Annotated in this window: 47 protein-coding genes and 1 CRISPR repeat array (2 of these 48 cut by a window edge); of the genes, 16 read left to right on the top strand and 31 right to left on the bottom strand. The window is 35.0% G+C overall.

The window, feature by feature from the left end; translation table 11 throughout:
- Window positions 1-561, bottom strand: partial view of an SDR family oxidoreductase gene (locus tag ACGH47_RS00260; RefSeq protein ID WP_411622316.1) — the 5' portion only. 327 nt of this gene lie to the left of the window's left edge; the window shows 561 of its 888 coding nt (coding positions 1-561); its start codon is at window positions 559-561; its stop codon lies beyond the left edge, outside the window.
- A 402-nt stretch (window positions 562-963) separates the two neighbouring features.
- On the bottom strand, window positions 964-1,416 hold the full coding sequence (locus ACGH47_RS00265; protein ID WP_411622317.1) for a hypothetical protein: 453 nt from the start codon (window positions 1,414-1,416) through the stop codon (window positions 964-966).
- A 471-nt stretch (window positions 1,417-1,887) separates the two neighbouring features.
- On the opposite strand from ACGH47_RS00265, the gene ilvG reads away from it, so the two are divergent.
- From ilvG to ACGH47_RS00295, 6 genes are all read left to right on the top strand, one after another.
- Entirely contained in the window at window positions 1,888-3,564 is a 1,677-nt protein-coding gene (ilvG, locus tag ACGH47_RS00270; protein ID WP_411622319.1) for an acetolactate synthase 2 catalytic subunit, read from the top strand.
- A 3-nt stretch (window positions 3,565-3,567) separates the two neighbouring features.
- Window positions 3,568-3,801 carry an acetolactate synthase 2 small subunit gene (ilvM, locus tag ACGH47_RS00275; protein WP_411622321.1) on the top strand — a complete coding sequence of 78 codons (234 nt, stop codon included), beginning with the start codon at window positions 3,568-3,570 and terminating at the stop codon, window positions 3,799-3,801.
- 167 nt (window positions 3,802-3,968) lie between these two features.
- Complete coding sequence (locus ACGH47_RS00280) at window positions 3,969-4,898, top strand: branched-chain amino acid transaminase (protein ID WP_267351037.1); 930 nt, start codon at window positions 3,969-3,971, stop codon at window positions 4,896-4,898.
- A 137-nt stretch (window positions 4,899-5,035) separates the two neighbouring features.
- Window positions 5,036-6,886 (top strand): dihydroxy-acid dehydratase, encoded by a 1,851-nt coding sequence (gene ilvD, locus ACGH47_RS00285; protein ID WP_220215393.1) that lies wholly within the window; start codon window positions 5,036-5,038, stop codon window positions 6,884-6,886.
- A gap of 2 nt (window positions 6,887-6,888) precedes the next feature.
- Entirely contained in the window at window positions 6,889-8,427 is a 1,539-nt protein-coding gene (gene ilvA, locus ACGH47_RS00290; protein WP_220215394.1) for a threonine ammonia-lyase, biosynthetic, read from the top strand.
- Window positions 8,428-8,527: 100 nt separating this feature from the next.
- A complete protein-coding gene (locus tag ACGH47_RS00295) occupies window positions 8,528-9,508 on the top strand; it encodes a Gfo/Idh/MocA family protein (protein WP_411622322.1) in 981 nt (326 codons plus the stop codon).
- A 128-nt stretch (window positions 9,509-9,636) separates the two neighbouring features.
- Here the strand turns inward: ACGH47_RS00295 and ACGH47_RS00300 are convergent, their stop codons facing one another.
- Together ACGH47_RS00300 and ACGH47_RS00305 are read right to left on the bottom strand one after the other, a co-directional pair.
- Entirely contained in the window at window positions 9,637-10,557 is a 921-nt protein-coding gene (locus tag ACGH47_RS00300; RefSeq protein ID WP_411622324.1) for an L-lactate dehydrogenase, read from the bottom strand.
- Between the two features lie 373 nt (window positions 10,558-10,930).
- The gene (locus ACGH47_RS00305) at window positions 10,931-11,806 is read right to left on the bottom strand and encodes a WYL domain-containing protein (RefSeq protein WP_411622326.1); all 876 of its coding nucleotides are present in this window, start codon (window positions 11,804-11,806) and stop codon (window positions 10,931-10,933) included.
- Window positions 11,807-11,975: 169 nt separating this feature from the next.
- On the opposite strand from ACGH47_RS00305, the gene ACGH47_RS00310 reads away from it, so the two are divergent.
- The 5 genes from ACGH47_RS00310 to ACGH47_RS00330 all read left to right on the top strand — a co-directional run bounded on the left by ACGH47_RS00310 (window position 11,976) and on the right by ACGH47_RS00330 (window position 16,901).
- Window positions 11,976-12,149 carry a hypothetical protein gene (locus ACGH47_RS00310; protein ID WP_411603612.1) on the top strand — a complete coding sequence of 58 codons (174 nt, stop codon included), beginning with the start codon at window positions 11,976-11,978 and terminating at the stop codon, window positions 12,147-12,149.
- A 194-nt stretch (window positions 12,150-12,343) separates the two neighbouring features.
- Window positions 12,344-13,369 carry a CBASS cGAMP-activated phospholipase gene (locus tag ACGH47_RS00315; protein WP_411622327.1) on the top strand — a complete coding sequence of 342 codons (1,026 nt, stop codon included), beginning with the start codon at window positions 12,344-12,346 and terminating at the stop codon, window positions 13,367-13,369.
- A gap of 28 nt (window positions 13,370-13,397) precedes the next feature.
- Window positions 13,398-14,582 (top strand): CBASS cGAMP synthase, encoded by a 1,185-nt coding sequence (locus tag ACGH47_RS00320; protein WP_411622329.1) that lies wholly within the window; start codon window positions 13,398-13,400, stop codon window positions 14,580-14,582.
- Between the two features lie 16 nt (window positions 14,583-14,598).
- Complete coding sequence (locus ACGH47_RS00325; RefSeq protein ID WP_411622331.1) at window positions 14,599-15,066, top strand: Mov34/MPN/PAD-1 family protein; 468 nt, start codon at window positions 14,599-14,601, stop codon at window positions 15,064-15,066.
- Between the two features lie 2 nt (window positions 15,067-15,068).
- Entirely contained in the window at window positions 15,069-16,901 is a 1,833-nt protein-coding gene (locus ACGH47_RS00330; protein ID WP_411622332.1) for a ThiF family adenylyltransferase, read from the top strand.
- 476 nt (window positions 16,902-17,377) lie between these two features.
- A CRISPR array of direct repeats spans window positions 17,378-18,076; the repeat unit is 28 nt; unit sequence GGTTTATCCCTGTGTATACAGGGAACAC.
- 566 nt (window positions 18,077-18,642) lie between these two features.
- Here ACGH47_RS00330 and ACGH47_RS00335 read toward each other — a convergent pair.
- From ACGH47_RS00335 to tssB, 21 genes are all read right to left on the bottom strand, one after another.
- On the bottom strand, window positions 18,643-19,284 hold the full coding sequence (locus tag ACGH47_RS00335; protein ID WP_411590715.1) for a hypothetical protein: 642 nt from the start codon (window positions 19,282-19,284) through the stop codon (window positions 18,643-18,645).
- Window positions 19,285-19,345: 61 nt separating this feature from the next.
- Window positions 19,346-19,531 (bottom strand): helix-turn-helix domain-containing protein, encoded by a 186-nt coding sequence (locus ACGH47_RS00340; RefSeq protein ID WP_411622334.1) that lies wholly within the window; start codon window positions 19,529-19,531, stop codon window positions 19,346-19,348.
- Window positions 19,532-19,632: 101 nt separating this feature from the next.
- Entirely contained in the window at window positions 19,633-20,058 is a 426-nt protein-coding gene (gene tssE, locus ACGH47_RS00345) for a type VI secretion system baseplate subunit TssE (protein WP_065557844.1), read from the bottom strand.
- The gene (gene tssJ / locus ACGH47_RS00350) at window positions 20,059-20,574 is read right to left on the bottom strand and encodes a type VI secretion system lipoprotein TssJ (protein ID WP_267379321.1); all 516 of its coding nucleotides are present in this window, start codon (window positions 20,572-20,574) and stop codon (window positions 20,059-20,061) included.
- Window positions 20,575-20,576: 2 nt separating this feature from the next.
- A complete protein-coding gene (tssG, locus tag ACGH47_RS00355) occupies window positions 20,577-21,638 on the bottom strand; it encodes a type VI secretion system baseplate subunit TssG (protein ID WP_411622336.1) in 1,062 nt (353 codons plus the stop codon).
- Window positions 21,602-23,365: a type VI secretion system baseplate subunit TssF gene (gene tssF, locus ACGH47_RS00360; RefSeq protein ID WP_065557841.1), complete on the bottom strand. Its 1,764-nt coding sequence runs from the start codon at window positions 23,363-23,365 to the stop codon at window positions 21,602-21,604. Before tssF ends, tssG begins: the two co-directional genes overlap by 37 nt.
- 87 nt (window positions 23,366-23,452) lie before the next feature.
- The gene (gene tssA / locus ACGH47_RS00365; RefSeq protein WP_411622337.1) at window positions 23,453-25,063 is read right to left on the bottom strand and encodes a type VI secretion system protein TssA; all 1,611 of its coding nucleotides are present in this window, start codon (window positions 25,061-25,063) and stop codon (window positions 23,453-23,455) included.
- A gap of 20 nt (window positions 25,064-25,083) precedes the next feature.
- Window positions 25,084-28,416 (bottom strand): ImcF-related family protein, encoded by a 3,333-nt coding sequence (locus ACGH47_RS00370; protein WP_411622339.1) that lies wholly within the window; start codon window positions 28,414-28,416, stop codon window positions 25,084-25,086.
- Window positions 28,403-29,638 carry a hypothetical protein gene (locus tag ACGH47_RS00375; RefSeq protein WP_267379309.1) on the bottom strand — a complete coding sequence of 412 codons (1,236 nt, stop codon included), beginning with the start codon at window positions 29,636-29,638 and terminating at the stop codon, window positions 28,403-28,405. Before ACGH47_RS00375 ends, ACGH47_RS00370 begins: the two co-directional genes overlap by 14 nt.
- The gene (locus ACGH47_RS00380) at window positions 29,638-29,910 is read right to left on the bottom strand and encodes a PAAR domain-containing protein (protein WP_218837303.1); all 273 of its coding nucleotides are present in this window, start codon (window positions 29,908-29,910) and stop codon (window positions 29,638-29,640) included. Before ACGH47_RS00380 ends, ACGH47_RS00375 begins: the two co-directional genes overlap by 1 nt.
- 157 nt (window positions 29,911-30,067) lie before the next feature.
- The gene (locus tag ACGH47_RS00385; RefSeq protein ID WP_411622341.1) at window positions 30,068-30,895 is read right to left on the bottom strand and encodes a DUF6708 domain-containing protein; all 828 of its coding nucleotides are present in this window, start codon (window positions 30,893-30,895) and stop codon (window positions 30,068-30,070) included.
- 25 nt (window positions 30,896-30,920) lie between these two features.
- Window positions 30,921-34,622 (bottom strand): toxin VasX, encoded by a 3,702-nt coding sequence (locus ACGH47_RS00390; RefSeq protein ID WP_411622342.1) that lies wholly within the window; start codon window positions 34,620-34,622, stop codon window positions 30,921-30,923.
- Between the two features lie 24 nt (window positions 34,623-34,646).
- The gene (locus ACGH47_RS00395) at window positions 34,647-35,528 is read right to left on the bottom strand and encodes a hypothetical protein (protein WP_267379301.1); all 882 of its coding nucleotides are present in this window, start codon (window positions 35,526-35,528) and stop codon (window positions 34,647-34,649) included.
- Entirely contained in the window at window positions 35,528-37,963 is a 2,436-nt protein-coding gene (locus ACGH47_RS00400) for a type VI secretion system Vgr family protein (RefSeq protein WP_411622343.1), read from the bottom strand. Before ACGH47_RS00400 ends, ACGH47_RS00395 begins: the two co-directional genes overlap by 1 nt.
- Window positions 37,964-38,017: 54 nt before the next feature.
- Window positions 38,018-40,885 (bottom strand): type VI secretion system ATPase TssH, encoded by a 2,868-nt coding sequence (gene tssH / locus ACGH47_RS00405; RefSeq protein ID WP_411622345.1) that lies wholly within the window; start codon window positions 40,883-40,885, stop codon window positions 38,018-38,020.
- Window positions 40,886-40,955: 70 nt separating this feature from the next.
- Window positions 40,956-41,444, bottom strand: coding sequence for an Hcp family type VI secretion system effector (locus tag ACGH47_RS00410; protein WP_065559516.1), 489 nt, complete (start codon window positions 41,442-41,444; stop codon window positions 40,956-40,958).
- 35 nt (window positions 41,445-41,479) lie between these two features.
- A complete protein-coding gene (locus ACGH47_RS00415; protein WP_411622347.1) occupies window positions 41,480-43,240 on the bottom strand; it encodes an OmpA family protein in 1,761 nt (586 codons plus the stop codon).
- An 11-nt stretch (window positions 43,241-43,251) separates the two neighbouring features.
- The gene (tssL, locus tag ACGH47_RS00420) at window positions 43,252-43,917 is read right to left on the bottom strand and encodes a type VI secretion system protein TssL, short form (RefSeq protein ID WP_267379293.1); all 666 of its coding nucleotides are present in this window, start codon (window positions 43,915-43,917) and stop codon (window positions 43,252-43,254) included.
- Between the two features lie 9 nt (window positions 43,918-43,926).
- Window positions 43,927-45,279, bottom strand: a complete 1,353-nt coding sequence (gene tssK / locus ACGH47_RS00425) for a type VI secretion system baseplate subunit TssK (protein ID WP_065559519.1) — start codon at window positions 45,277-45,279, stop codon at window positions 43,927-43,929.
- A gap of 52 nt (window positions 45,280-45,331) precedes the next feature.
- Window positions 45,332-46,864 (bottom strand): type VI secretion system contractile sheath large subunit, encoded by a 1,533-nt coding sequence (gene tssC, locus ACGH47_RS00430; RefSeq protein ID WP_411622349.1) that lies wholly within the window; start codon window positions 46,862-46,864, stop codon window positions 45,332-45,334.
- Between the two features lie 71 nt (window positions 46,865-46,935).
- A complete protein-coding gene (gene tssB, locus ACGH47_RS00435; RefSeq protein ID WP_065559521.1) occupies window positions 46,936-47,436 on the bottom strand; it encodes a type VI secretion system contractile sheath small subunit in 501 nt (166 codons plus the stop codon).
- Between the two features lie 601 nt (window positions 47,437-48,037).
- Between tssB and ACGH47_RS00440 the strand changes: the two genes are divergently transcribed.
- Genes ACGH47_RS00440 through ACGH47_RS00455 form a run of 4 tightly spaced genes read left to right on the top strand, consistent with a single transcriptional unit; the run spans window position 48,038 to window position 51,548 of the window.
- Window positions 48,038-48,958, top strand: coding sequence for a metal ABC transporter substrate-binding protein (locus ACGH47_RS00440; RefSeq protein ID WP_267360655.1), 921 nt, complete (start codon window positions 48,038-48,040; stop codon window positions 48,956-48,958).
- Window positions 48,958-49,854 (top strand): manganese/iron ABC transporter ATP-binding protein, encoded by an 897-nt coding sequence (locus ACGH47_RS00445; RefSeq protein ID WP_267350505.1) that lies wholly within the window; start codon window positions 48,958-48,960, stop codon window positions 49,852-49,854. The genes ACGH47_RS00440 and ACGH47_RS00445 overlap by 1 nt, the downstream gene beginning before the upstream one ends.
- A complete protein-coding gene (locus ACGH47_RS00450; protein WP_411622350.1) occupies window positions 49,855-50,715 on the top strand; it encodes a metal ABC transporter permease in 861 nt (286 codons plus the stop codon).
- Window positions 50,716-50,717: 2 nt separating this feature from the next.
- Complete coding sequence (locus tag ACGH47_RS00455; protein WP_411599159.1) at window positions 50,718-51,548, top strand: metal ABC transporter permease; 831 nt, start codon at window positions 50,718-50,720, stop codon at window positions 51,546-51,548.
- A 76-nt stretch (window positions 51,549-51,624) separates the two neighbouring features.
- On the opposite strand, the gene dnaB is transcribed toward ACGH47_RS00455, so the two are convergent.
- The 3 genes from dnaB to ACGH47_RS00470 form a co-directional block, all read right to left on the bottom strand.
- Complete coding sequence (gene dnaB, locus ACGH47_RS00460; protein WP_411597208.1) at window positions 51,625-53,034, bottom strand: replicative DNA helicase; 1,410 nt, start codon at window positions 53,032-53,034, stop codon at window positions 51,625-51,627.
- A 62-nt stretch (window positions 53,035-53,096) separates the two neighbouring features.
- Complete coding sequence (truA, locus tag ACGH47_RS00465) at window positions 53,097-53,888, bottom strand: tRNA pseudouridine(38-40) synthase TruA (protein WP_411622352.1); 792 nt, start codon at window positions 53,886-53,888, stop codon at window positions 53,097-53,099.
- Entirely contained in the window at window positions 53,875-54,894 is a 1,020-nt protein-coding gene (locus ACGH47_RS00470; protein ID WP_267350513.1) for an aspartate-semialdehyde dehydrogenase, read from the bottom strand. Before ACGH47_RS00470 ends, truA begins: the two co-directional genes overlap by 14 nt.
- 177 nt (window positions 54,895-55,071) lie before the next feature.
- On the opposite strand from ACGH47_RS00470, the gene ACGH47_RS00475 reads away from it, so the two are divergent.
- Window positions 55,072-56,121: a LacI family DNA-binding transcriptional regulator gene (locus ACGH47_RS00475; RefSeq protein WP_411622354.1), complete on the top strand. Its 1,050-nt coding sequence runs from the start codon at window positions 55,072-55,074 to the stop codon at window positions 56,119-56,121.
- A 71-nt stretch (window positions 56,122-56,192) separates the two neighbouring features.
- On the opposite strand, the gene truB is transcribed toward ACGH47_RS00475, so the two are convergent.
- The 3 genes from truB to infB all read right to left on the bottom strand — a co-directional run.
- The gene (gene truB, locus ACGH47_RS00480) at window positions 56,193-57,107 is read right to left on the bottom strand and encodes a tRNA pseudouridine(55) synthase TruB (protein ID WP_411589985.1); all 915 of its coding nucleotides are present in this window, start codon (window positions 57,105-57,107) and stop codon (window positions 56,193-56,195) included.
- Window positions 57,108-57,173: 66 nt separating this feature from the next.
- Window positions 57,174-57,551, bottom strand: coding sequence for a 30S ribosome-binding factor RbfA (rbfA, locus tag ACGH47_RS00485; RefSeq protein ID WP_065559531.1), 378 nt, complete (start codon window positions 57,549-57,551; stop codon window positions 57,174-57,176).
- A gap of 69 nt (window positions 57,552-57,620) precedes the next feature.
- Window positions 57,621-57,671: the 3' end of a translation initiation factor IF-2 gene (infB, locus tag ACGH47_RS00490; RefSeq protein ID WP_411589987.1), read on the bottom strand. The gene runs 2,616 nt beyond the window's last position; the window shows 51 of its 2,667 coding nt (coding positions 2,617-2,667); the start codon falls outside the window, past its right edge — the gene reads right to left on this strand; it ends in the stop codon at window positions 57,621-57,623.

Consider the following 57,671-nt stretch of genomic DNA (forward strand, 5'->3'; position numbering starts at 1 on the left):
AGATGAAGTAGTAATAATTGTCGATCCTGGTTTTAAATAACCTAATGCCGCTTTAGTTACCCAAAATAGCGAAAAGACATTAATTTCGAACGTTTTGCGAATATGCTCTGTAGTCAGATCCATAATATCAGCAACCGCAGTTTGTTTACCTGCAACCAATGTTAGATTATCTAACCCACCAAGTTTATGATGAGCTTCATCGACCATTTTTTTACAAAACGCTTCATCACTTAAATCGCCGGGTATCAATACGGCTTTACGTCCGGCAGCTTCAATAACTTTTGCCACATCTTCAGCATCTTTTTGCTCATCAGGATGATAATTGATCGCTACATCTGCCCCTTCTTTGGCATACGCGATTGCCGCTGCACGACCAATACCCGAATCGCCACCTGTGACCAACATTTTAAGACCTTCTAAACGTTGATGACCTTTATAGCTTTTTTCACCACAGTCAGGAATCGGATTCATCTCACATTGCAAACCGGGTGCTTTCTGTTTTTGTTTTGGAAATTTTTCATGATAATATTTGGTCGTTGGATTACAGGTTTGTTTACTCATAATTTTCTCCTAAGTTAAACACATACATGTTCATAAACGATAAATAACTTAAACAAAATCAATTAACAATGACAAAACCGTATAACTTGAAAAAAGTAGAAACGAATCAATTAACAATATTGATAAATAAGATGAATAGAGATAAAAACTTAAATATTTTTTTAAAAATCATTAATCTGTGACGAACTGAATCAAATATAATTTTAACTGTGGCTGTCCATAAGTAACGGGGCGAGAAAACAATTTATCAATCAACAAGAAGAAAATTCATAAAATTTGATAAACGATCTCAGTTTAACAAATAAACTTCTATTAAGCCAGCACACAACAAATTAATCCCAATACTGCAAAACTTAATGATCTATGATTGTTTGATTAAAAGGATAAATTATCAATAAACGATCATTTATCTGTCTGACAATCATCCGGATTAAGTTCAACAATAATGATCTCTTCATTATTGATGAAGTAATGATAGTGGGCGCCATTTGGAAACACATTTTTCAGTTCTTTCATTTGTGGCACATTTTGGCAATAATCATCAAGTAAATTACTTTGTAAAGTATCAAGCGTCGACGTTAATAATAGTGCCTGTTTTGGTGTGTTTTTTACGCGATATTTATAATGGATAATATTATTGTCAGCAAAAACATCAAATAGCGTTGTCAATTCATCAATTTCAATCGGTAACTCGTTTTTTACTGCATTAATTTCTAAATTTTGCGAAGTGAGCAAATCATTATTGGGTTTAGTTGAACTGTCAGCAGCGGAATGATTTGACGCGGGCTTAGCATTATCACAATTAAGTAACACAAAACCAAAACTTATTAACACTATTATCTTTAATATGTTCATACATATTTCGCCTTTTTTTATTTTAAACGTGTATTTTTGATATTAAACAGGATAAATAAGCAGATAAAAACGATTAATGATTAACATTTATACACTAATCTTTGAAAAATGCCAATTAAAAACTCGTGTCATAATCAAATCTTTTTAGACATCAATCTTTATTATTTTAAAACTTCTTGCAATCGCAAAAGCAAGACTCTAAAAAAACCCAAAAAAACAGTTGAATTTTTTTCTAAAACGAGTATTTTGTTAAGAATACTTACTCAAAGAAGCAAAAAAATTTAAATAAAACGTATGAATTTTTCACTTATTATCGTCCTCATCAACATTCTTGTCAGCGTGGTCATTATTCCAGCGCGGGGGCGTTCTTTGAGTTAAAAAAGCTTCATAGTTAACCCAAAACCCCCGCCCCAAAAAGCGGGGGTTTTTTTATGAGCAATGCAAATACCTGAAAAAAAGAGCGAGGAATAAATGTTAGGAACACAGTGGATAGTAAAAACCTTAAAAGAAAAAGGCGTTACCACCGTATTTGGGTATCCTGGTGGACAAATTATGCCTCTGTATGATGCCCTTTATGATGGCGGTATTGAACACGTGTTATGTCGTCATGAACAAGGTGCAGCAATGGCTGCTATAGGTTACGCAAGGGCGACAGGCAAAACAGGGGTATGTATTGCCACATCGGGGCCGGGAGCAACCAATATTATCACAGGACTTGCAGATGCGTTGATTGATTCAGTTCCAATCGTTGCAATAACGGGGCAAGTACCTAATAACTTAATCGGTACCGATGCCTTTCAAGAAGTTGATGTATTAGGTTTGTCATTGGCGTGTACTAAACACAGTTATTTAATTGATGATGCGCATGACTTACCCAATATATTCGAGGAGGCATTTACCTTAGCCAACTCAGGCAGACCGGGACCAATATTGATTGACGTTCCGAAAGATATCCAGCTTGCCGACTTAGATTACCAACAATATTTAACCAACCACACTTCTCAAAGTTATCTCAACAAATCAAAATCCTTTGTTATCTCTTCTGATGATATAAAATTAACTAAAGCGATGATTCAAGATGCTAAAAAACCCATGCTTTATATTGGTGGTGGAGTTGGGCTTTCTGGCGCGATATCAGAATTAAGACAATTTATGGAAATGACTCAAATTCCGAGCGTTTCAACCTTAAAAGGATTAGGGGCTGCTGATATCAATAATCCCTATTATTTAGGATTAATTGGCATGCATGGATCTAAAGCAGCGAACTTAGCCGTGCAAGAGTGTGATCTATTAATTGCGTTAGGGGTACGATTTGATGACCGTGTTACCGGAAACCTGAATGAATTTGCTCGCCATGCTAAAGTCATTCATATTGATATCGATCAGGCTGAAATTAATAAATTAAAGCAAACGCATTTAGGGTTACAAGGCGATATCAAACAAGTCTTACCTTTAATTCACCAAACCGTATCGATAGAAGAATGGCACAAAAGAATAGACCAATTACGAAAAGCGTATCCAACTCGTTATGATCATCCGGGTGAACCTATCTATGCCCCAGCGTTACTAAAAAGCCTTTCAGAACAAAAAACAGCTACCACAATTGTCACTACCGATGTTGGTCAACATCAAATGTGGACAGCTCAGCACATGCAATTTAACCACCCACAAAACTTTATTACTTCTAGTGGACTTGGCACAATGGGGTTTGGTTTACCAGCAGCCATTGGAGCACAACTAGCAAGACCAAATGATTGTGTGATTTGCATTTCTGGCGATGGCTCTTTTATGATGAATGTTCAAGAGCTGACCACAATTAAACGCAAAAAATTACCGATTAAGATTGTATTAATTGATAATCAACGTTTAGGCATGGTTAGACAATGGCAAGAACTCTTTTTCAATCAAAGATACAGCGAAACCAATTTATCTGACAATCCTGATTTTTTAATGCTGGCTAAAGCCTTCGATATCGACGGACAAAAAATTACCCAAAAATCAGAAATTCAACGCGCCATCGATACGCTATTAAATTCAACAGGTGCCTATTTATTACATGTGTGTATCGATGAGCTTGAAAACGTGTGGCCTCTTGTTCCACCTGGTGCTGCCAATGAAAATATGTTAGATAACAACAGTAAGGAGTAAAGGATGAGTAATAAAGATCAGCATCAATTTACTATCACCGTTTATGATAAATTAGGAACACTTGAGCGTATCTTACGGGTTATACGCCACCGTGGTGGTCACATTAAACAGATGCAAATGCAGACTAAAGATGATCAGATTCTATCATTATCTTTAGCATTAACAACAAAGCGCCCTATTTCAGCACTACTTAATCAGATCGACAAATTGGTAGACGTGATATCGATTGAAATATAGTTATTTTCAATAATAAATCATGATGAAATAATAAGTTAAATTTATAAAAGTATACACTTTAGCAGTTAAACAAAATCGATAGTGTAGTATAATGCTTGACCGTTTATTGTTGAAAGCACCGAGCTATATCTATGCTAAACAAAAGTAAAATTTAAGAGGAAATAAAAATGAGTTCTACAGCAAAATCGGATTATATTTGGTTCAATGGTGAAATGGTTCCATGGGCAGATGCTAAAATTCATGTCATGTCTCATGCTCTACATTATGGTACTTCAGTTTTTGAAGGAGTTCGTTGTTATAAAACTCATCAAGGCCCTGCTATTTTCCGTCATAAAGAACATGCACAACGATTGCTAAATTCAGCCAAAATATACCGTTTTCCTGTTCCTTACACGATTGAAGAAATCATGGAAGCAACGCGTCAAACTATCAAGAAAAATAACTTAGAAAGTGCCTATATTCGTCCTCTTGTCTTTATTGGTGATGTCGGTATGGGCGTTAATCCCCCTGCTGGTTATCAAACTGATGTCATGATTGCCGCTTTCCCTTGGGGTGCCTATTTAGGTGAAGATGCATTAGATCAAGGAATTGATGCGATGGTTTCTTCATGGAATCGTGTCGCATCCAATACCATTCCGGCAGCAGCAAAAGCTGGGGGCAACTACTTATCATCATTATTAATTGGCTCAGAAGCTCGTGCTAATGGTTTCCAAGAAGGGATTGCCTTAGATGTACATGGTCATCTTTCAGAAGGTGCGGGTGAAAATCTATTTATCATTAAAGACGGTGTACTATTCACCCCTGTATTATCTTGCTCTGCACTTCCTGGTATTACTCGTGATGCCGTATTAACGCTTGCTCGTGATTTGGGTATCGAAGTCCGTGAACAAATTTTATCGCGCGAATCACTCTATTTAGCTGACGAAGTCTTTATGACCGGTACCGCTGCCGAAATTACACCTGTACGAAGCGTTGACCGCATTCAAGTAGGTATTGGACGTTGTGGCCCAATCACTAAACAGATCCAACAAACATTCTTCGGGTTATTTAACGGTAAAACAGAAGATAAATATGGTTGGTTAGATATTATTAAATAATATCTCAAAAAATCCGCTAACTAATACGGCGGATAAATACTTTTTGTAATGTGATGCACATCAAAACATGATGGACTCATCAAAATGATAAACCGATTAAATCGGTCGCAAGTATAATAAGAACTTGGGAGCAACAAATGCCTAGATATCGATCAGCTACCTCCGTTGAAGGCAGAAACATGGCAGGAGCGCGCGCTTTATGGCGTGCTACTGGCGTAAAAAATGAAGATTTTGGTAAACCTATTATCGCCGTCGTAAACTCATTTACTCAGTTTGTACCGGGACATGTCCACCTTAAAGACATAGGACAACTAGTGGCTAAACAGATTGAAGCATCAGGTGGTATTGCTAAAGAGTTTAATACCATTGCAGTAGATGACGGTATTGCAATGGGGCATGGTGGTATGCTTTATTCGTTACCTTCACGTGAACTTATTGCCGATTCTGTAGAATACATGGTCAATGCGCACTGTGCTGATGCGATGATCTGCATCTCCAACTGTGACAAAATCACCCCCGGTATGTTAATGGCATCACTCCGTTTAAATATCCCAACGGTTTTTGTCTCTGGTGGCCCTATGGAAGCTGGGAAAACCAAGCTTTCAGATCAAATCATCAAACTTGATCTTGTTGATGCCATGATTCAAAGCGCCAACCCCAATGTCAGTGACGCCGACAGTAAAGCGATTGAAGAATCAGCCTGTCCGACGTGTGGCTCATGTTCAGGCATGTTTACAGCGAATTCAATGAACTGCTTAACCGAAGCTTTAGGGCTTTCATTACCCGGTAATGGATCACTCATTGCCACTCACAAGCAACGTGAACAACTCTTTTTAAAAGCGGCCAAACGCATAGTTGAAATTACCAAACGTTATTACGAACATGATGATGAATCTTATCTACCAAGAGCCATCGCCACCAAAGCAGCCTATGAAAATGCCATGTCACTCGATATTGCGATGGGAGGCTCGACCAATACCGTTTTACACTTGCTTGCTACAGCGCAAGAAGGCGAAATTGATTTTACGATGTCAGATATCGATCGACTATCTCGTCAAGTACCGCATCTGTGTAAAGTTGCGCCAAGTACAGCAAAATACCACATGGAAGATGTACACAGGGCGGGCGGTGTGGTATCCATCATGTCAGAACTTGACAAAGCAGGACTACTAAATCGCAATGTTCACAATGTGCTTGGACTGTCATTACAAGAAACCTTTGCACAATATGACATTACGCAAACCCAAGATGAAGAAGTAAAAAAAATGTATCGCAGTGGGCCGGCTGGCATTCGTACAACGAAAGCATTTTCACAAGATTGTTATTGGGACACACTGGATGACGATCGGGAAAATGGTTGTATTCGTGACAAAGCGCATGCTTATAGCCAAGACGGCGGACTTGCCACACTCTATGGTAATGTTGCCCAAGATGGCGCTATCGTAAAAACAGCCAGTGTTGCCGCTGAAAACCTTGTGTTTAGAGGGCCTGCAAAAGTATTTGAAAGCCAAGAAGATGCAGTTGATGCCATTTTAGGTGGAAAAATAGTTGAAGGTGATGTCGTTGTGATCATCTATGAAGGCCCAAAAGGTGGGCCGGGAATGCAAGAAATGCTCTACCCTACCAGCTATTTAAAATCAATGGGACTTGGTAAAGCTTGTGCACTTATTACTGACGGTAGATTTTCAGGCGGATCATCAGGCTTATCCATTGGACATATTTCACCAGAAGCGGCTAACGGTGGCGTAATTGGTTTGGTACGTGATGGCGATATTATTGATATTGACATTCCTAATCGAAAATTAGTTTTAGATGTGCCTGAAGATGAACTAGAACGTCGTCGGGTGGCAGAGCTTACTCGTGGCGACAAAGCATTTACCCCTCATAATCGTGACCGCTATGTGTCGTTTGCCCTAAAAGCTTACGCAAGTTTAGCGACCAGTGCTGATAAAGGTGCAGTCCGCGATAAAAGTAAACTAGGTGGCTAAAAGTGAAACAACAAACAATACTGACTGGTGCTGATTATTTAAAAGCAACGCTTTGCAGTGCCGTATATGATGTGGCGCAAGTCACACCGCTGGAAAAAATGGATAAACTATCTGCCAGACTAAACAATCAGATATTTGTCAAACGTGAAGATCGTCAGCTAGTGCACAGTTTTAAAATTCGAGGTGCACAAGCGATGATCGCCAGTCTTTCCCCAGAAGAGCGACAATGTGGCGTTATTGCTGCTTCAGCTGGAAACCACGCACAAGGCGTGGCATTTTCAGCTAGCAAATTAGGTATAAAATCGCTTATTGTTATGCCGTTAACGACAGCGGACATCAAAGTAGAAGCCGTAAAAGGATTCGGTGGTGAAGTTTTACTTTATGGTGCGAATTTTGACGAAGCCAAAGCCAAAGCCTTAGAATTAGCCAAAGAACAACGACGCATTTTTATTCCCCCTTTTGATCACCCACTGGTGATTGCCGGACAAGGCAGTATTGCCATGGAACTGTTGCAACAAAATGCCAAACTCGATCGCATATTTGTCCCCGTTGGCGGTGGTGGACTTGCAGCAGGTGTTGCAGTCCTAATTAAACAAATTATGCCATCGATTAAAGTCATTGCAGTTGAACCTGAAGATGCAGCCTGTTTAAAAGCAGCCTTAGATGCTGGTCACCCAGTTGATTTAAATCGAGTAGGTTTATTTGCTGAAGGGGTTGCCGTTAAACGAATCGGCGATGAAACATTCAGACTTTGCCAACAATATATTGATGATATTATTACTGTTGATAGCGATGAAATTTGTGCGGCTGTCAAAGATTTATTTGATGATGTTCGTGCCATTGCTGAACCATCGGGTGCGGTCGCACTGGCGGGACTGAAAAAATACGTTGAAAAACACAATATTCAAGGTGAAAACCTTGCTCATATCTTATCGGGAGCTAATTTAAACTTCCATAATTTACGTTATGTGTCAGAACGCTGTGAATTGGGTGAAAAACGAGAAGTCTTAATCGCCGTGACGATTCCGGAGAAAAAAGGCAGTTTCCTAAAATTTTGTCAGATCTTGGGGGGGCGTTCAGTCACCGAATTCAATTACCGCTATCATGATGAAGAATCGGCATGCATATTTGTAGGTGTTAAAATCACTAAAAATAGTGAAAAAGATGACATCATGCAACAACTCACTTCAGCGGGTTATCCCGTGGTTGACCTGACTGATGATGAAATGGCTAAACTGCATGTTCGCTATATGATTGGTGGCAAGCCTTGTCAGCCAATTCAAGAACAAGTTTACAGCTTTGAATTCCCAGAATCGCAAGGGGCATTACTCAAATTCTTACAAACACTTGGTACCAACTGGAATATCTCAATGTTCCATTACCGAAGCCATGGGACTGATTATGGTCGTGTTCTTGCTGCATTTGAAATTGACCAAACCAATAGCCATGATTTTGGTAAACACTTAACCGAATTAGGTTATGGTTTCCATAACGAAACCGAAAATCCATCGTTAAAACTCTTTTTAACCAATTCGAATTAAATAAAGGAAGACTATTCACTTTTACGGGCATTGATTAAAGTGGATAGTCCTAAATCTTAATCAAATAGTTTAAGCTTTTAAAAAAATAGATAGATTAACCATGATTAAATTAGCAACGATAGGCACCAATTGGATCACTGAAAAATTCATTGATGCGGCATTACAAACTAAACAATATCAATTAACCGCTATCTATTCCCGTGATATCAACAAAGCCAATGAACTGGCAAAAAAATACCAAGTTAATACGGTATTTGATAAGCTCACCGAGCTTGCTCAATATGCCAATGTCGACGTTGTTTACATTGCCAGCCCAAACTCACTCCATTTTGAACAAGCCAAATTGATGTTGGAAAATAATAAAGATGTAATATGTGAAAAACCATTAACCTCGAATTTGATGGAAACCCAAACATTAATTAATATTGCCAAACAACATAAAAAACTTATTTTTGAGGCACTTAAAACCGTTTATTTGCCCAATTATCAATTAATTCGGGATTATCTTCCAAAGTTAGGAAGAATTCGCAAAGCACTACTCAACTACTGTCAATATTCCAGCCGTTACGAAAGTTATTTGAATGGCAATAATCCCAACACGTTTAATCCCACCTTTTCAAATGGTTCTATAATGGATATTGGAGTTTACCCACTCAATTTTGGACTAGGATTATGGGGATATCCCAATAAAATAAATGCTAGTGCGACAAAACTTGCGTCTGGTGTCGATGCGCATGGCAGTGTTTTACTTAATTATGACGATTTTGATGTCATCATTTGGCATTCAAAAGTCAGTAACTCTTACCTTCCTAGTGAAATTCAAGGCGAAAATGGATCACTTATTATTGAAAATCTTGCCACTTGTGAGCGCGTTATTTATCAACCAAGAATCGGTGAAAAAAAAGAAATCACCCTTACACAACACAATAATGATATGTATGACGAAGCAGAAGAATTCGCTAAGCTATATCGACAACGCAACGTAGATCATAACGGTTTAACCTATTCGAAACTATCATCAACAATCTTGACTGAAATCAGAAAGCAAACAGGTGTGGTGTTTCCTGCCGATCAACCTTAAAGATCTTAAAAATATACAGAATGAAATAATAAGTTGCCAAACCTTTGTAGCAGAACGCTAACTAATACTAGCGTTCTGGGTGATATATCCGTTGACTGAGTATAAAACAACTATCCGACCAAACACGCTTATTTAATATGTGCAATATAACCCTTAATAATCTCGACACTATTTTTAAATAACTGCTTTTCATTATCTGAAAAATCTAACTCAATAATTTTTTTGATACCATGCTGATCTAAAATCGCAGGTACACCTATTGCCACATCTTGATAACCATACTCCCCATGTAAAATACAACTTAATGCTAACGCACGATGGCTGTTAGTAAAAATATGCTGACAAATTTCAGTAATCGTACTGGCGATACCATATTCGGTACAATGCTTAAATTTAGCTATTTCAAAACCTTTATTCTTCGCTTTGCTGCCAATATCATTAAAATCGATTCTATTTTTTTCGAGATGATTAAGGTTAATGCCATAAACCGATGAATGCGACCAAACGGGAAATTGTGAATCGCCATGCTCGCCAACAATAAACGCATCGATACTTTGTGGACCAATATCCATTTGTTCCCCCAATAAACGACGTAATCTTACTGTATCAAGCCAAACCCCAGTACCAATTATCCGATGACGAGGTAAACCTGATAATTGCCAAACTTGGTAAGTAATCGCATCACAAGGGTTAGTCGCCACTAAAAAAATCCCTTTAAAACCATTTTTCATCATATCTGGCACAATCGTTGCAACAATTTTTGACGTACCAGCTAGCTCCTCCGCTCGGCTTTTTTGCGCTAATCCCGAAGTAACCGTAATAATCGCAATATCAATATCAGCACAATCATTGGCATCACGTAAACTGACTTTAATCATGTTTTGCCGATAAGCAGCCGCATCTAATAAATCCTGAGCATGACCATAAGCCCGATCTTTATTTACATCAACCAGTACAATTTCTTCACAAATACCACGATTAACCAAGGTATAACCCGTCGTGGAACCCACATTCCCTACTCCAATAATCATGACTTTACGTAGTTTCATAATAAACTCCAATTATTTAAAAAATGAAATAAAATCAATAGAAATACAGATACGAAAGGGTTTGTCATCACAGCGTTAGTATTGCATATTCTTGTGTAAACGGGGAATAGTTTTCTTATGTTAATGGTGTTAGTGTTGAAGCTGTTTTATTGTATTAGAACACTAAATCTAGTTTGGCGGTATTATCTGCCGATTCGGTTTTTTTCAGTATATATATAGCGATGTCGGATCCGGTAATTAATAAAATAAATTTTTCTGATATATCAAGGTATTTCAATTATGACCGGATTTTTATATTTACAAAAAAATCCAGTAATTTATAATATTAATTAGAATAAATCCGATAATTTATAAAAAAATAAATCTAATTTTTTTATAAAAAAGTTTTTTTAGGTGCTAATTTTTTTATACTTTCTATATTTTTCAATTGTTCAATATTTTTTAAATATAAATGGTGAGTTTGATGATCTAAATATATATCACCTGTAGAGCAATCAACACTCCATGCAAATAAAAAATATCCGGCAACGGCTTTCCTTACAGTACATTTTAACTCTCCTCTAATCATTTTATATTCATATTCAATTATATTCTTATGAAGTAGTTTTGGATGAGGAATAATTATTAAATCAATGAATTCATTCCATTCAGTATCTTTATCTTGAGTTTCTATTGGTTCAATTTGATATTCTGGTAAACATTCTGACTCTATAATTCTAGAGGTTGAAAAAGTTATAAAATTTTCTCGCACTCTATCATAAGCCCTTATATAAGTTCTTAATCCGTCATCCATAATAGAATGTGGGATTATTTTTCTTATTGTTTCTCTACCTTGATTTAATGATAAATATTTTATTTGTACCACCAGTTTATTCATTATTGCAGTTGTTATTGGAGCTAGTGCTTTTTGTTCAGGTAAACTTAATCGTTTAAATCGATAAGTAATAAAGCTACTTTGGTTTGGATATGTTTCTTGCTTTAACCAGAATAAAGCTTCCTCATCGGTTAAGTTATAGAGTTGTTGAAATGTTTCTTTAATCCTATTTTTTTTTGTTTTACTATCAAAAAAACAATTTTTATTATTACTTAAGTCGCTATACGATTTTATGTCACGAGTGGCAGTGGCTTCTTTAACGTTAAACTTAGACATAATATCAGATCTAGATATTTCACCTTTATATAACAAAGAAAATTCAATGTATCGTAATCTATCTCTTATGTTATCCGACAATAATTCAATATTATTCATTTTATTTTTTAGCGCCAATATTAATTTAATGCATACTATATATTGTGTTTTATTTATTGTAAAGATCTTTATGACTCCAAAAACAAGATCAAAATGATCTTGACTTGTTTTTAGCCAGTTGATAGCATAATAGTGTGATAATTTTGTCACGTATTGCAAGGAAAATGATATGGCAACAAATAAACCATATGGTGATGGTCACCGAATAGGGGCCGTGAAGGGGCGGAGTCAATTCCAGCACCCATCAGGGCATTGGATAAAAAGAAACACTGATACCGGAAAAATTATGGATGTTAAAACATCTAACTCTAACCCATTTAAAGGGGTTAGAAAAGAAAAGTAATTTTTTGATATATTAAGAAAATAGTATAAAGGTAATTACAATTAATGGATAAATTGCCGTTTAGCCATTTTTATATACGCTAATAAATATAATGTAGTTAACTAAAATTATCTCGCTACTTTACTACAATATAAACCTTAATACTATTTTTAATTAATAAAAGATATAAAAATAACATTTTGCAAGGGAATTTTATGAAAAAAAAAGAAAATAAAGAAAGATTTCGTATTTTAGCATTGTCTGGTGGAGGATATCGTGGGCTTTATACCGCTAAGGTACTTGCGGATATTGAGGAATATTTAAACGATCAATCTGATAGTAAAGATCGCTATATTTATATTGGAGAATATTTTGATTTAGTTACAGGTACTTCGATTGGAGGGATATTAGCCTTAGCAGTTGCATATCGTATAAAAATGAAAGATGTAGTAAAACTTTTTAAGGAAAAAGGAGCAACTATTTTTTGTAAACAAAAAAGGAGTTTTTGGAAGATAGTAAAGGCTAAATATACTCAAGATGGTTTGACAAAGGTCCTGAAGGAATGGTTCGGGGATAATACAATTGTTGATTTGAAAAATAATGTTGTTATACCTGCAATAGATTATAGTCAGGGTAGACCAGTTACTTTCAAAACACCTCATCATCCTAACTTTGTTCGAGATTGGAAATTAAAAATCAAAGATGTAGCATTGTGTACATCTGCCGCTCCAACTTTTTTTAAAAGGCATTCTATTGATAAAAATGAGTATGTTGATGGTGGTTTATTTGCTAATAACCCAGCACTTATTGGGTTACATGAAGCTGAATTCTTTTTTAAAAAGAAGATAGAAGATATATATATGCTGTCAATCGGTACATTGTCTGATCAAAAAAACATGAATCCATCTACGAATAAACTTGGGGGATTCTCTGATTGGGGGGAAGGTAACATTCTTAATGCAGCTAACAATATTATTGATTTAACATTCAGTGCTCAGCAACAGTTTATGTTGCAATTAGTTACACACAGAATGTCGGATTATCCAGATCATTTTTTCCAAATAGATGAAAAACTAGTAAATGCATCTGCGAATTATGTTGCATTGGATGCAACAGATACTCATGCTCAACAAGTATTAGAGTCAAATGGAATGCAATCAGCGAAAAAAGCCCTAGGTATTGAAGAGATTAGAGTTTTTTTTGATTTACCTGCAACTTCTCCAATTAGATTCAATCGTTAAAATAATGTTAATTAAGGATGAGGAAAATATGTCAAATAATTTACACAATGTATTTCGTTCAAGACCCAGTGGATTTGTTAATAAAATAAAACCAACTGAAGTTCAAAGAAACTACTTAAATGAATGTAGAGTAAAAGTTAGACGAAAAATTAAGCAAGGATTAAGTTCGTTTATTTCTGAATATACTGATTTTTTAGTATCTCCAAAATTTCGAATTCAAGGATCTTGGGCTTATGGAACTTGTAATCAACCCGCAAATCCACAACAAGAAATGGATATTGATTATGGTGTTTATTTACCTTCTAGTTTATTTAATAATGAGAGATCTGACTCACTTGCTAAAAAATATTTTAAAGCAGTTGAGGTTTTATTGATAGATTTAGCAAAAGAAGAACGATGGCAAATCGATTCGTCTAAAGAGACGTGTGTAAGATTAAAATTACAACATCAATCTCATATGGATATTCCTTTGTATATAGTTCCTGATGATATGTTTAACGATCTAGAAGAAAAGAATCAAATGATTTCGGAAGCGAGTTTAGCTGCGGATCAAAAAATGAGTATAAATAGCGTTTATTATTGTGGTTTAGAATGTTTTTCATATGAAGATAGACTAATAAAATTAGACAAGATAACAAAAATTCATATGGCTATAAGATCCGGAGGATGGAAAGAAAGTGATTGTGAAATTATTCGTAAATGGTATTCAGATTTTCTTTCTAAACAAGAGGATAAAGGACGGCAATTGAGATATATTGCACGTTATTTAAAAGCTTGGAGAGACTATATATTTCTTGAGGGTGGTCCTAGCTCTATTTTATTAATGGTTATAGCTAATCGATATTATTCTTACAAAGAAAACCGAGATGATATAGCTTTATTAAATGTTATAAAATTCCTACCTCAAGCATTAAAAAATGCAGTAATAGAACCATCGATACCAGAACATGAAAATGAAGATTTTAATAGAATTCCGTTAGACAAAAGAGCCGAATGTGCAGAAAAAGCTCAAAACTTATATAATCACTTAAAAACATCTATTAGTGTTAGTGATCCAAATAATGCAATTAGTTTTTTAAGATTCTCTTTTGGTAATAGAATTCCAACTGATATATCGTTAATTACAATAGATTCAGGAACAGATAGTTATTTTTCAGAATCACCGAAAAGAGTGGATAAACCTAATATTCTTCTTCCTGTAACGGGAGGTTAATTTGTATTACGAATGGATGAACCTAAAATTAGACTATTTTATTCGAATTGATCGCTCGGTCATGGATATTATTAATAATTATAGACAATCTGTATCTAATAATCTTCCAGAAGGCTGTGGAATAATTATTGGTGAAGTCAGAAATAAATCTTTGTGGGTAAAGGATATATCTGTACCTTGTGCTAGTGATATAAGGTCTCGTTATCAATTTTTAAGAACAGTAGATGGACATCAATTGTTCTTAAATAATTTGCATAATATATCTGGAGGTTATCTACGTTATATCGGCGAGTGGCACACTCATCCTGAGTTATACCCAAAGCCATCTAACGCTGATTATCTTGGATGGTCAGTATTAGTTGCAAACACTGAATTCAGTAGTAGCCATAAATTATTTTGGATTGCATCATCTAAAGATTATGAAGATGATTGGTTACAATTAATCTTTGGTGGCCAATATTATTCGTTATCTAGGGTAAAGTAAATATGACTACAAATATTACAGATATCTATATTTTGCTTGATGAGATTGGTTATAAGCTATTTACCAATGATCAAATTAATTTAGAAGATAAGATCTGGCAAAAAAAAATAAACCTATGTGGTATCAGTATTCAATTATTTTTAGAATTTAAAAATTGGAATTACCTAACACTACCATCAATATATATTCCTATGAAGGATTTTAAGAAATTAAGTGATAAAATTCAGCATATTAAATTTCCTTTGCCACATTTTAGTTTAGAAGGAAAAAAAGAATGGAATAATGAGGATTTCATGTGTGGATTTTGCTATGCACTACATGACAGAATTGAATTACCTCGACATCAATTTTATACGATGATTAAGTATATTGAAGATCAATGCCTAAAAGTACTTAATATACTTATAAATAACAAATCATTTAGAAAAGAGGTAAGTAAAGAGTTTTATAATATATGGAGATCTATTGCCTCATATAGTGCTTCATCCTATCAATATGCTTTAAAAACGGAAGATAATTTTTCTAATTTATTCATTGCTACTAAAGTCCCTGATGATATTACCCAAACGTATAACACTAATTTTTTCTTATTATCAAAGAACAATGAATCTTATAAACATCGCGTATTTAAAACAAAAGTTATTTTTATAAAAATTACGGATGGAAGAAAAATTCCTCTATTATATAACTTTTTTTCAGATTTATTCTTTGTTTCCTTATCCAATGTACTCTCTTTCCTTAAGGAATGGTCAATTCAAGGATATAACCTATTTTTGGATGTCTTAAAAAAAAATATAGGTCATAATATATTAGACAATGATTTTCTGAGTCTATGCTTTACTTATAGGGATCATACATATGCAATTAGTTTTGCCTGGAAAAATAAATATTTTAATAAAATAGTAAATAATAATTTAATGCATAAATCATTAAATATTTCAGTATTATGCAGCGTAGTAGATTCTTTAGATATGAATTCAGTCATAAATAGAAATATAAAAAATATTCAATCCAAAACCCTAAAAAATAAGAGAATAATGCAAGTCGGTGTTGGTGCTATTGGGGGATATCTTGCCGATGGAATAGTAAAAATTGGTGCAGGGATCTCTGAAAAGATAAATCGCGACCATAAATTATTACTTGTTGATAAAGATACTTTAAGCCCTGATAATTTAGGCCGCCACATATTAGGATATCGCTTTTTATCTTTTCCGAAAACTGTGGCAATGAAAGAATATATAGAAGAGCAATATGGTAAAAATTTTCCAAATATTATTTCAATCAATTCTAGTATTGATTTACTAACAGATAATGAAATTAATAAACATAATAATTTGAATTTAATTATTGATGCAACAGGATCATTAGAAGTAGCAGAATATATTAATGAACAGGTATTAAAAATACCATTATTTCAGCGTCCTCATGTGTTACATTTGTGGATTTATGGTAATGGTGAATGCGTGCAAGGCTTATGGGTAGATCCAAAAGTTAGAGAGAATTTAGGTGGGTGTATTAATTGCTTACATCTCTCTGGGTTTAATAAAAATGATCCTGATCTTTCTCCTTTAAAAGATATAGATTTTCAAAAAATTGTAGTGGAAGGTCCTTGTGCAGCATATACACCTTATGCTGTTTCTGCTGGAATGAATGCGGCTTCTTTAGGAATAGATATGATTTTAGAGTGGTTGAATACTGGTATTGTAGAGATGAATTATCAAACTAGATATAATTCAGCATATCATGGGAATAAGATTTCAAATATGCAATTAAGAAGGCAGCCTAGATGTCCCCATTGTCATGAAAAATTAGCTTTAAGCAAATATGAAAATTAAGAGCTCTGCTGATATTTTATTTTGTTAATGTAAAATGTCTGAGGAGTAATTTTTTATACACTACTTGTGTTAATTGGCATTCTAATTTCCTATAGCCAGCATCAATTGTATCTAGCTTTTTCATCAATTTTTTTGATGAAATTCCTTCTTCTTTAGCAAATTTAGATAAAATAATATAATTTTTTATTGAATATGTTGATATTATCTTAAGTGATCCAACGAGTATTATTTCCTTCAATTATGGTATATGGCATAAGTTCATAATTAACCAGATCATAAGCAAACTGTTGACTAATTCTTAGATGCTTGGCCATTTGTGGAATTGTCATATAAGTATGTTGTCTAGTTTTTTAATTGATCCAGCTAATAAGCTCTTTTGTTGGAATATGAATATTTCTTAGTGTCGACTTATCGATTTCTAGTATAAATAAATGTAATTTTGGATTTATCACTGCATTAATAATTTCGTTATATGCGGTTTATCCCTGTGTATACAGGGAACACGATGCTGGCGTTTTTTAGAGCCCTGTCCATTTCGGTTTATCCCTGTGTATACAGAGAACACTAAACCATATTTTTCTTCAAGTTCTACGCAAACGGTTTATCCCTGTGTATACAGGGAACACTGGGATGCATATAGAGCTGGACGAAATGCCAGCGGTTTATCCCTGTGTATACAGGGAACACTTGATACTATTATTTTTCATAGTTAGTTAAGCCGGTTTATCCCTGTGTATACAGGAAACACCGGAGTCATGCTATCCCCTCGTGCCGTAATAACGGTTTATCCCTGTGTATACAGGGAACACCAGTTCTATATGATGATCAATTTGAATTTCGACGGTTTATCCCTGTGTATACAGGGAACACAATAATTTCGATATTCGCTGCTTTATAGTTTTCGGTTTATCCCTGTGTATACAGGGAACACGTGAAACCCATAGCATCGGCTGTGGCGGTTGTCGGTTTATCCCTGTGTATACAGGGAACACATATCCTGCAAAATTGCTATTTTTTCGTTAGCCGGTTTATCCCTGTGTATACAGGGAACACCACCATCCATCATACCTAAACCGGCACGAAGGAGGTTTATCCCTGTGTATACAGGGAACACTATAAATTGCCCGCGTAACCATCCAGATCGGCCGGTTTATCCCTGTGTATACAGGGAACACTCTAATTATAACCTATTGTTTATTAAATAAAATAGGAGCATGTAAAATTCTACCGGCTTTTTGTTGTTTTTTTAGGCACTTTGTTTCAAGACGCATTTTAAATGTAATTTAATATTTATCAAATAGTTACGTATATTCAAAACGATTTTTTAATGGCACACACTTTTATAATTTTTCAGTGCACCGACCAATTTTGTTGACTACATCAAATCTTATTTTTTGGTGTTTGATTTTGACGAACTATTCAATATTGATCTTGCAATTGCGTCTTTGCTTTATTCAGCATGATCTCGCATGTAATAACTATTAACTAAATTGGTAGAAGTTATAATAAAAAAATAGTCTGGAATTTTATCTATAAATAAACTTTTGGATCTTTCAAAAACGGTTATCCTTTAATATATACAAGGAACACGTTTTGATGTATGTAAGTGTGATATATTAAATGAAAACAAATAATAGCTAAAGTTTAAAAAATATACCGTTTGATTATTTTCCGTTCTCGTTAACCAATTGATAATAAAGATAATTTTAATGAGGGTATTAAAAAGAGACTTTTTCATTGCTTATTTATTTTTATCAAATCCTATGGGGATACTAGGATCTGTTAAATCTAGTTGAATATCTAAAAAATCAAGGGAATGTATTTTTGTATAATAAAAACCTCTTTCAAGTTCTGCCCACATTTCTTTTGATTTATATCTAAGTTCTGGAAATAATACTCCTCTATAAGTATGAACCCAAATAAGAATCCCACTTGCAAAAACAGTATTGTTTTCTTTCTGTAATTTTATCGCTTTATCTTCGAGAAGGATTAATAAATTTGGATAAGCGCTTAATGTTATAATTGGATCTAACAAATTAATACCATCTTTTAGCATTTTATTTTTTAAATCAAAAGTTAATGCTAATACAGAACCAATTTCTTTACTATCCATACCCTTAATTATTAATATAAATCTTTCTATTTCTTTTGTGGCAATTTTTAATTTCTTATTATATGACTTAGGTATAACCAAATTAGATTTTAAATTCACTATAATAGAAAAAAGTTTATTAAAGAAAACTTTTATATAATTATTAAAGAAAACTTTTATATAATTATAAAAGAAAACTTTTACATAATTATAAAAGAAAGCTTTTGCATAATAATAAAAGAAAACAATAGTAATAAAAAATAAAAAAAGTAACTTTAAATTATCGTTCATGATTTAACCTATAATTCTGCATGCCTCCGTTCAAACAACTCGATAAATGATCGGTTTATCACTATGTGTATCGGTAACAATTACTCACCCTTAAGATATGTGCCAATAAATCGAGGTCTTTTGGCTTGTTGGTTCCGTTTTCCCATTTAGAAACCGCTGCCCTTGAAATGTTACCCATTTTTTTTCCGATCTCTGCCTGACTCAATCCCCGTTTACATCTAGCTATTTTTATTCGTTCTCCAAGCATTTTTACTCCGATATGCTGTTCATTGTTAACACAGATATAAACGGTTTATTTTTATTTTATCATTAACTAATTTGTTATGCTTTTTATTTATCTTTCCTTCATTAATTTCGAGCTGTTTTTTTGGTATATCTTAATTGTGCTTTGCCATCGGGCATAAAATAAGTACCGTATTTGACTAGTCCACCTTCTTTAAAATAACAGACTAATTCATAGCTAAGCACCATAGAATCTTTATTTTTCTCATCAATATTGATATTTATTGATTCAAGTCGTGGCTCATAAATGAGTAATGTTTGTTCTATGGCTCTCATTAATACGTAAGCTGATGACGGTAATGCCTGAAAGATAGTGGACATGTCCGGTAGCCCATAATCAGGCATGTGGTTGATAGCCCCTGCCCGACTATTTAGAATACGCTCGATATTATCCATTACACTTATAATGGTTTGTTCATTTTCGGCTATTTCATCTATCGGGATACCAGACTCAAAATAGCCATATAAGATGTCATATAATGAAGCACTCATTTACTTTTCTTCCACAAGTTTAATGCTATATTGGCTCGCGATAATTTCGCGTGGTTCAGTGATATAAAGATCGCCACGTTCCAATACTATTCGCCAACTGTTATCTTTTAGATTTGGTTCTTTGAAAAGCGCTATCACGCCTACTACATCTGCTTTTTTATCAAATGGTGTATCAATTGAAATAGATGTATCGGGTTTTAGTACAACTTCTTTGCTTTCAATGAGTGATTCTTGTAATATTTCACTGTCATTATCAACGAGTTCCTGATAAGAAGCAGCGTTAAAATTATCAGCATCTTTTAATTGATAAATTCGGATCACAACGGGTGATGAGCGTCCATCATCATCTGTATTTAATTCAGCCCTTGCTTTTAGATCTAAATGTAATGTTCTGACATTCCATTTAAAGACAGAATCCGTGATTTCAACCGCTGTTTCACTTACACTCTGAGCTATACCACAACCCATTAGCGAAATGATTAATAAACTAGCAAGTAATGTTTTCATTATTCTCATTTTTAGTCCCTTGATTGATATACTTGATAATCAACACCAGAATAGCTACCCAAATTCACTTTGATTTCGTCTTCAACAGGTTGATTATTTTCGTCAGTTTTATTAAATGAAGCAGTTAATCCTAATCTGCTATTTCTTGATTTTAGTTGGCTTCTTGGTAGAAAAATTCGCTTAATACACAGCGTTATTTTGGCATCTACACGATAGCCTAAATAAGCCCGTAATAAAGCTAAAATATCATGAAATAATTGTCCGTCGGGCAATAGCTCAGCAATTTGATGTTCGTGTTGAGGCGTGATAACAAGATGAATACTTTGATTACACTCTTTAAAACGTGAACCCAATGCAGCACCACCATCTAATCCGATTCGATGTGGTCCTTGACCGCCTAATTTTGCTGGATAATCAATTGACTGCCAAATAGGATAAAATTCGCTTACACTCACTTGCGCATCATCGACCATCACACGCACTAATCCGATAATGCCTTCTGCTGTACGTGTTTTTTGAGACATTAATCCTAATAATGCAAAACATCGAGATAGTGGCGTACCTATTTGTTCAATAGTACCTTTTACACCTAATCCTATTAAACCAGACAAACATTTTGATACTGGATCACGCCCACCACTTAAATAACATGCTGGATAATGATACTTCAACCAAATACGATAAAATTGAGTAATGACCCGATGATTGAACATATCCAAAAAATCAGTCATCGATTGATAATTTTCGTCTCGCCGAATAATTTTATCAAGCAAACCAAGCGGTAATACGGCATCAACCCCATACAACCCTAAAAAACGTGTTCTAACTGTTGTTGGACGATTTATGTAGGGTGCTTTTTCTATATATTTCAGTTCACTTGCTGGGAAAGACATATCAACCGAAGGTGCAAAACGCAACGGATCTGCAGCTGGTGATTCGCTTTTACCCAATATAGGCTCGTCTGCATATAACTGCTCAAGTAACTGACAAAAACGATAAAAATTAATTTTTGGCAGTTGCTTTTCAAGCATCTGCATTAAAGGGCTGTTTTCGATGTTTTGCTTTGGTTCCATACAATTTTATTTCCTGTAGGTAGACTAATAATAACCAATTGTGTAAATAAATTAACATCGGCATATAAAGCAAAAAACTGATGTAATAATTCGCCGAACAGCATTACATCACCTTCCCCGGTAAATTGAAAACTATTGATAGTGACTTCTATTTCAATACCTCGTTGCAGCATACCTTTAACTGTGCGTTTAATCATTCGATGAGAAACTTCAACGATACCTTCTAAGCGTCTACGATTAAGTTCGTTATCTGTCCAATCATATAATGCGAGTGTTCCACGTAGAACTTCAGCATTCATTAGTGACAAATAATTCGGGGCAAGATGCGAAAGAACACGCCAATAAAAGCGATCCTCAGTTGGTGGATAGCAAGGTATTGTTGGAGAACAAAGATTTCGTACTTTAGCAATATTACCATTTGAGTCAGAAAGATCATGAATTCGAGCATTACGTAAAGCTTTACGAGGTAACATACCATTAGTACCTGTTATACGTAACGATAAAGTCTCGGTTTCGAGCATTTCGTTTTTATCCCAAATTTTACCGCCCAAAATCAGCCATGTGTCATGTAAACCGGAAGCACCTCTTCTCACTCGAGTATGATAATATCTTTCTGGCGCATCATGACGTAACATACCTCCACGGTGTTTAAAACTCGTGAATGGAACATATCGATAACGTCCATCACGCGTAATAGCTTCTACATGTTCAACAGAATACACTTCAACATGCCCATCTTGGCGTAATAAAGGTCGAAGTAAATATTCGCTTTCTAGCTGATTTACCACAATTGGATCGGCTTCCATATCAAACAAGTTGATGACTGGCACGCAATGCAAACGAATATTATCATCGCCAAAAGGCATATCGGTTGGCCATGATTGATTGAGCGTCAATTCGATATCAATATAAGTACATGCTTCTGATATATTGCTCGTTTTTAAACCATGCAAGTCAACAAACATAAATTTTTCACGAAATGCAAAATATTCTAGTAAAAGTTGATAGCCAGAAAATGCATTATCTGGTTTTAACCATAAGCGATCGTCTTCGCTGAATCCAACGGGGGTAATATGACCATTTAACGAAACTCTTGTTTCAGGATCATCAGAATAACGAACGTGAATTGAGCCAACTTTCTGCGTTAAAACATGATGTAGTGTTGATGCGATGGGGGCATCTGCATTTAAATAAAGGCGTAAACATGATAAATCCAACTGTTCAAAGTCTGCCAGTTCAGTAATACTCAACCGAATAGTAATCATGCTACGACCATCATGGCTTAGCCCTAATCTAGCTTGACTTATTTTAATAGGTCGTAAAGTGACGTCTTGTGTTGTTCTAAATGGACACCGTGTACCGACATGCCCCAATGGCTCAGATTGCACTTGCAATCCCTTTGGAATGACTTCTTCACGTGATAATGTCGTATAATTTGGCGTTAGTTCCACGATCGATAATGATGGGATCAGTCGTAAATAGTGAGGCCAAAGTAATGTCACTAAACTTTCCGTTAATTCGGGTAAGTCATCATCAATTTTTTGACGTAAACGACCAGTTAGAAAGGCAAACCCTTCAAATAAACGCTCTACATAAGGATCACGATCACCGACACGATCTAAGTTTAACAAACTAGCTCTATCAGGATGTATTTTGGCGAATTCTTTTCCTGCTTCTCGCAAATACCGCATTTCTGATTCGTAATAGCGTAAAATTAAATCATCCATTTTTCATCTCTTTATTTTTTTGTATATTCTGTTTAGTAATATCGTTATTGAAACTAACTACCCCATAAATAAGGTGCTTGATTAACGCTACATAACACTTAATGCTCTAGCTGGATCAAGTTGCATTAATTCGTGCTGTAACAAATCAATTTTTTCTGAAAGCTCGGGTTTAAAGCCATCTTTCAGTTGATTTTTTTGCTTCATTAGTTTTAATAAAAAACGTTTAACATCAAATATTAATTCTGGTTCCCACTGTAAAAGTGTCATTGTTTGCTGCTGACTATTGAGACCAAGCAATAATTTCATAGCGATATCTTGTTTACCCATTTGCTCAGCGACTCTTGCTTGCGTATATTGCAGCAAATAACGTTGTTTAGGTGAGCGTAAAGTAGGTAAATTTTGCAACCACTGAAATGCCTTTTCAATACTTTCACTATGCGCCAATTCTAACGCTTGTTTTTCAATTTCATTCCAATCGTTTTCGCCAGAAATCGAAATTGGTTCAATACTGTCACCTTCATCTAAATGATGAATGCGCGCATTGGTTGCAATCCAATTGAGCGTTTCATCATCGGCAAACGGTGTGCCATTATCGAATGAAAGCCGTTCTATGCCGTTTAATCTTTCAAGCATCAACCCAATATCCGTTAAAAATATGTCTGCCCAAGCTTGATGAGGTGCACCCATTTTCTGTAATGCCATTACTGTTGCTCGTTGTAAATCAAGCCAAAAATGGTTCGCACCTTCCATAAAAGCCGCTTCCACACGTTCAAAAAGCTCTGACCATTGTTGTTGGATAATTAAACGACTAATATTTTGTTTAAGTTCTGCTCTTGGTGCAGGTAAACGAGTTCGTCCTCGATGATCTGCTGGAGGTAAATCGACAATGGTATCCCAGCGTAATATTCGTAAAAAACGACCTGCTGCAAGATAGCCTTCTGGCTTTTCTCTTAAAAATGCAGCCATTTTGCGAGCTTGATCAAGTAAGTCTCGTTGTGAACCAATTTTAGCATCCGATAGTTTAGGAAAAGATTCTGGCATTGATTCAGAAACGGGCATAGAAGATGATGCGTTTTCTGGTTGAGTACTTTTAACGGGTTGCTTTAAATTATTGCTAAAAAAGTGAACAAGCGCAGAAAGATCTGGCGCTTCAAGCTTCTGCTCTAGAGTTTCGCCAACAAACAACGTTTGACAAATACTATCGATCTGATTTAGCGCTAAAATAATTCGCGAAAGACATTCTTCTGAAATTGGCTGTAATTGGGTAAGCGGCTCAAGAAACCTTGCATTTGCTAACCATTCTATCGCATTTTTACGAATATTATGCCGTGAAGGGTAAACAGAGGTTCCAAATTTTTCAAGTAAACCTGCTAATATTTCAACACCGTCGGCATAACCATTGGCGCCATCAATATGTAACCGAGCCAAACAATAATAAGTAACAACACGTACATCTTTACTATTCTTCTTTAAGATATTTTCACTTTCCGTCGCGACTAACTCGTAATCAATTCCGGAAAGTTTAGCGATTTCTTCTTTTATTTCCTGAAAAGTATCGTGATAGGTTAAATCTTCACCCGTTGGTTTATCAAGACTAATTGGCTCTAGCCAATCTGCCCACTGTAAACTTAGATTTTTTTTAGCTGATTCACTTGAATCTTGCGATCCAAATAAACGGTTTAACAATTGGCTAAACATAATAATCTTCCATCATATAATTAATTTTCAAAAACTCTATTCGGTAATGTAAAGTTACGCAATTTTAATAACGTTAGTGGTCCTTGCCCCAACTGTGTACGTAAAATATATCGTAATCTACCTTCCTCAGATACTTTCCAAACCAGCTCATAGCGACTTGAATCAAGTGGTTTAACTGATGCTTTTTCAAGTAGTCTAATCAAAGACCAATCACCATTGAAATAATCATAGAGTTTTAATCCTGTTTCATCAGAACTCCAACTTAACTGTGAATAAGGTGAATAACCATCACCAGGCCAATTGAATCGTTGCCAAGTTGGTGCTTGGTTATAATATTCTAATTTTTGTTTATTAATGATTAATTCAGTTCGGACAATATTATTACCACTGCGTGGCATTAGATCAAAGGCTAAACTAACATCACCTGATGTGATTAATTCAGATGATAAATCGTTAAATAACTCCAATGCGTTGATAAATTTCGGTGAAAAATTAAGTCCTTGAGCGTTCACCGTATTAACAACCCATCTGCCCCCTTTCTTTTCTAAGACGCCACCTAATTCATTTATAATAAAATTGTCGATAATGCCTGTATCACTACGTAAAAAACGAGCAAGTTCAGCAAACGACGCTTCGTTTTCACTATTTTTGAAAGGATAACGACCCGCAAATGACTTTTCCCATTGATGCACAATATAATTTTGCCAAATTTCGTTAAAACTTTCAGTCGCTGGGGTTAATACGACCTGCCACGATTGCTCAAGCGGTTGCTTAAATAAACTATGTCCAAATCCAGACCATTCATTACCTAAATTAGCGGCAATTAAATTTCCGTAATCTCGTGTTTCGGTCAAGTCAACTGACGTGCCTTTAAATACACTTTTAGCAAGTCCTTGCATCATTGCTTTAGGATCTGCGCTATTGGTCACATTTTGCAATTTTAAGCGGACTTGTGTGACTCGTGAAAGATAGGTTTGTAATGAAAGATTATTATTTTCATTTTTGATTAAGTTCACGATAGGTGAAAAAGTTTCTGTTAAAGGTCCTGAAGCCTCATTATTTGCTAATGGAATAACAGATTGATTCTTTTTGCCTATGATTTGCTGTGCAGTACGAATTAAATTATCGGACAGTCCATCGCCAGAATAATCAACTTCAGACTGATATTTAACGACATTAATTAATGCAATCAAAGGGGATTGACGATTATCAGCCAATAAAGTCAATTGCTCAATAACATCAGACACATTATTAGCTGGTTGCCATTGAATATTATTTAAAAAATACGCCCAAGATGCTCCATATTCACTAAAATAACGATCTTTTAATTGCTGTCTTAACACATCGGGGGATATTGAAGCAATTAAATTGCTTTGGCTATCTTCGCCCAATACCCAGTCAATTTGCTCTTTACGTGATTTAGCTGCGCTATTAATTTCATTTTTAATAGTATCTTCCCATGCTTTACGGGTAAAAATACCGGGAACTTCAACATCATTAATAAAGAGAATATTACTATCAATTCCTTCAAGTAATTGATTTAAATTTTGATTGGTATATTGTTGACTTGCACGCTGAATAATATCTTGATAAAGCGTGTTAACGGCATTTTGAACACCAATTTTATTAATCAATATTTTTTGTATACCATTGACCAAACGTTTGTCTTCTTGAAGCGCCCAGTCTGGCTTACTTTTTAATACTTGTCCCCAAAAACGGACCAGATCTGGCATTAATCGTTGCCAATCACCATCACTAATACCTTCTGGTGCTCGCCATTTTTGTGAAGCGAACTGACTTAAGTAAATACCATCACTTTTATCCGGATGACTTAACATTAAATAAGCCTTTAAAAAATCATAAGCTGAATCGGCTAATTTTAAACGCTCTGGACTATCTGGTGGTAGCTCTGTTAGCAAGGTTAAATAATCTGTCATTAGATTATGAAACGGAGTGGCAATATTTCTAGAATTGGTCACTCGATAAGAAAGCCACAAATTTTCTAAAAGCTCATTATTATGATTCAAACCAAATCGATAGCTAAATGGCGCACCGTGTTGTTTACGATATAGTAACTGCTCAATACGTTGTTGTAATTCAAATTGGTTTTGTAATTTGGTTGTTAAGTCTTGTTGAATCGAACTATCCGCATTTTTTACTAATTTAATACTATCGTTGATAAGGGTTGAATTTCGGAAATACGAGTTTAAAACACCTAAACCAAGCAACGTAGACACACCAAGTAAAAAGATGCAAGACACCATTCCCCAACGAATGCCCATACGTTTTCCTAACTGTGCATTGGCATCATCACTAATTGATTGCCAAGTTGGGGTCATCACTAAATAGTTATCAAAATTTAATTCTTCATTTTCTGAAAAGACTTGATGAGGTACAAAAAATAGCCCTCGAACATAAGGTGAATACGGAAAAGCGGTAAACATTCCCAAATAACGCTTAATGTGTTCAATATCACCTTTAGTTAATTTTTGACTTATTTTTAATAAAAAATCGTGAGTTATTGAGCCTTTAACTTGTTGCATTCCACGTATACAACACTCTTGGGACAATTGATACAATGACGTGTCGATTGATTGCAACGATTCTTGATTTAATAATGGGAAAATGACGCCTACACTTTGTTCGATACGACCTACTTGATGCCATTCACTATTTTGTGGCGCAACTAAATAGAGCGGAGCAGACCACTTCAATAATTTGTCACGTGCTTCTATTTGCTGTAAAGCTTTTTCAATCAACACTTGCTGTTGACGATTACTGTCAAGATAATATTTAGGCATTACCCATATAATGGCATTCAACGGTTTAGCCGCAAAAGGAATACAGCGAGAAAAACGTTTTTTTAATGCCAATAACCAAGATGTATCAAGCTCATGTTCAATATCACCACCATAAACCATCAACGTTTTATCACATAATTGCCATTTATCGTCTTGTAAATTAGGGAATACGGACTCGACATCAGTATATGATCCAATAACAAGACACTTTCTAATTTTATAACGCCAAAAAAGACCATGACGATGACGCATAAATTTGACTGGTTCCCAAAAAGAATCAGTAACGCTTTCTTTTTTCTGTTTTTTGTTATCAATATCAATATTCGTTTTATCTCCACGCTGAAAATCCAATTCCATCACTTTATGTGATAACAAATTAATAAGTCCATGGAAATGAGATAGGAATAACGCAAAAATGATAACTAATAAAGACGCGATAACTTTTTCGGTATTCCATACAAGAAATGAAAAATTATCCTGCCAAATCAAAACAACAATAATCATTGCAACAATTAGCAACAAAAACATCCAAATAAGTTTATAGTTTTTCATTTTTTTCACTTCTCTTATTATTTTCTTCTGGCAAACACGATACAACTGAGGCAGTAACATAAGGAGAACCTAATATTACTAATTGTTTATTTTTTGATTGAACGATATTTTCAATAGCCAAAGCAAGGTTTAACCAATAGGAACATAACCCAGCATTACCTATTGAATTTTCTACATCTAAAACATCTTTTGGTTCAAATCTGATTTCATTAAAATAATTCATGATGTCGTTTTTTATATCTGTGGTCATACAGTTACACCAAACAATATCATATGGAGCAGCAATATCGCTGCTCCACAATAAAGCATTATCAATAGTATTATTTAATACATTAGTTTGTTCACTACGATGGACTTTAACACCTGATTTACTAATATCAGAGGCATAACAATTTTTATCTACATTTTCACCAGCTAACAATAACATTGAAATGAATTCACCTTCATTTTTAACGGGAGTTTGAAACATATGACTACTAATGACTAACAATAATTCATTATCATGCTGACTGTTATCTAACCACGATTCTATAAATGTAGAAGAATTTTTTGGCTCTTCAATTTTAAAGCTGGCAGGGTCATTGATAATTTTTCCCAAAGTTTCAGACCATAAAACCTCCATTTTATTTTCTTCCAATTCCGATTCAAAAAATAACCTTACATGAATATTGATATTACTATTTAAAGTCAAAAATTTAACCTTAAATTTTGCTTTCCATTGTTCAAATACTGATTTCAAAAAGTTATAATTACTATCATTGTTTTTGTAATCATTTATTAAAGATGTGTAAGCAATAACAGCACCATCATTACCATATTGTTTCGCGATCATCTGAAAACTTTTATTTTTTAATGCACGAACATTTTCGGTATTACCTTGTTGCGTGACAAGCGCATGTTCTAAAACATACAACCCTCTTTGTCCATATTTGATTAATTGTTGCTTTCGGCGTTCACGATGTAAATTCCATTCTTTATTATAATTTTTACGGTAACCATGAAAATAAATACCATTTAAAAATATAAGTAACCAAGCAAAAAAAGGAAATAAAAAGAAACCTGATATAAATAAATTATTTGGGATATTGTAAAAAAAACTCAGCACAAAGGTAATTATACTTCCGCACAAAATGAACCCAACAAGCAATATAACCCAAAACCAACGATTTATTTTTTTAACTTCTGGTTTTGGTTTTGGTAGTAATGTTAAATCCACTGGCATTAAGCTTTCCCAACCTTAGATACTGATGAAATTAAAGAACAACCACAAGCAGTTTTATGACCATCCAAAGCAATACATTTACCTTGATCTGTAAAACTTGATTCTCCTTCAATGATAGGATTAACCCCATGATTCTTTATAGGACAGCTAACTAAATCTCCTACTCGAGCTACAGGCTTACCTAAAACAATCATTGTCGATGAGGCAGTTATGACTTTTCCCCCATGATCAGTTGAGTCACCTAAACGAATGACCCCTATTAAATTGCTCACTTTTTCATTCCCTTTATTATTTCCTTACTCTTTTAACATATTTTAACCCATCTTGTAATGAAAATTAATATTTTTTTAATTTTTATATAGTTTAAGCAATTTATTGTTTAAATACTTTTATAAATATTCTTTAACTTTAATTCTCGATATTCGGGGATTATTTGTTTTTTTCTTTATATTCAGCATCTATTTGTAGATAAGCTTCAACTGAGCCAGCTTTGGATTTTCTATCTATCTCTTCAGGCCATTTTATTTTGATAAACCATTCAAATCCTGATTCCATGATGAGTTCATTATTTAAATTTGTATCGGAAAACATCATATAACTATTTAACCACATCCATTCATCGTAGTTTAAACTGTTATCTATGGATAATATAAAATGATCGACCACTATAGTTGTATTTGGTTTACATACTAAACATTCTATACGGTAACTTCTAAGAATACCTCCGCTGGGAATCGGTGTTGAGACCGAACTTACTACACCTTGGATATTTACCCAATCAAACTCTTTAATGCTTATCTCTTTAGATTTAAATGGTGAACGAATAAAGGTTGCCCATGAACCGAAATATAGAATAAAATGGTCATAGATATATACCTTACCAGTTTTACGGTTAAAACGTACAGGGCAATCTTCAGGAGCCAATAGTGTGGTAATAAAAACTTGAATTAATATTTGGTTACAAATCAAAAATAAAAAAAATAAAAAAATAAATAATGCTTTATATTTATTAAAGTGAAATATTGCATAGATTTGAATAATCAATCCCGAAATTGCTATCAATAGACATATGAAATAAATAATAATAAAAATTAAACGAAATAAGCATCTCATCCCTGTTAGGCGTCTTGATAATTCACAATAATCATCATTGATAATACGTAACTTTTTATTAGTTAACTGTAACTGGGTCGTATAAATCCCTTTGTGCAGATCTTCACGCCAACAGGAGACTTGAGGTTGGTACTTAGAGGGCATTCTTACGATCTCCTTTTTCATTTTTTCAATCGATCATATATTCAATACGTAATGGTGATTTTGCGTTCTCATCTTGCCAATAATGTAATATTCCAATTACTTTTCTAGCTCGTTCCCTTAATTCAGCAACTTTTTGATTTATCAATAAAGTCGATAAATTATCATCACTGCCTTTGTTTATTACTATCGGACTTGAAGTAATTGGGTAATCTTTTGTTTCTACCCAACGTACTTCTAATTGCTCACATTGATTTTGTTCTATTGCCACATGTAGACATTGTTGATCATTACCTTGCTTCAGTTTAGCTTTACCAATGTTTCCATTTTTATCGATTAGATAAACTACGCAGGTATAGCGACTTTTATTACTAAAATTTGGTAAATTAATATGGACACGAAGGCCACCCAAATATTTCAGATGCTCAGCTGTTTCAAATTCGTCATATCTATTAAAATCTTCTATTAAAAAAAATTCCCTATCAGAATAGTTATAGTTTAAAGATAAATACATACCTGAAAGATAAGCATAATAGTCATTTAACGCGACACTTGTACCTACAGTTGTCAAAGGATATGGTTGACCTTTTTCGGGATGATCATGCTTGCCGAAGTAACAACGGTTAAACCAAATTTGCATAGGTGACCAACTGTCCGCCTCTGAACCTAATGATACTAAAATTGCTCCAATAATAGCTAAAACAATAGCAGTTAAAGCTAATGGCAAGGCTAAAGATAATATAACCCCACTAAAAAATAAAATTCCTGAGAAAAAAATTAAAAATCCACCAGTTCCTACTAAAATTCCATCAAATATATCTCCATTTATCGCATAACCAATTCCTTTATACATCGATATCACTCCGTCAAGAATGGTAATAATCGCTAGTGCAGCCCCTGTTACTTTCATAAATGTCGCACAACTAGGTATCATAGTGGTAAAGATATTAATTTTCGATAGTGCTCCAGCTAGCCTAATAGTGTGGGCTATTACTTCCGCTGATAATAAAGACATAATTACACAAGATTTGAGCATATCATGTGAAATTTGGTCTTTTACATCTTGCGGTAGTGTTTTACCCTGTTCATTTAATGTATATAAGTTTTGACTAAATAGATGAGCTTGAAAAAATATCATCAATGTATTGATGCCAATTGCCTTGCTCGAGTCAACACGGATTCGTTTTTTAACGTGAGCATAAGCTGTTTCAAGATCTTGTAGAGTTAACTCACCACCAAATTGATGTGAGTGCTTAATTTCGGTACCTAAAATTGTTTTGGTTTTAGCTAATGTTGTTTCTTTTAGCTTGCCACCTTTTTTTAGAGTATTTATCATTTTTTCCATTGAGGCTAAATCTTCTGCCACAATCATAAAATCCATACTGACTGTTTTTTCAAGCTGCTTTTTGGTCAGTTCATTTTCAAATCGCCAGCGTGTATCTGGTATCTTCGAAAGTTTATAAACTTTATTATAGTGTTCTATATTAACCGATGACACATTAGATTTTTCCATTATAAATTCATAAATTTTCGGCAAATTTTTGATTTTGACTTCAACAGTCATTCTTCTATATTCAACACCAGAAAAGATTTTTAGTTGCTCTATACTGTGATTCTCCATTAACACCTGATTAATTAAATTTGCATTATTTGGGCGATTAGCAAAACCTGCTATTCCCCAATTAAATAATCTTTCCATCATGTCAACAAATAATGTGGTATTTTTTGCTTCAATTGGTAGATTCATCACAGAATTAAGATTACTCACGATATTATTCAAATTATTTATTGTTTTTTCTTTGTTAGCTATATCTTGGCCCTTTTCCATCTCCACAATTCGTTGTTTCAATAACATATCATAAAGGTTATTATTCTGACCTTTTAATAAGTAAAAATAGATGGAATTTTCATCTCGAAACAGGCTGTCCCATAATCCAAACTGTTCCGGTAACTTAGCCATAGTAATATTACCTTGCAACATAGTGATTAAATCTTCAAAATACCCTAAATGATCTTTTGAGTAGTCATTCTCCTGTTCGTGCTTCCAGAATTCTACTAGATTATAATCGGTGAGTTCAGAGGGAGCATATTGAGATGGTTTATCTTTTGAACCAAAAAGCCATGTTACATAAATCAAATAATCAATTGATATTTTACGAATATCTTTAATTATTTCCTTAAATTTTTGGTTATCGTCATCATAGAACTTCTTTAATCTATCTAAATCTAATCTCTCTTCCAATTTTGCCCAACTTTTATTAAATTTATTTTCCGCAGCGCTTTCAAGTGACCAATGAAATCGTCGTACGTCTTTGGCATTCGTAGTTGATTTATGTTTTTCAATTAAAACTTGTTTTTCTTCTGCTGATAATGAAACTTCTTTCCATCCTGATGATTTTAAAGCATTAATTCTCATTTTAAACGATGCCATTGCTCCTTTAAAATTTGCTGCAGGTTCATATACATCCATGTATTTTTCATCTGTATTTACTCCTTTATAATCATCTTCAATTGTATTGCGATAATAAGTGTTTAATCCTTTTTTATAACTTTCTATACAAGATAATATTCTACGTTTATAAGCGCGTTCAGTTGAAAAATATTCATTTAAGTACTTATGATTATTTGTTTCGGATTTTTGTTCCTGTGAACATTTTGATTTTTCTGAAGATACCTGTAATATCGATATATTACTTTGATTATCACCTATATCCTGATTAATAAAACCATCAAGGTAATTTTTAGCATAAGGATAAAGCATTTCTTGTTCTTTGGCTGAATTTAACCATTGATCTGTAGGTGTATAATCTGCTATTTTTTCGTTGTATTTATCCGCCAATTTTTTTTCTATCACCCGTTCATGCTCTAAAAACGCATTATTAATCAGGTCAAAATTTTGTAATCGTTGTGCATTAAGTTCTTCAACTACACCAAAAGTGTCCTCTAACACAATACATCCCAATTTGCATTGATACTGATCTTCAAGTATATTCGTTATCTTTGTTATCTCCGCTATATCATCTTTGTGTGAATAATCATTAAATTCATGCGCACTTGGAAATCGCATCTGAAAATCTTTTTTTCCAAAAAAAAATTCAGGTAAATGTGGCGCTTTGTTACTTTCTAATAAATTTCTAAATTCGAAACTTCGACCATCAGGTGATAATAATTCTGGTTTTTTACGAGTTGAATCATTTATGGTAACTTTGGTAAATCTTCTTAAATCTGCCTCTACTGACCGATAATAATCTTCTGTCGTTCTGGACCATGCCCTACGGCTATAAGCTATCCAAACGGTAGCATTCAACACATCAATATTTGCAAATATAGCAGGTATATAGTGATTTATGGCTGTGCAGGATTCTGCTAAATCTTCTATTTCATATTTTTTCATGTGAGCTATGGAGCGATGCCTTAGTGCCCCTTTAGAAGTCACCTCATATCCCAGTAATTTTCGATTTCCATTTTGTTCCATCAATACATACACATATCCTTTACGCAACATTCTTAAAGCATATTTGTGTTGAGTTAACGCTGCCGATGGTTGCCTACCTTTTAAATTAGGAACACTTTCTGACCAGTTGATTGAGTGATAAACTTTTGGATTAATGACGGATTGACGAACTAAAAAAAATGGCATACCACCACGTTGACAGGTACCACATCCTCCGTCAGCTATTGCTGAAGCATTTCTTGCTTCAGTAAAAATATTTGGATCTATCTTACCCATTAATTTATACCATATATTAAATTTTTAATTATTAATTTCAATTTGAATTAAAAGTTCATCTAACGTACCTGGATATTCAATTGATTCATTTACCGCTTCATTGACTTCTTTTTGCTCTAATAACTTTGGATACTCTTTAAGCAATAACGATAAAGTAAATAAGTCTCTTGTATTTTTTAAACCTGCTATTTTGGCTGTTCGATAACATTCTGCTAAAGATAATATGTCAGAATCTTGTATGTGTCTGTTTTGCATTCCGCATATATTTTGCCAAGCAATCGTTAGATGATAAAGTTTTGTTGATTCTTTAAGATAAAATTTGACTTCTTCATTAATGAATAATTCTGAGGGATCTTGTATAGAAGATAGTGATTGAATTATTTGAAGGCGATTTGTAAATGATGTATAGCAATATGTACTACAACAATTTAACAAATAAGGTAACCAATCGAAGCAAATTTTATTGCCTTCTTGTAGTAAAAACAATTTGAATGGTTCATAGAATGGGACAAAACGAGTTTTATTCAAAGTAGCTAGTTTTAATCCTATATTAATTATTTGTTTACTCAATGTCTCAGGTTCATTTTCGCTTACCATACAACAACAAATATATCTTTTTTGAAGGGAGCCATCATTCTGAAGTTCTTTACTGATAAAATGCACAAATTTTTCGTTTAATTGTTCATCAGGTTTGGCAATAACAACTAACTTTGGGCAATGATCTAAATCATGGGTCAGATCAGGTCTTGGAATAATATGAATAGCTTCTTTGCCTAACTCTTCCTTTAAACTTTGAATTGATAATATATGAAAATAACTTAACGAAACTAAGTTATCAATCAGTAAATAACGATACTGTTTACGTGCATTTTCATTGTTCAAAAGGTTGAGTAATTGCTTCTCCATTATGCTGATTCCGAACAACTTTCACCTGGAGGCAACTCAACTTGAGCTGTATTGTAACTTGATGGACTTAATACGCTGAAACTAGCCGATTGTACAGTTACATCACCTGGAGCTAGCACTTTTATAGAACCATTTTCAATAACAATTGCAACATTATCACAAGCTAATGTCAGTTTTTTCTTGGCTGATATAATGACTTCACTATCGGTGCTGGTAATTTTCAAATCTTGCTTTGCAGTTAAATGCATTTCATCATTTTGTGCTTGAATATCGACATTTCCTTTTGATGCAAATATTTTTATCCCCATTTTATTTGCGAATAGACTTATCATATTTCCAGCAGTGACCATAAAACGTTTGAATGCGTTGACATCAATAGTATTTTGCGCTGTTTGTATAATGTTTTCACCTGCTGTTTGTTGTATTGAGCTTGGGCTAACATCCGCTATACCTGCTGGCGCATATGTAAGAATTCCTGGTTGTTTCAACTCTTTTAAACTTTGTTCAAAAAGTTGTTTTTGAGCATTTAAATCAGCAAGTTCAGCTTGTGCGGCTTCGGCTAGTTCATTAAGCCTTTTTACCATTTCGCTCGCTTGTGCTAGTTGTTTAACTGCACTGTCCATTTGTAATTGAACATGACTTGCCTGTGTTTGCTCTTCACTGGTTATATATAACCCTTTGCCTGCTCTGATTGCGCCCCATTCATCAGTGCGTAGTTCAAACCCTTCGCCACGTTTTTCTTTCTTTTCATTAACTAAGTGACCGATATTGACTTGAGTTTTACCGTATTCGGTTGCTAATTTGATGTGTTCTTGACCACGTTTGTCGTCCATACGGAGCTTGTTATTTGCAGGTGTTCGAATCACATTGCGGTGTTTGTTAATCGTTGCCACATGATCAGGATGCGAACTGTCATGCATTGCATGGGCTATGTAAGGTCTGTCTGGGTTACCATTTGTAAACCCTATCATTACCCCTGTTCCGTCAATTAGCGGAAAGTGAAAACCATATGTATCACCAGAGTAAGGTTTAGCAAGTCTTAGCCATAAACTTTCTTCCCCTTTTTTCCAATTTTTTAAGTCAAAATTGAATTTAACTCGATAACGTCCCATAGTGTCAATGTAACCATAGGTGTCGTTATTTGGACTTGTCACGTTGGCAGGTAAGGTGCCGCTCACTTTAGGCCAACGAATAGGTGCTGGTCGATACGGTATTAATACTTTAAATGGTATTGCCGTAAAAGATAATTCATAAGAATCCGTACGATTACCATGTCCTTCTACACTTAAAATTATAATGCCATCATCAATGTCCGATATTGGCGCACCGCTAATGGTAATACATTGACCCGGTATAAGGCTGTAGCGGTTTGTTCGACCTTTTATGATAATTTGTTTACTGATCATATGCTCATGACGTATTCGAGCATACCACTTACCACTTTCTATACTGTTTTCGTTGTTGGTTTGACTATTGTCGTTGTTATTGTTTTGTTTTTTGGCATGACCGTTATCATTCAAACCTTTATAGTGTTCTTCATAACGGTAATCAGTACCATAAGTTGTGATGTATTTAGGTTGTGTATTTTCATCACCTTTTAAATTTGCCCCTGCATTACGATAGTTGAAATCTTGAACTTTTACTGATTTTTCAATAATTTGTGTATGTAGCGACAGATCCCAAACACTTTCGGTGTTACCGTCAAGTGTGCCGCTTGGTTGTTTGTAATCGATATTACCAACTTGGTGATAACCTTGCTCGTAATCGCTTATCACCATGACATCACAATTATGTTCCGCATGACTTTCAAATCGGAACCAGATTCCGACATCCGCTAATAAGCGTTGGATGAATTCGAGGTCGCTTTCTTCCCATTGGGTAATAAATTCTCGCGCCGGATAGCTGTCTTTTAATTCTAAGCGGTAGTCAATGCCTGAGAATTCATGACTTCGTAATACTTCTTCTACGACACTTACTATGCTTTGATTTTGATAGATGGCACTATTACGATTAAGTGCAAGTCTTGCTAATCTTGGCGATAATACAACCTGATAATGTGCTTCGTCTTTATTTACTGAAAGCTGATTAAATTCTGTGACAATACCATAGATAGCACGAGAATCACTTTCTGTAGGTAAATCACTTAGTGATCGGATTGCATTTCCTAGCGCTTTATTCGCTACAGGATTGAATGAGAATGAACCCTTTTTATTGAGAATCGTGTTTATTGATATACTTTTATCAGCACTGGTAAATGTGATTGTGTATTTCCACGGTTCATTGAGCTTTTCTTCTCCCTTGACTTTAAGTACTGAAATTGGCGAATCGAGACCATCAACCTTTAACGTGTAACGGTTGTGGCTAACCTCACCTGTTAGCCCATTCATTAAACCTTCGCCAAATTGACTAATGAGGTTAGTTAACTCTTTCGCCATATTTTTCTCCTTATATCCTTTTATTTAGGTTTTTCATTCAACGTCTGTAACATTTTAGGCTTTTTTAACGGCCTTTTTTTTACCTTTGCTTTCTTCTGCTGGCTTTGTTTTTGCTGACTTAACAACTTTCGCTTTAGTCGGTTTTGGTTCGTCCGAGTCAGCTTTTGTTGTTTTAGCTTTAGCAGATTTTGCTTTAGTTTGCTCACTTTCCCATTCAAGTACGATTCCTTCTGATTCGTCAAAATCAAGGATTAACGTTGGTACTTGATTGTTAGTTGTACTGCTTCGTTGTAGTAATAAATTTGATACCACAGGTAAAATTTGTTGATTTAAGATACTGTCAATGTTTCGTGCACCTGTATCTGGTAGTAAACACGCTGATACCAAGGTGTCGTAAAGTTTTTCGCCCACATTAAATACAATTTTGTAATGTTTTTGTAGTCGGCTGGCAACTTTATTGAGTTTCATTTCAACAATTTTGCGTAATGCGTCTTTACCAAGTGGTGTATAGATTACTGTTTGGAAACGTGCTAATAAGGCTGGTTGGAAATGTTCACGAATTATCGGACGTAGAAGTTCTTGTTGTGTCGCAATATCGGCGTCTGGCATTTCTTCGAAAAGCGCCATAAGCTCATCACTACCTAAGTTAGATGTCATTAATATTAAGGTATTACGGAAATCGATTTCACGACCTTCACCGTCACGCATAAAGCCACGATCAAAGACTTGATAGAATAAGTTAAGTACATCACGGTGTGCTTTTTCGACTTCGTCTAGTAACACAACACTGTATGGTCGTTTGCGAACGGCTTCGGTTAATACCCCACCTTGACCATAACCTACGTATCCCGGAGGTGATCCTTTAAGTTGTGAAACGGTGTGCGCTTCTTGGTATTCTGACATGTTAATGGTTACCAGTGATTGTTCACCACCAAATAAGGTATCTGCTAATGCTAAAGCTGTTTCGGTTTTACCCACACCTGACGGACCAACTAATAAAAATACGCCCATTGGTGCATCTTCTGATGTCAGTCCAGTTTTTGCTGCACGAATACGTTTAGCTAATTCAAACAGGGCATTATCTTGTCCCACAACACGTTGACGTAAATCATCTTCAAGCGCAAGTAAGTGGCTTTGCTCATCTTTTAGTAAACTTTCTAATGGAACACCTGTCCAGTCTGATATAACAGATGAGACTGTGCGACTGTCAACATCAAGTGAAAGTAATGGGTTATGACCTTGTAGCTCATTTAATTCTTGCTGAGCATCGCTGAGTTTTTTAAGTAGCTTGCTATCTGATTTATTCGTCAGTTTTTGACGTAATTCAATCAATGTTTCAATTTGTTTTTTCTCTTTTTCAAATTGAGTTTGTTGAATAGTTAATTTGTCTTGTAGTTTGGCTAACTGGATGTCTATTTCTTTTAAGCGATCGCTCGTTAAATTTTCACCTAATGCCAGATCTGCGTTAATTGCATCTTGTTCAATTTTCAGTGAGGCAATTTTAGCTTCAAGCTGTGTAATTGATTCTGGTATCGTATCTAGCCCCATACGTACACGTGCTGACGCTGTATCAAGCAGGTCAACCGCTTTATCGGGTAGTTGACGTCCACTGATATAACGTCTTGATAGTGAAACGGCTGTTTTGACAGCTTCGTCTAGGATATGTACGCCATGGTGTTTAGCATAACGTGATTTTAAGCCACGCAACATTAAACATGCTCGATCGTCATCAGGTTCGTCTACTTTGACCATTTGGAAACGACGCTCTAAAGCGGCATCTTTTTCAAAATATTGTTTGTATTCAGACCATGTTGTCGCTGCAATAGTGCGTAGTTCTCCACGTGCTAATGCAGGTTTTAGTAAGTTTGCCGCATCTGCGCCACCGGCTGAATTACCCGCGCCGATAATAGTATGAGCTTCGTCAATAAATAGTAATATTGGTGTTGGAGACTGTTGTACGGCATCAATTACATTTTTTAATCTTTGTTCAAATTCACCTTTTACGCCAGCGCCCGCTTGTAATAAGCCAAGATCTAACGTTAGGATGCTAACATCCGCAAGATTTTTTGGTACGTTTCCTTCAGCAATTCGAAGTGCTAAACCTTCAACTAGCGCAGTTTTACCTACCCCTGGTTCACCGACAAGAATTGGGTTATTTTTGCGACGACGGGATAGAATATCGACCATTTGTCTGATTTCACTGTCACGACCAAAAACGGGATCAATTTTACCTGATTTGGCTTTTTCAGTGACATTTTCGGTAAAACGTTCAAGCGCCGCTTGATGATGCTTTTGTTGAGCGATTTGTTTATCATTATTATTTGTAGCATCATTCGCATCGTTTTTTTGTGTTTTGTTTGCAGCTAATGCTGAGTTGGCAGTTGAGTCAATACCAAAACTGTCTGTAGCATTCATTACACTATCTGATTGATAACTGTATTGGTTAGCTGGGTTTTCGTCTGATGTTTCGTCCAGTTGTAAACGCATTTTTTGTAATGAAACTGGCGATAAGCTAAGTAGTTGCCATGCATCTTGTGCTTTTAAGCAATGTGGCATTTCTTGCAATGCTTGCAATATATGAACTGAGCGAATGACTTCTTCATGATTTTCTAGCGACGCTTTTAACCACGCTGATTGCATTACAGCTATCAACGATGGCGATAAACTTGGTTTTGTGTTAATAGTATGCGGTAGTGCGTCTAGATAATTGAGTAATCCAGTCCAAATTTTATCCATATCGAGTTGATAATGTCTTGAAATTATCGTTATGTCACCTGAACCCTGTTCTAGTAATTTTAATAACCAATGTTCAAGTGTAATTTCGGTATGTGCTCGTGTTTGGCATAATCCAGCCGCAGCTTCAAGCGATTTCGCACAGTACGGATTTAGTCGTCTTAATAAAACAGAGGGATCAGCTATCATTACTATTTCTTTCCTTAATCATTAATAAAATAAATACAGCCCCTATAAATAGGGACTGTGTAAGTTAAAATTAACCTCGGCTTTCTACCCAGCTGTCTGAGTGGATGATGTTGCCATCTTTATAAGTCCAAGTAATTTTTTCATAACGAAGTTCAATACGTTCTAAGTGGTTGTATTGTTCTTTCGTTGGATCTTTGATGTTGTGCATTTCAGGTTTAACAGATACGACTTTTACACCGTCCATTAATGTATTGAAATATTCAACTTCTTGTCCTGCATCGTTGATTTTGTACCATTTGATCTCAACTGATTTTAAGTTTTGACCAGTAGTTACAGCTTTGTATAGGTAAGGTGAAGATGCATCAACTTCTTTAACAAATTCAAGTGCTTTATGTACACGAGTTCCTGTTAATTTACCTGTATTACCATCGGTTGGGATGTATACTCGGTGATCGAATTCAACCACTTCTACACTTCCTTCACGACCAACAACGGTTACAGAACCTTTGATTTCGGCACCGCCGTCATCTTTTAAAAACATATAAGCTGGTACAGCCATTGTTTATCTCCTTTTATTGTTTTTGTTTCACACTCTTAGTTTTCATTCGTCAAAATACATGTTGACGCTTGAGGAACTAAATTTATTTCTACCCTTCGGTTTTTTGCACGATTTTCTGGAGTATCGTTATCCACTAAAGGTTTTTTTGCACCATACCCTTGGATGGCGAAACAGGTTTCTGGTATGTCACTCGCTTTTAATATCCAATCACGTACTGACATGGCTCGATTAAATGATAGTTGTTGATTTTTGTTTTCATCGCCAACTGAGTCGGTATGACCCGTAATGATCATTAACCAACCTGTACCAGGATTTGCATTAATCTGTTTTTGTATTTCCATTAATGCGTTAATTAACACTTTTTCTGAACCAGATTTTAAACTTGCTTGTCCGCTTTCAAATAACGCTAAGCTATCTAGACGAATTGGCGGAGGTGGCTCTTTAACAATAACCTGCGTTTTTTCAACAATTACTTTTTCAGGCTCTGGTGGTTTTGCTACGTAGTCACTCATGGCTACATTGAGCGGTTCAACTAGCTGTAATCCACGATATAACCCCATTCCTAAACGTATAGGTTCACCTTTAGCATAGTATTCATTTAGCATGGTTTTATCATTTCGTAGTACTTCAAGTGCCTCTTTTTTCTCATCATAATTGCCCATTGGGACTAAATGGTAATGATGAATATCATTTTGAATTCTATCGATTAATTTGATGTTATTCCAATATGACGCCCCCATACTTCCCATTAAAAATAATGATGTGATAATAACTAATCCACAGATCATTGAACTAATAGGCGAAAATGGATATGCAATTGGCATAAATTTAACTAATGCATCTGGCGGGGTGACACCGTCTTGTATTTTATGCGTATTTGGTAATGATAAACTTGTCGCATTTTTCCATATTTTTTGCATGAGATTATCGTGAACAATCGATTGGTTGGTAGGATAGATTGCTACACCAGTCGGTACACATTTAGCAATAGGTTGCTTGTCATTAACTAAAGTAGTTAATACTACGTCTTCAATCCAACTTTCTGTTTCACTTAAAAATGGACGAAGTCTTAATCGTCGTTCACGTTCATCTGTTGGAATTTTGATGTCATTAACCCAATTTGTAATTGGCGACAAATAACGATCTAACAAATATAATTTTTGATTTAATAATTGAAACCAATATACAGGTAATGGGTTATTTTCGTCATAGATTAAGTCGTTCAGTCCAACATGGGTTGAAAGATAAACAGGCATTTGGTATTTAGCTATTCGACAAGTATCCACCCATGATTGACGAAATGCTTGTAATTTAGCTACAAATAAGCCCTGTTTGTCTTCTGTTTCTGGTGTTAAGGCAAGAAAAATACCTACACGACCCAGCATATCAGGCCATTTCGCCACTAATGAATCGTAAACTATCGGTAGATGTGAAAATTCATCAACGTAGATCCAAACTGCTTCGGACGAAACTAATACATTAGATTCGGCAAGCGATAAATCCTCAGGAAAAAAATCTTTAGCCGCGCTACCCGTAACCATGAGTATTGGTAAACGATAACGCTGTCTTGCCGGTAATAAATCAAGTTTTTGAGTTAAAAATTGGATATTTGCTGTTGATGATGCTAGCACTCGTCGATAACGTCGCATTTGCCAAAGAAAACCTCCGGCAATAGCAAAGACGAGAATCGATCCAAGTATTTTCCAGCCAATTGTTATTGGTAGGAAAACAAACAATAATAATAAACTCAATACGACTGCATATATAATTTGAATGCGCTTAGGGTAATCGCTCATAATAAACCTTTTTAACCAACAAGTTGCTTAACTAAGTTGTCTAGTTGATTATCCAATAAAAAGTAAAGCCCAATAACGACAATAACCGATACGACAGTACAAGCTAGTAGAATGGTTTTTCTAAACTGATAACGATATGTTTTGGTCTGTTCAATGATTGGATATGATTGTTCTGGCTCATATTCTCGTAAAGCTTCACGTAGCGCGAGTATCAGGTGCTCTCGTTCCATTTGAGGTCTATCAAGATAACAGCCTTGGAAACCAAGTCCTAATACTCGGTCAAAACAAGCTAAAACAATTCCTTCTTTTCTATCAGCTCTTAAGCGAGAACGAATTTTATCGAATAGGTCATCACCTGCGCTGTGCGTGTTGAAATAGATAACTTGTAATGGCGAACCTAACCATTCATCATAGTCTTGATTTTTCGGATTATCTCGATGACAAAGTAATACAGTTTCATCTAATAAAGCACATAAAGCATAACTGATATCATCAATTACATCTTGGCTATACTGCGCTTGATGTAATTTGTCTCGTACGGTTATAACTTGTTGCTTACAAAGTTCGTACAATTTATGTCCCGATGGAATATCAGCTTTTGCTTTTAACTGCACTACAACTAAGATGGAGTCTCGTAGTAATTCGTCAATATTAATTGCTTTTGATTCTATACTCATAATTTGATCCTATGACCGCAATACGGCGAACAATTCTAACGAAATATCAGGCATTGCACGTGGTACATAAAATTCACAACAGCGTGTAAGTAACATATTTTTTGCCGCTTCATGTGAAAGATCTAATGCAAAATATTGATTGTCCAAACGCACAGGTATAGCAGCCGGAACATGGCTAAGTGCTTTAATTGGAATACCAGATAACGCAGAATGTATGATTTGCCTTACATCATCAGGTGCACCTGCTTTACATAAGATTGGGAATCGTGATTGTAATTGATGACCTGGCATACTTGAGCGTACTGAAAGATAGAAGTCAGCATCTTCAACTAGACGAGAATCATTTAGTCGTCCAGTCCATAATGTGTCTTTGTCATGAACTAATTCAATTTTAATTACTCGAGACGGTAAGCTTTCTTCTAGTAAGTTGCGTACTAATCCAAATAATGGAGGGAAAACTTCATTAAGATTATCATGCTGATAAGCCGGGATACCATCCACATTATTTAATAATGAGAATGTTAATAACGCACCTGTCAAGGCTGTTAATGTTTGATAAAGCTTTTCAGGATGAATTGTTGGATTATCTCGTAAAAATTTGAGTTGAGGTTCATAGGTATTTAATGCATTTAATAACCAGAATAATGACACATCAGCGGTGGCAAATTCAGCCATTTGTTGATTTCGCTCATGGCGCATTCCTGTTAAATGTTGCCGTTTGGCTTGCATTTGAACACATAATAATTCAAGTTCTTTAACTAATGTTCCGCTTTGTGTATGCAGATTTAACATTGGTGGAAGGTATTCTTGATCAAGTACAAATCGCCCGTTTAGATCTCGTTTTAGACGAGCTACAGGACAAGTTAGGTAGTCACTATGATTTTCAAAATCAAATAAGAATGTTAGCGCATAATGCTCAACAGCTATAGTTTCGACATTTTGCCCCAATAGGTCGGTAACTTCTACCCATTCTTGTCTATATCGTAGTGGACGTTCAAGACGTTGATTTTCTTGTAAACAGTTACCGCCGTTAGCTTGCAGTAATGGTATACCAATAAATACGGTTACTTCTTCAAGTTCGACCGGTATATCGGTATTTAATATTCTTGCTTCCGGTAGTTTGTCTGCTATATCGGTATTGATAACAACGCCATCAGAAAATCGGATACTAATTGATTCTGCTTGTAATCGATCGAAGGTTAGTGCCTGCAAATCAATAGATAGGCTTTCAATTCCCCATGGGTTAGCCACCGCTAGAGTGGCTAATTTTTGTGAAGTGAATTGATCCCACAACGCTTGTTGTTGAAATTGTTGAGGCGTCAAAAAGACGCCTTCATTCCATAAAGGACGAAATATTTTCATGTGTCCTAACACTCCTTAAAAGATATTAATGAAATCAAGTAAAAGCTAATACTTATGATTTAGCTTTTGGCATCTGTGATACCATTGATAAATTAATATCCATTCCTTCGATTTGGAAATGAGGAATTAAGAATGTTTTAACACGGAAGAATCCTGGATTATCTTCAATATCTTCAACAATGACTTTTGCTTCTCTTAATGGGTGAGCCGCTTGAACTTCATCACTTGGATCTGTCATTTCAGTGACAAGGTTGCTTATCCATTTATTTAATTCAAGTTCTAACATACGGCGGTCTTTAGTTGCACCGATATTTTCACGTTGAATAACTTTTAAGTAGTGAGCAATTCGTGACAATAAGAAGATATAAGGTAAACGAGCATTAATACGGCTGTTTGCTGTTGCTTCTTTTGTATCATAAAGTGCTGGTTTTTGCGTTGAGTTCGCAGAGAAGAAACATGCATAATCTCTGTTTTTATAGAAAGATAATGGGATGAATCCTAAATTAGCAAATTCAAATTCGCGTGTTTCAGGGATAAGCACTTCGGTAGGAATTTTTACTTGATTACCAGTACCTAAATCATAAAGGTGAATTGGTAAATCTTCAACTAGTCCACCTGCTTGCGGTCCACGAATTTGCACACACCAACCATTACGAATGAAGCTTTGAGTCATGTTTGCTGCAAACGCATAAGATGCATTAGTCCATAAATAACGGTTGTGATCAAGTCCTTTAACATCTTCAACATAATTGAAGCTACGTACTGGAATTGTATCTGGTCCATAAGGCAGACGAGCAAGTACTCTTGGTAAAGTTAAGCCGATGTAACGTGAATCATCAGTTTCACGGAAGCTGTTCCATTTGGTGTATTCTGCACGGTCGAAATAGTTGCCAATATCTTTAATTGCGGCAACTTCTTCCATGGTTTCTTTACCAAAGAATTTTGGACCAACAGAGCTTACAAATGGCATGTGTGCAGCAGCTGCAACTTTAGAAATATTACGTAATAAAGCAATATCTTGTGAATTGCGATCAAACTCGTAATTTGAAATTGTTACACCAATTGGTTCACCACCCGGTGTGTCATATTCTTGAATATAGGTATGACGGTAGAAACCTGTTTGGATGATTTCTGGTGCATCTTCGAAATCTTGACGTAATTCTTCTTTTGAGACATCTAGAAGTTCAATTTTAACATTACGACGGAAATCAGTACGGTCAACTAAGAATTTTAAACCACGCCATGTTCCTTCGATTTCTTGGAACGTTTCGTGATGCATAATAGCATCAAGTTGGCGACTTAATTTTTGGTCTATTTGACTGATATGATAATCTAATAAGTGTTTATCTAATTTTTCAATTTTTTGTGATGAACTTTGGATCAATTTTAGCAATATATCAATCGCCATTGTGACACGTTCATCTTGTGAAGCTTCGAATAATACTTCGTTATCTTCAAATTTATCAATTTCACCCGCTTTTTTGATTGGACTTAGATTGATTTTATCGAATAAAGATTGGTAAACACTACTATTCTCTTCTACTACGGTTGCTTTACTAGCATTGCTTTGTTTTTGTACGTTCATTACTTTTATCTCTTAATTTTTATCAAACTTTATATTTTGCTGTGCAAATTGAGTTTTGATTGATTAAAATTTTATTTTTTACTTTCAGATACAATTGATTCTAATTCAGCACGGAGCTCATCAGAGAGTTGTTGATCTTTCACTATTTTTTCAAGTTCATAGCGGAAAGTAGCGTTATCTAATAGATTTGATTTCAAATCTCTTAATAGATTGCGCATAGCAAGTAAAGAACGTAGTTGTGGGATTTTTTTAGCGACTTGTTCTGGTGAAAAATCTTTCATAGATTCAAACACCAAATCAACACTGATGTCACTACCATCATCTGCAAGTGTATTAGGTACACTTATTTTAGCTTCTGGTCTAAAATCGTTTAACACTGCATCGAAATTATTTTTATTAATCGATACTTTTTCTTTTTCAGAAAGTGAACGTTTGTCTTTTCCACGACCATAATCGCCAATTGACAATATTTTAAGTGGTAGTTCAACTTTCTTTGAGGCTCCGCCAGTGTGTAAATCTAAACTGATATTCACGCGGGCAGCTGGGACTTCATTTTGATAACTGTTTGACATAATTTCTCCTAAATTTCCATTCCCTTTAAAGGCTAAAATAAATAATTACCCTTAAGTTGTGAATAAATTACACGATTTACGAATTAATTACAATCTTAACGCTTAAATTAATTAATTTTTTCATAAAGAATTTTTTTTAAAATTTGCTTATTTTTCTAGCAAAATAAAGGGTTTTTATGATGTCGCAGATGTGAACTGATGGATTGTTTTTTAATCATTTTTAAATAAATTTTATTAAATTTAATGCTAATTCAATTTTTAAAATGTTTTTTAAATTTTTTTAACTATAGTTAACTCAATAAATCAATTATTAAAATGGCTATTATTTTAATAGATAAGGCTATCTCCTTTTTCAATAAATATTTATTTAAAATACGTTATCTAATAATTTAAAAATTGACTAAATTAAACAAATTTATTTGACTTTAGCGACTTAAATGATAATAATTCTCATTAACATTTAAAGTGTATTTATTTTTATCACTTTATTAGATAGTTAAAGGAAGCTATTATGAAAAGGATTTCTTTTTAGCTTTCACGTTTTCCTTGATTTCTCGGTATCTTGAAGATGATTGAGTATATTATTAAATAGGAGTTGCTAATGAAATTCAATTCTATCAAAAGTCGTAAAACTTTATTAAATTTAATTTTTACATCATTAATTATTCTTACTGGCGTGGCTAACTCTGCAATCGCTGAAGAAAAAAAATTTAAAGTTGTTACGACATTTACCGTGATTCAAGATATCGCACAAAATATTGCGGGCGATGCAGCGATAGTTGAGTCAATCACTAAAGTTGGTGCCGAGATTCATGAATATGATCCAACCCCTCAAGATATTACCAAAGCACTTTCTGCCGATTTAGTATTATGGAATGGACTTAATTTAGAACTTTGGTTTAAGCGTTTTTTTGAAGATATTAAAGATGTTCCTTCGGTTACGGTAACAGAAGGAATTGACCCTATGCCGATTCAGGAAGGAAGTTATAAAGGTAATCCTAATCCACATGCTTGGATGTCTCCGACACTTGCTTTAACTTATATTGAAAATATTCGTGCAGCTTTTGTTAAATATGATCCGAAACATGCCGATATTTACAATAAGAATGCTGCCGATTATGTTGCTAAGATTAAAGCTCTTGATGCGCCTTTAAGAGAACGCCTAGCCAAAATTCCAGAATCTCAGCGTTGGTTAGTCACCAGTGAAGGGGCTTTTAGTTATTTGGCAAGAGATTATAATCTTAAAGAAGCGTATTTGTGGCCGATTAATGCTGAGCAGCAAGGCACACCTAAACAAGTTAAAAATCTGATTGATACGGTTCGTAAAAATAATATTCCGGTTGTTTTTAGTGAAAGTACGATTTCGGATAAACCGGCTAAGCAGGTAAGTAAAGAGACAGGTGCTAAGTATGGAGGTGTGTTATATGTTGATTCACTTTCAACTAAAGATGGCCCAGTACCAACCTATATCGATTTATTAAAAGTGACTGTTGAAACAATAGCTAAGGGGTTTGAAAACTGATGACTCAAATTTGCCTAAACGTTGATGATATTACTGTGACTTATAATAATGGTCACACTGCTATTCATGATGCAAGTTTTAGCTTACATGGTGGCACTATATGTGCACTGGTTGGCGTTAATGGTAGTGGTAAATCCACACTGTTTAAAAGCATTATGGGGATGATACGACCAACTAAGGGACAAGTGACTTTTAATAATACGCCTGTAAAACAAGCATTAAAACAAAATATTATTGCTTATGTACCCCAAACAGAAGAGGTTGATTGGGATTTTCCTGTGTTAGTGTCTGACGTAGTAATGATGGGACGTTATGGACATATGTCTTTTTTACGTATTCCAAGTAAAGAGGATAAAAGACAAGTTGATATTGCCCTAAAGCGTGTAGATATGCTCGAATTTAAACATCGACAAATTGGCGAGCTTTCTGGCGGTCAAAAAAAACGTGTATTTTTAGCCAGAGCGTTAGCTCAACAAGGTAAAGTACTTTTATTAGATGAGCCTTTTACTGGGGTTGATGTTAAAACAGAAAATGCCATTATTGAACTTTTGAAGGATCTTCGTGATGAGGGGCATTTAATTTTAGTTTCTACCCATAATTTAGGTAGTGTACCTGAATTTTGTGATCAAGTTGTTTTGATTAATCAAACTGTTCTTGCTTTTGGATCAACCCAATCCACGTTTACCCCTCAAAATTTAATGACTACTTTTGGCGGTGCTTTGCGTTATTTAAGTCTTTCGGGTGAAAAGTTACATGAAGATGAAGATCCTCGCAAGGTATCTATTTTAACCGATGATGAACGTGCAGCAATATTTTATGGTGAAGGTAAAGATGATTCCCCTCATCAAGATTTACTTGTTGAACATCATGATCATGAACCAAAAGGACAGCAATAAATGGAACTCCTTCTTGAACCATTTAGTTATGACTTTATGCTAAAAGCCATCTGGGTAAGTAGCATTGTCGGCGCAGCTTGTGCTTTTTTATCTGCCTTTTTAATGTTAAAGGGATGGTCATTAATGGGCGATGCTTTATCTCATTCAGTGGTCCCTGGTGTTGCCGGAGCTTATGCACTGGGTTTACCTTATTCGGTAGGCGCTTTTTTTACGGGATTATTGGCTGCACTTTCTATTACCATGGTAAGAGCAATGACCCGATTAAAAGAAGATGCCATTATTGGTTTTATTTTTTCTACTTTTTTTGCGATTGGTTTATTAATTCTTTCATTAAATCCGACTTCTATTAATACCCAGACAATTATTTTTGGTAATATTTTAGGTATTGATGATAGTGATATGTGGCAAGTGCAGATTATCATACTGGTTTCAGTTGTACTTTTATTATTATTCTGGAAGGATTTATTAGTTGTGTTTTTTGATGAAATTCATGCCAGATCAATCGGTTTAAGACCTTTACCTTTAAAAATCCTTTTTTTTACTATTTTAAGTGCTTGCACAGTTGCAGCTTTACAAACGGTTGGGGCAATTTTAGTTATTGCAATGGTTGTCACGCCCGGTGCAACCGCTTATTTGCTGACTAATCGATTTTCACATTTATTGATTATTTCGGTAATAATTGGTGCACTAACCAGTGCTATTGGAGCGTGGTTTAGTTACTTTTTAAATGGTGAAACAGGTGGCGTTATTGTCACATTGCAAACGTTAGTTTTTATTTTTGCTTTTTTATTTGCGCCTAAACAAGGATTAATTTCTAATCGCCGCAAAATTAGACAACTTCGCTTAAGTAAAGGGGATTAAGTATGACTGATATAGGGTATTTTATTTTTCATCCTTTTACAATTCCTCTTATGCAAAGAGCCATTTTAGCCGCGCTTGCAACCGGTATAGTTTGTGCCCTACTATCGTGCTTTTTAGTTTTGAAAGGGTGGTCATTGATGGGCGATGCTATATCACATGCAGTATTACCCGGTATTGTACTTGCCTTCTTAGCCGGAATTCCCATTATTATCGGGGCTTTTGTGTCAGGTTTATTTTGCTCAGTCGCTACCGGTTATATAAAAGAAAACAGCCGAATTAAAGAAGATACCGTCATGGGAATTGTGTTTTCCGGTATGTTTGCATTCGGTTTAGTGTTATTTTCTAAAGTTGATACGTCACAACATTTGAACCATATCTTATTTGGTAGTGTACTTGGTACAAGTTATGCAGAATTAATACAGATTATTTTTATTGCTGCTGTTGTGTCTATTATTGTTATCATTAAGCGTCGTGATCTCATGCTTTATTGTTTTGATCCTGTTCAAGCAAGAGTGGTTGGATTACCCGTTCGATTATTACATTATGGATTACTGAGTATTCTAGCTTTAACTATTGTAGGATCGCTAAAAGCAGCTGGGGTTATATTGGTCATTGCTATGTTGATTGCGCCGGGTATTACTGCTTTTTTAATCAGTAAACGATTTGAAAGAATGTTAGTTATTGCGGTGTTAATTTCTGTCTTTTCAACCGTTATGGGAACATTGATCAGTTATCATTTAGATGCTTCTACCAGTGCATGCATTGTGATTCTACAAGCTACTATTTTTGTTTTTACACAAAGTTATGCCTATATTAAAAGCCGTCAAAATTAACCATTAATAAAATTGCGTAAAAGTGACTTGTTAGTCGTCATGACATTTACGCAATTTTCGCTTTGGAATTTTTTAACTATTCATCATCCATATATTTGCTGGAATCAGCATAATTATCAAAGCGTGAAAATTGACCTTGGAATTTTAATCTTACTTTACCTATTGGACCATTACGCTGTTTACCTAAAATAATTTCGGCAATTCCTTTGTGTTCAGATGCTTCGTTATACACTTCATCACGATAAATAAACATGATTACATCGGCATCTTGTTCAATCGATCCGGATTCACGTAAATCCGAATTCACTGGTCTTTTATCTGCCCGTTGTTCAAGACTACGATTTAACTGTGATAGTGCAACAACCGGAATTTGTAATTCTTTTGCTAATGCTTTTAATGATCGTGATATTTCAGCAATTTCCAATGTTCGATTTTCAGACATATTCGGTACACGCATCAGCTGTAGATAATCGACCATGATCATACTTAACCCTTTATGTTCCCGATAAATACGTCTGGCACGTGAACGTAATTCCATTGGCGTTAATCCGGAAGAGTCATCGATATAAATATTTTTCTTTTCAAGCAAAATACCCATGGTACTTGAAATACGAGCCCAATCATCATCTTGTAATTGACCAGTACGAATACGTGTTTGGTCTACTCGAGAAAGTGAAGCGAGCATACGCATCATAATTTGTTCTGAAGGCATTTCTAAACTGAATATTAATACCGGTTTTTCTTGCATCATTGCTGCATTTTCACACAAATTCATGGCGAAAGTTGTTTTTCCCATAGAAGGACGTGCGGCAATAATGATTAAATCTGAACGTTGCAAGCCAGCTGTCTTTTTGTCTAAATCAAGAAAACCTGTAGAAACACCAGTGACACCATCATGTGGGCGTTGGAAAAGTTCTTCGATTTTAGCAACCGTCGCTTCCAGCACTTCAGTTATGCTTTTTGGCCCCTCTCCTTGCTTGGTACGGCTTTCAGCAATTTGAAAGATTTTACTTTCAGCTAAATCCAATATTTCACTACTGTCTCGCCCTTCTGTCGCATAACAGTTATCTGCAATCTCATTTGATGCGCTGATAAGTTCACGCAATATAGCTTGTTGCCGAATAATATCACTATATGCCACAACATTGATGGCGCTCGGGGTGTTTTTTGATAATTCAGCTAAATAAGCAAATCCCCCCACGTCAGCAAGCAAATCCTTACTTTCTAAACTTTCTGAAAGCGTAATTAAATCTATTGGTGTTCCTTTACCCACTAAAATATGCATTTCAGCGAAGATAAGTTGATGATGACGTGAATAAAAATCCCGTTCGGTTATCATTTCAGCAACGACATCCCAACGCTGATTATCCAGCATTAAACTACCGAGAACAGCTTGCTCTGCCTCTATGGAATGGGGAGGCAATTTTAAGCTATGTAGTTTTGCGTTTTTCGCATTTTGATTATTACCGTCTTTATTGGTAATGATTTCATCAGTATTCATTAGATTCATCTTTTTTAATTTAATTCATATTTAAGCTTATCATTTAGCTAGCTCAAAAATAAGGGGCCTAATGCAAGATTAGGTATTTGATATTCTAGTGGATAATCCACCTGAACTAAATACAAACCTTCCGGTTTTGCTGTTGCTGCCGCCCGTGTTCTATCTTTAGCTTTCAATAAATCATCAATCCATTGCGGCTTTTGATTTTCAGCGCCAACTTCTAGCAAACTGCCGACGATATTCCTTACCATATGATGTACGAATGCATTCGCTTTTATATCCACAATCACATAGTCACCCTGTCTGGTTACACTAATTTGATGAATGTTTCGCCAAGGCGTTAACGACTGACATTGTGCGGCTCTAAATGATGAAAAGTCGTTTTCTCCTAACAGATATTGTGCAGCTTCATGCATGAGCTTTTCATTAAGGGGTAAATAGTAATGCGTAATCCCTTTTGATAAAATTGCTGGACGGTAACGGTGATTATAAATCACATAACGATAACGTCGAGCAGTTGCGCTGAATCTTGCATGAAAACTTTCCGCAACAGGTTGAGACCACCGCACCGCAATATTTGATGGTAAGTGGGAATTGACCCCCATTGTCCAAGCACTGTGAGATCGTTGTGCTTTTGTTTCAAAGTGAATAACTTGTCCTGTTGCATGGACCCCCGCATCCGTTCGACCTGCACAAAAAACCGTAATAGGCTCATCGGCGATAACCGATAAAGCAGACTCTAATCTTTCTTGGACTGAATCAACGGATTGTTGGCGTTGCCAACCAAAATATCCACTGCCATCATATTCAATACCCAGTGCAATTTTAGAGGTAGTCATTAATCAGCATCTCAAGCGTCTGGATGAGCATTATTCCACCTAAATAGCGAATATTATCAGCAACTGACCAAAATTGGATTTGTTCATAATGACCAAAACTATGCCTTAAATTGGATAATTTAATCGTCAAATTAGATTCTGATTCGGCATTAACTTCAGTAACAGGAGTTGAAAGCGTATCCCCTTGTAATTCAACACCATATTCGCTAAAACGTGCCATATCTAATTCAATCGGTAAACTGCTAGAAACATTTACCGCTTGAGCAAGTCCATAAAATACCGGAACAATAACAGATTCAATCGATATTGGCAGTTGATAATTATTGATAACTTTACGAATCTGATTTATCAGTGATTTTTCACCGTATGATGAATTATCAGATTCATGTGAAATAGGCAACAGATTGAAAGCAAGCTGTTTGTCGAATAAGTCATTATCAACAGGCATTCCATTTAATAATCGAGCACTTTGACCAGCCAGTTCTTCAACGCCTGGTTTGCCATACATTGAAGAGGGAATGAAACTTGTTACATGCAAATTAGTGAGTAACTCGATATCCGTTAAAGGTGCAACACAGCGAAGTAATTGAGAAACGGGGGCACTGGCTACCGCAATAATGTTTTCGTTACGGTATTCAGCTAAAACATGATTGTTCACTTGTGGCACAATCAGTGGAATATGATCTTGATCAGCAAAATAGCCACTTGCATCAATCACAATGCATCCTGCTTGTGCTGCTTGTTGAGCATATTTTTCACTGGTTTTCGCACCCGCGACAAAAAAAGCAAAATGGCATTGACTAAAGTCCATTTGAGCACTATCAATAACCGTTAAATTTTTACCTGCAAATCGAATAATCTCGCCAGCACTGTTATCACTGCCGACTAGGTAGAGATTATCAATTTCAATACTATGATTTTTTTGAGTATACTCTTGCAGTAACTCAATGAGCGCAGAACCTACTTGTCCTGTCGCACCAACAATGGCAATATTCCATGCTGACATATATAAACCCAATCAATAAAATTTATCAAAGATTATAACATTATATTTGTGAGGATAGCTGAAAAAAAAGAGCTATTAATTTTGGAAGCAAGATCGACAAATTCATTTTTTATCCGTTACACATTATAAAATTATGATTAAAGTGATGCACCATGTTACACGTTAAAATCCTATTTTATGAATAAAGTTACTTTAGCTGTGATTGCCCAAAAGGCAAATTTATCAATTGCGTCCGTGTCAAGAGTATTAAACACGCCCAATTTAACTTCTGCATTAACACAATCACGTGTTTATAAAGCAATTGAGGAGTTGGGGATTGATACACCCTTTAATACTAAACCCTATCATGTAGAGTGTGAAACGCAAAAAATTTTAATTATTGATAATCAATTATTCTCGCAAAGCTTAATCAATATTGGTTTAGAAAGTGGTTTAAAAGAAGCGGGATACCAATTTTTTTATTTACGCTTCGCCTATTCCAGCCCAAATGATATTCATCATTTAATTCGATATGCAACCCAAAACATTTTTGATGGTATCATGATCATTAATGATGCTCCCTATTTAGATATCCTCAAAAACTACAAATCCACCTTACCACCTATTATTTTAGTTAACCATTTTTCGCTTGATTTTAACTGCGTTTATTTCGATCACTTAACCATAGCCTATAATATTACTCAATATTTAGTGCATCAAATACATAAAAAAATTGCAGTTATCATCAATGACAGTCATAAAATGAGTTCAACTCTTTTTTTACAAGGTTATCAGCAAGCCCTTCTGAGGTCTAACATTAAGTTCGATCCTAATTACCTAATTCATCATTGCTTTAGTTATGAGCAAGGGCGATCGGCTATCAAAAAATTAATTGAAAGTAACAAACCACCCACTGCGATTATTTGCTCGGATAATATTCATTTAAATTATTTGGATGAACAATATTATGATCAAAAAAATTCTCAACACCCTTTTGCTGCGGTACTGGGAATATTGCATCAAGTGAATCAAAGCAAGGATCAGCTAACGACCCCTTTCGCTATTACTTATATTAATCATTCAAAAGATCGTCAATATAATGAATTAGACCAGCTTAGCCGAATTTATAAACCTTTATCTAAAATGGGAAGAAAATCAGCCCGTTTACTTTGTGACATACTCAAACAAAAAACTGCATCAACATTGCAATACCACCTTGTCGAAACAGAATCCCTATTTATTAACTAGTCTATAATTAAACATCGTCGCTATTATTAATAGTAGCAGAACGTTTATTTCTGTTGGATTCTGTTTTATGACTATGATGATATCAATCGTTTTGGTGAGAGTTTATTTTTTATCTGAACGCCCGCCCCGATAAATGTTTGATCTTGATAAATCCTGACTAACGTTTCTTGAGGTGAAGTTATCTCATCGTTAATGACCGTATCTATTTCTATCGTTCGACCTAATAAAATATGCTTACCTTGTTGTTCAGTGAGTGTGACCTTTGGGTACGCATTCATTGGGCTATCTACTGGCATTAACAAAGTATCTTTATCAGCTAAATTGTGTAGTGCATCTAAAGTTACCATTTGTTGAATGGGATAATTAGAAACTTGCAGACGTCTTAAATAAATGACATGTGCACCACAACCTAGTAATTCTCCTAAATCATCAATAATCGTTCGAATATACGTTCCCTTAGAGCAATGTATTTCTAAAGTTAATTCATGAGTATTGGCATCAAATTGGATAAATTGATTTTCGTAAACGGTAATGGGTCTTGCTTCTCGTTCAATGACAATGCCTTGCCGAGCATATTCATAAAGTGGTTTACCTTGGTGCTTTAATGCCGAAAACATGGTTGGCACTTGTAAAATATCCCCACGAAAATGCGTTAACGCTTCATCAATTTGTGATTGAGTAATATTGACAGGTTTAGAACAGATGATTTGACCGTCTGCATCTGACGTATCTGTTCGTTCACCTAGTTTAGCAATAACTTGATATCGTTTATCAGAATCTAACAAATATTGAGAAAATTTGGTCGCTTCACCAAAACAGATGGGTAACATGCCTGTCGCTAAAGGGTCGAGCGCACCTGTATGCCCTGCTTTTTTAGCGTTAAAGAGTCTTTTGACTTTTTGCAAAGCATCATTCGAGGTCATGCCTTGCGGCTTGTCTAATAACAAAACGCCGTGAAGTTCACGGCGAATTTTTTTAATATTCATTGTTAATTTCTTTATCTTAAAAAATAAAACCACTAGATTTAGTTTAAAATCATGGCATTTTTTATGTTAATCTTTATGACGTTCGTTATCCTGTTTGATAACATCAGAGACTAAACTAGACATTTGCATACCTTTAACCAATGATTCATCATAAAAGAATTTGATTTCAGGAATAATACGTAAACGCATTGCTTTGCCTATTAAAGTTCGAATATATCCTTTCGCATCATTGAGTACGGTTAGACCTTGTTCAATAACTTGCGGATCATCATCATTTAAAAAAGTTACAAATACTTTCGCGTAGGAAAGGTCGCGTGAGATATCAACACCCGAAACAGTAACCATGCCTAGACGTGGATCTTTGATTTCGCGTTGTAGTATGATTGCAATCTCTTTTTGCAATTCATGTCCAACACGAGAAGAGCGATTAAATGCTTTTGCCATATCTATTTTCCTTAAAATATGAATAAGCAAGGCATAAACCTTGCTTATAACATGGTAATGTCATCGTTATTAAATTGTACGCTTGATTTCGATAGTTTCAAAGACTTCGATTGAATCCCC

Origin of the sequence: Gilliamella sp. CG16, from assembly GCF_046635785.1 — a bacterium.
Lineage (GTDB): Bacteria > Pseudomonadota > Gammaproteobacteria > Enterobacterales > Orbaceae > Gilliamella > Gilliamella apicola_I.

What these genes read in the sequence shown, in the direction of transcription:
- ACGH47_RS00370 (WP_411622339.1), bottom strand. Translation starts at nt 28,416, where the DNA reads ATGAAAAACTATAAACTTATTTGGATGTTTTTGTTGCTAATTGTTGCA.
- ACGH47_RS00475 (WP_411622354.1), top strand. Translation starts at nt 55,072, where the DNA reads ATGAATAAAGTTACTTTAGCTGTGATTGCCCAAAAGGCAAATTTATCA.
- ACGH47_RS00325 (WP_411622331.1), top strand. Translation starts at nt 14,599, where the DNA reads ATGAACCTAAAATTAGACTATTTTATTCGAATTGATCGCTCGGTCATG.
- truB (WP_411589985.1), bottom strand. Translation starts at nt 57,107, where the DNA reads ATGAATATTAAAAAAATTCGCCGTGAACTTCACGGCGTTTTGTTATTA.
- ACGH47_RS00300 (WP_411622324.1), bottom strand. Translation starts at nt 10,557, where the DNA reads ATGAAACTACGTAAAGTCATGATTATTGGAGTAGGGAATGTGGGTTCC.
- ACGH47_RS00375 (WP_267379309.1), bottom strand. Translation starts at nt 29,638, where the DNA reads ATGCCAGTGGATTTAACATTACTACCAAAACCAAAACCAGAAGTTAAA.
- ACGH47_RS00445 (WP_267350505.1), top strand. Translation starts at nt 48,958, where the DNA reads ATGACTCAAATTTGCCTAAACGTTGATGATATTACTGTGACTTATAAT.
- ilvM (WP_411622321.1), top strand. Translation starts at nt 3,568, where the DNA reads ATGAGTAATAAAGATCAGCATCAATTTACTATCACCGTTTATGATAAA.
- ACGH47_RS00335 (WP_411590715.1), bottom strand. Translation starts at nt 19,284, where the DNA reads ATGAACGATAATTTAAAGTTACTTTTTTTATTTTTTATTACTATTGTT.
- tssE (WP_065557844.1), bottom strand. Translation starts at nt 20,058, where the DNA reads ATGAGTGCTTCATTATATGACATCTTATATGGCTATTTTGAGTCTGGT.
- ACGH47_RS00315 (WP_411622327.1), top strand. Translation starts at nt 12,344, where the DNA reads ATGAAAAAAAAAGAAAATAAAGAAAGATTTCGTATTTTAGCATTGTCT.
- ACGH47_RS00305 (WP_411622326.1), bottom strand. Translation starts at nt 11,806, where the DNA reads ATGAATAATATTGAATTATTGTCGGATAACATAAGAGATAGATTACGA.
- ACGH47_RS00470 (WP_267350513.1), bottom strand. Translation starts at nt 54,894, where the DNA reads ATGTCAGCATGGAATATTGCCATTGTTGGTGCGACAGGACAAGTAGGT.
- tssJ (WP_267379321.1), bottom strand. Translation starts at nt 20,574, where the DNA reads ATGAGAATAATGAAAACATTACTTGCTAGTTTATTAATCATTTCGCTA.
- ACGH47_RS00320 (WP_411622329.1), top strand. Translation starts at nt 13,398, where the DNA reads ATGTCAAATAATTTACACAATGTATTTCGTTCAAGACCCAGTGGATTT.
- ACGH47_RS00280 (WP_267351037.1), top strand. Translation starts at nt 3,969, where the DNA reads ATGAGTTCTACAGCAAAATCGGATTATATTTGGTTCAATGGTGAAATG.
- ACGH47_RS00265 (WP_411622317.1), bottom strand. Translation starts at nt 1,416, where the DNA reads ATGAACATATTAAAGATAATAGTGTTAATAAGTTTTGGTTTTGTGTTA.
- ACGH47_RS00310 (WP_411603612.1), top strand. Translation starts at nt 11,976, where the DNA reads ATGGCAACAAATAAACCATATGGTGATGGTCACCGAATAGGGGCCGTG.
- tssB (WP_065559521.1), bottom strand. Translation starts at nt 47,436, where the DNA reads ATGTCAAACAGTTATCAAAATGAAGTCCCAGCTGCCCGCGTGAATATC.
- tssH (WP_411622345.1), bottom strand. Translation starts at nt 40,885, where the DNA reads ATGATAGCTGATCCCTCTGTTTTATTAAGACGACTAAATCCGTACTGT.
- rbfA (WP_065559531.1), bottom strand. Translation starts at nt 57,551, where the DNA reads ATGGCAAAAGCATTTAATCGCTCTTCTCGTGTTGGACATGAATTGCAA.
- ACGH47_RS00455 (WP_411599159.1), top strand. Translation starts at nt 50,718, where the DNA reads ATGACTGATATAGGGTATTTTATTTTTCATCCTTTTACAATTCCTCTT.
- ACGH47_RS00385 (WP_411622341.1), bottom strand. Translation starts at nt 30,895, where the DNA reads ATGCCCTCTAAGTACCAACCTCAAGTCTCCTGTTGGCGTGAAGATCTG.
- ACGH47_RS00415 (WP_411622347.1), bottom strand. Translation starts at nt 43,240, where the DNA reads ATGAGCGATTACCCTAAGCGCATTCAAATTATATATGCAGTCGTATTG.
- ilvD (WP_220215393.1), top strand. Translation starts at nt 5,036, where the DNA reads ATGCCTAGATATCGATCAGCTACCTCCGTTGAAGGCAGAAACATGGCA.
- ACGH47_RS00330 (WP_411622332.1), top strand. Translation starts at nt 15,069, where the DNA reads ATGACTACAAATATTACAGATATCTATATTTTGCTTGATGAGATTGGT.
- ACGH47_RS00410 (WP_065559516.1), bottom strand. Translation starts at nt 41,444, where the DNA reads ATGGCTGTACCAGCTTATATGTTTTTAAAAGATGACGGCGGTGCCGAA.
- ACGH47_RS00440 (WP_267360655.1), top strand. Translation starts at nt 48,038, where the DNA reads ATGAAATTCAATTCTATCAAAAGTCGTAAAACTTTATTAAATTTAATT.
- truA (WP_411622352.1), bottom strand. Translation starts at nt 53,888, where the DNA reads ATGACTACCTCTAAAATTGCACTGGGTATTGAATATGATGGCAGTGGA.
- tssA (WP_411622337.1), bottom strand. Translation starts at nt 25,063, where the DNA reads ATGTTTAGCCAATTGTTAAACCGTTTATTTGGATCGCAAGATTCAAGT.
- tssK (WP_065559519.1), bottom strand. Translation starts at nt 45,279, where the DNA reads ATGAAAATATTTCGTCCTTTATGGAATGAAGGCGTCTTTTTGACGCCT.
- tssG (WP_411622336.1), bottom strand. Translation starts at nt 21,638, where the DNA reads ATGGAACCAAAGCAAAACATCGAAAACAGCCCTTTAATGCAGATGCTT.
- ACGH47_RS00340 (WP_411622334.1), bottom strand. Translation starts at nt 19,531, where the DNA reads ATGCTTGGAGAACGAATAAAAATAGCTAGATGTAAACGGGGATTGAGT.
- tssC (WP_411622349.1), bottom strand. Translation starts at nt 46,864, where the DNA reads ATGAACGTACAAAAACAAAGCAATGCTAGTAAAGCAACCGTAGTAGAA.
- ilvG (WP_411622319.1), top strand. Translation starts at nt 1,888, where the DNA reads ATGTTAGGAACACAGTGGATAGTAAAAACCTTAAAAGAAAAAGGCGTT.
- ACGH47_RS00390 (WP_411622342.1), bottom strand. Translation starts at nt 34,622, where the DNA reads ATGGGTAAGATAGATCCAAATATTTTTACTGAAGCAAGAAATGCTTCA.
- tssF (WP_065557841.1), bottom strand. Translation starts at nt 23,365, where the DNA reads ATGGATGATTTAATTTTACGCTATTACGAATCAGAAATGCGGTATTTG.
- ACGH47_RS00395 (WP_267379301.1), bottom strand. Translation starts at nt 35,528, where the DNA reads ATGGAGAAGCAATTACTCAACCTTTTGAACAATGAAAATGCACGTAAA.
- ACGH47_RS00450 (WP_411622350.1), top strand. Translation starts at nt 49,855, where the DNA reads ATGGAACTCCTTCTTGAACCATTTAGTTATGACTTTATGCTAAAAGCC.
- ACGH47_RS00400 (WP_411622343.1), bottom strand. Translation starts at nt 37,963, where the DNA reads ATGGCGAAAGAGTTAACTAACCTCATTAGTCAATTTGGCGAAGGTTTA.
- tssL (WP_267379293.1), bottom strand. Translation starts at nt 43,917, where the DNA reads ATGAGTATAGAATCAAAAGCAATTAATATTGACGAATTACTACGAGAC.
- ACGH47_RS00295 (WP_411622322.1), top strand. Translation starts at nt 8,528, where the DNA reads ATGATTAAATTAGCAACGATAGGCACCAATTGGATCACTGAAAAATTC.